The 56,519-nt window shown below is 72.0% G+C and carries 52 protein-coding genes (1 of these 52 running past the window's edge); 25 read left to right on the forward strand and 27 right to left on the reverse strand.

From position 1 onward, the window contains the following. Positions 1-322 precede the first annotated feature (322 nt). The 7 genes from ACIQMX_RS17775 to ACIQMX_RS17805 all read left to right on the forward strand — a co-directional run bounded on the left by ACIQMX_RS17775 (position 323) and on the right by ACIQMX_RS17805 (position 5,586). Entirely contained in the window at positions 323-625 is a 303-nt protein-coding gene (locus tag ACIQMX_RS17775; RefSeq protein WP_148021623.1) for an urease subunit gamma, read from the forward strand. Continuing rightward, a complete protein-coding gene (locus ACIQMX_RS17780; RefSeq protein ID WP_363067170.1) occupies positions 622-951 on the forward strand; it encodes an urease subunit beta in 330 nt (109 codons plus the stop codon). The genes ACIQMX_RS17775 and ACIQMX_RS17780 overlap by 4 nt, the downstream gene beginning before the upstream one ends. 1 nt (position 952) lies before the next feature. Further along, positions 953-2,656 carry an urease subunit alpha gene (locus ACIQMX_RS17785; protein WP_363067171.1) on the forward strand — a complete coding sequence of 568 codons (1,704 nt, stop codon included), beginning with the start codon at positions 953-955 and terminating at the stop codon, positions 2,654-2,656. Next, a complete protein-coding gene (locus ACIQMX_RS17790) occupies positions 2,656-3,321 on the forward strand; it encodes an urease accessory protein UreF (RefSeq protein WP_402478977.1) in 666 nt (221 codons plus the stop codon). The genes ACIQMX_RS17785 and ACIQMX_RS17790 overlap by 1 nt, the downstream gene beginning before the upstream one ends. A 49-nt stretch (positions 3,322-3,370) precedes the next feature. Continuing rightward, positions 3,371-4,039 (forward strand): urease accessory protein UreG, encoded by a 669-nt coding sequence (gene ureG / locus ACIQMX_RS17795; RefSeq protein WP_363067221.1) that lies wholly within the window; start codon positions 3,371-3,373, stop codon positions 4,037-4,039. Next, positions 4,036-4,752: an urease accessory protein UreD gene (locus ACIQMX_RS17800; protein WP_402478980.1), complete on the forward strand. Its 717-nt coding sequence runs from the start codon at positions 4,036-4,038 to the stop codon at positions 4,750-4,752. The genes ureG and ACIQMX_RS17800 overlap by 4 nt, the downstream gene beginning before the upstream one ends. A gap of 90 nt (positions 4,753-4,842) precedes the next feature. After that, entirely contained in the window at positions 4,843-5,586 is a 744-nt protein-coding gene (locus ACIQMX_RS17805; RefSeq protein WP_363067174.1) for an SDR family NAD(P)-dependent oxidoreductase, read from the forward strand. Here ACIQMX_RS17805 and ACIQMX_RS17810 read toward each other — a convergent pair. Further along, complete coding sequence (locus ACIQMX_RS17810) at positions 5,573-6,781, reverse strand: MFS transporter (RefSeq protein ID WP_402478983.1); 1,209 nt, start codon at positions 6,779-6,781, stop codon at positions 5,573-5,575. The two genes, ACIQMX_RS17805 and ACIQMX_RS17810, sit on opposite strands and share 14 nt — an antisense overlap. A gap of 238 nt (positions 6,782-7,019) precedes the next feature. Beyond that, on the reverse strand, positions 7,020-8,060 hold the full coding sequence (locus ACIQMX_RS17815) for a hypothetical protein (RefSeq protein ID WP_402478986.1): 1,041 nt from the start codon (positions 8,058-8,060) through the stop codon (positions 7,020-7,022). Positions 8,061-8,238: 178 nt separating this feature from the next. Here ACIQMX_RS17815 and ACIQMX_RS17820 point away from each other — a divergent pair, with 178 nt between their 5' ends. Next, positions 8,239-8,817: a dihydrofolate reductase family protein gene (locus tag ACIQMX_RS17820; RefSeq protein WP_363067177.1), complete on the forward strand. Its 579-nt coding sequence runs from the start codon at positions 8,239-8,241 to the stop codon at positions 8,815-8,817. 45 nt (positions 8,818-8,862) lie between these two features. Continuing rightward, the gene (locus ACIQMX_RS17825) at positions 8,863-9,267 is read left to right on the forward strand and encodes a nuclear transport factor 2 family protein (RefSeq protein ID WP_402478991.1); all 405 of its coding nucleotides are present in this window, start codon (positions 8,863-8,865) and stop codon (positions 9,265-9,267) included. A 36-nt stretch (positions 9,268-9,303) separates the two neighbouring features. On the opposite strand, the gene ACIQMX_RS17830 is transcribed toward ACIQMX_RS17825, so the two are convergent. The 9 genes from ACIQMX_RS17830 to ACIQMX_RS17870 form a co-directional block, all read right to left on the reverse strand. Next, positions 9,304-10,443, reverse strand: coding sequence for a zinc-binding dehydrogenase (locus tag ACIQMX_RS17830; RefSeq protein ID WP_402478994.1), 1,140 nt, complete (start codon positions 10,441-10,443; stop codon positions 9,304-9,306). Further along, positions 10,440-10,742, reverse strand: a complete 303-nt coding sequence (locus ACIQMX_RS17835; RefSeq protein WP_363067180.1) for an antibiotic biosynthesis monooxygenase family protein — start codon at positions 10,740-10,742, stop codon at positions 10,440-10,442. Before ACIQMX_RS17835 ends, ACIQMX_RS17830 begins: the two co-directional genes overlap by 4 nt. A gap of 7 nt (positions 10,743-10,749) precedes the next feature. Further along, complete coding sequence (locus ACIQMX_RS17840; protein ID WP_402478998.1) at positions 10,750-11,409, reverse strand: glycerol-3-phosphate responsive antiterminator; 660 nt, start codon at positions 11,407-11,409, stop codon at positions 10,750-10,752. 28 nt (positions 11,410-11,437) lie between these two features. After that, positions 11,438-12,991, reverse strand: a complete 1,554-nt coding sequence (locus ACIQMX_RS17845; RefSeq protein WP_402479001.1) for an FAD-binding oxidoreductase — start codon at positions 12,989-12,991, stop codon at positions 11,438-11,440. After that, positions 12,988-14,661 (reverse strand): FAD-dependent oxidoreductase, encoded by a 1,674-nt coding sequence (locus ACIQMX_RS17850; protein WP_402479004.1) that lies wholly within the window; start codon positions 14,659-14,661, stop codon positions 12,988-12,990. The genes ACIQMX_RS17845 and ACIQMX_RS17850 overlap by 4 nt, the downstream gene beginning before the upstream one ends. A 100-nt stretch (positions 14,662-14,761) precedes the next feature. Beyond that, positions 14,762-16,306: an FGGY family carbohydrate kinase gene (locus ACIQMX_RS17855; protein WP_402479006.1), complete on the reverse strand. Its 1,545-nt coding sequence runs from the start codon at positions 16,304-16,306 to the stop codon at positions 14,762-14,764. Between the two features lie 82 nt (positions 16,307-16,388). Beyond that, a complete protein-coding gene (locus ACIQMX_RS17860) occupies positions 16,389-17,825 on the reverse strand; it encodes an MFS transporter (protein WP_363067185.1) in 1,437 nt (478 codons plus the stop codon). Between the two features lie 246 nt (positions 17,826-18,071). Then, positions 18,072-19,625, reverse strand: coding sequence for a peptidoglycan-binding protein (locus ACIQMX_RS17865; RefSeq protein ID WP_402479009.1), 1,554 nt, complete (start codon positions 19,623-19,625; stop codon positions 18,072-18,074). Between the two features lie 217 nt (positions 19,626-19,842). Continuing rightward, entirely contained in the window at positions 19,843-20,571 is a 729-nt protein-coding gene (locus ACIQMX_RS17870; RefSeq protein ID WP_363067187.1) for a nitroreductase family protein, read from the reverse strand. Between the two features lie 280 nt (positions 20,572-20,851). Here ACIQMX_RS17870 and ACIQMX_RS17875 point away from each other — a divergent pair, with 280 nt between their 5' ends. The 3 genes from ACIQMX_RS17875 to ACIQMX_RS17885 all read left to right on the forward strand — a co-directional run bounded on the left by ACIQMX_RS17875 (position 20,852) and on the right by ACIQMX_RS17885 (position 23,456). Next, positions 20,852-21,085 carry an acyl carrier protein gene (locus ACIQMX_RS17875; protein WP_363067188.1) on the forward strand — a complete coding sequence of 78 codons (234 nt, stop codon included), beginning with the start codon at positions 20,852-20,854 and terminating at the stop codon, positions 21,083-21,085. Then, entirely contained in the window at positions 21,082-22,329 is a 1,248-nt protein-coding gene (locus ACIQMX_RS17880; protein ID WP_402479012.1) for a beta-ketoacyl-[acyl-carrier-protein] synthase family protein, read from the forward strand. The genes ACIQMX_RS17875 and ACIQMX_RS17880 overlap by 4 nt, the downstream gene beginning before the upstream one ends. 182 nt (positions 22,330-22,511) lie before the next feature. Beyond that, positions 22,512-23,456, forward strand: coding sequence for an alpha/beta fold hydrolase (locus tag ACIQMX_RS17885; RefSeq protein WP_402479016.1), 945 nt, complete (start codon positions 22,512-22,514; stop codon positions 23,454-23,456). Between the two features lie 100 nt (positions 23,457-23,556). Here the strand turns inward: ACIQMX_RS17885 and ACIQMX_RS17890 are convergent, their stop codons facing one another. Then, positions 23,557-25,965: an endonuclease/exonuclease/phosphatase family protein gene (locus ACIQMX_RS17890; RefSeq protein WP_402479019.1), complete on the reverse strand. Its 2,409-nt coding sequence runs from the start codon at positions 25,963-25,965 to the stop codon at positions 23,557-23,559. A 537-nt stretch (positions 25,966-26,502) separates the two neighbouring features. On the opposite strand from ACIQMX_RS17890, the gene ACIQMX_RS17895 reads away from it, so the two are divergent. The 6 genes from ACIQMX_RS17895 (at position 26,503) to ACIQMX_RS17920 (ending at position 32,785) form a co-directional block, all read left to right on the forward strand. Further along, the gene (locus tag ACIQMX_RS17895) at positions 26,503-27,771 is read left to right on the forward strand and encodes an ROK family protein (protein WP_402479022.1); all 1,269 of its coding nucleotides are present in this window, start codon (positions 26,503-26,505) and stop codon (positions 27,769-27,771) included. A gap of 331 nt (positions 27,772-28,102) precedes the next feature. Continuing rightward, complete coding sequence (locus ACIQMX_RS17900) at positions 28,103-28,615, forward strand: flavin reductase family protein (RefSeq protein WP_402479025.1); 513 nt, start codon at positions 28,103-28,105, stop codon at positions 28,613-28,615. A 40-nt stretch (positions 28,616-28,655) separates the two neighbouring features. Further along, positions 28,656-29,723, forward strand: coding sequence for an ABC transporter substrate-binding protein (locus ACIQMX_RS17905; protein WP_402479028.1), 1,068 nt, complete (start codon positions 28,656-28,658; stop codon positions 29,721-29,723). Beyond that, positions 29,720-30,634: an ABC transporter permease gene (locus ACIQMX_RS17910; RefSeq protein WP_363067193.1), complete on the forward strand. Its 915-nt coding sequence runs from the start codon at positions 29,720-29,722 to the stop codon at positions 30,632-30,634. The genes ACIQMX_RS17905 and ACIQMX_RS17910 overlap by 4 nt, the downstream gene beginning before the upstream one ends. Continuing rightward, entirely contained in the window at positions 30,610-31,416 is an 807-nt protein-coding gene (locus ACIQMX_RS17915; protein WP_363067194.1) for an ABC transporter ATP-binding protein, read from the forward strand. Before ACIQMX_RS17910 ends, ACIQMX_RS17915 begins: the two co-directional genes overlap by 25 nt. Next, positions 31,400-32,785 (forward strand): LLM class flavin-dependent oxidoreductase, encoded by a 1,386-nt coding sequence (locus tag ACIQMX_RS17920; protein ID WP_363067195.1) that lies wholly within the window; start codon positions 31,400-31,402, stop codon positions 32,783-32,785. Before ACIQMX_RS17915 ends, ACIQMX_RS17920 begins: the two co-directional genes overlap by 17 nt. A 121-nt stretch (positions 32,786-32,906) precedes the next feature. Here ACIQMX_RS17920 and ACIQMX_RS17925 read toward each other — a convergent pair whose 3' ends face one another. Both ACIQMX_RS17925 and ACIQMX_RS17930 read right to left on the reverse strand, forming a co-directional pair. After that, positions 32,907-33,275, reverse strand: coding sequence for a nuclear transport factor 2 family protein (locus tag ACIQMX_RS17925; protein ID WP_363067196.1), 369 nt, complete (start codon positions 33,273-33,275; stop codon positions 32,907-32,909). Positions 33,276-33,415: 140 nt separating this feature from the next. Continuing rightward, on the reverse strand, positions 33,416-33,868 hold the full coding sequence (locus ACIQMX_RS17930; protein ID WP_363067197.1) for a DUF5709 domain-containing protein: 453 nt from the start codon (positions 33,866-33,868) through the stop codon (positions 33,416-33,418). A gap of 277 nt (positions 33,869-34,145) precedes the next feature. Here ACIQMX_RS17930 and ACIQMX_RS17935 point away from each other — a divergent pair, with 277 nt between their 5' ends. The 3 genes from ACIQMX_RS17935 to ACIQMX_RS17945 all read left to right on the forward strand — a co-directional run bounded on the left by ACIQMX_RS17935 (position 34,146) and on the right by ACIQMX_RS17945 (position 36,383). Then, positions 34,146-34,376 (forward strand): DUF6296 family protein, encoded by a 231-nt coding sequence (locus ACIQMX_RS17935; protein WP_402479033.1) that lies wholly within the window; start codon positions 34,146-34,148, stop codon positions 34,374-34,376. A 55-nt stretch (positions 34,377-34,431) separates the two neighbouring features. Continuing rightward, positions 34,432-35,697, forward strand: a complete 1,266-nt coding sequence (locus ACIQMX_RS17940; protein WP_402479036.1) for a CaiB/BaiF CoA transferase family protein — start codon at positions 34,432-34,434, stop codon at positions 35,695-35,697. A 101-nt stretch (positions 35,698-35,798) separates the two neighbouring features. After that, positions 35,799-36,383: a TerD family protein gene (locus ACIQMX_RS17945; protein WP_363067200.1), complete on the forward strand. Its 585-nt coding sequence runs from the start codon at positions 35,799-35,801 to the stop codon at positions 36,381-36,383. Between the two features lie 60 nt (positions 36,384-36,443). Here ACIQMX_RS17945 and ACIQMX_RS17950 read toward each other — a convergent pair whose 3' ends face one another. Beyond that, complete coding sequence (locus ACIQMX_RS17950; RefSeq protein ID WP_402479039.1) at positions 36,444-37,322, reverse strand: DMT family transporter; 879 nt, start codon at positions 37,320-37,322, stop codon at positions 36,444-36,446. A gap of 159 nt (positions 37,323-37,481) precedes the next feature. Here ACIQMX_RS17950 and ACIQMX_RS17955 point away from each other — a divergent pair, with 159 nt between their 5' ends. After that, positions 37,482-38,630, forward strand: a complete 1,149-nt coding sequence (locus ACIQMX_RS17955; RefSeq protein WP_402479042.1) for a winged helix DNA-binding domain-containing protein — start codon at positions 37,482-37,484, stop codon at positions 38,628-38,630. Positions 38,631-38,712: 82 nt separating this feature from the next. Here ACIQMX_RS17955 and ACIQMX_RS17960 read toward each other — a convergent pair whose 3' ends face one another. After that, positions 38,713-39,555: a helix-turn-helix transcriptional regulator gene (locus ACIQMX_RS17960; protein ID WP_363067203.1), complete on the reverse strand. Its 843-nt coding sequence runs from the start codon at positions 39,553-39,555 to the stop codon at positions 38,713-38,715. 146 nt (positions 39,556-39,701) lie between these two features. Here ACIQMX_RS17960 and ACIQMX_RS17965 point away from each other — a divergent pair, with 146 nt between their 5' ends. Next, on the forward strand, positions 39,702-41,378 hold the full coding sequence (locus tag ACIQMX_RS17965; protein WP_363067204.1) for an AMP-binding protein: 1,677 nt from the start codon (positions 39,702-39,704) through the stop codon (positions 41,376-41,378). Beyond that, positions 41,375-42,982, forward strand: a complete 1,608-nt coding sequence (locus ACIQMX_RS17970) for an AMP-binding protein (RefSeq protein ID WP_402479046.1) — start codon at positions 41,375-41,377, stop codon at positions 42,980-42,982. The genes ACIQMX_RS17965 and ACIQMX_RS17970 overlap by 4 nt, the downstream gene beginning before the upstream one ends. A gap of 19 nt (positions 42,983-43,001) precedes the next feature. Here ACIQMX_RS17970 and ACIQMX_RS17975 read toward each other — a convergent pair whose 3' ends face one another. The 3 genes from ACIQMX_RS17975 to ACIQMX_RS17985 form a co-directional block, all read right to left on the reverse strand. After that, positions 43,002-43,241, reverse strand: a complete 240-nt coding sequence (locus ACIQMX_RS17975) for a hypothetical protein (protein WP_402479049.1) — start codon at positions 43,239-43,241, stop codon at positions 43,002-43,004. A 76-nt stretch (positions 43,242-43,317) separates the two neighbouring features. Beyond that, the gene (locus tag ACIQMX_RS17980) at positions 43,318-43,854 is read right to left on the reverse strand and encodes a GNAT family N-acetyltransferase (protein ID WP_402479052.1); all 537 of its coding nucleotides are present in this window, start codon (positions 43,852-43,854) and stop codon (positions 43,318-43,320) included. Positions 43,855-43,902: 48 nt separating this feature from the next. After that, positions 43,903-44,622, reverse strand: coding sequence for a hypothetical protein (locus ACIQMX_RS17985; protein ID WP_402479055.1), 720 nt, complete (start codon positions 44,620-44,622; stop codon positions 43,903-43,905). Between the two features lie 288 nt (positions 44,623-44,910). Here ACIQMX_RS17985 and gcl point away from each other — a divergent pair, with 288 nt between their 5' ends. After that, the gene (gcl, locus tag ACIQMX_RS17990; RefSeq protein WP_402479057.1) at positions 44,911-46,695 is read left to right on the forward strand and encodes a glyoxylate carboligase; all 1,785 of its coding nucleotides are present in this window, start codon (positions 44,911-44,913) and stop codon (positions 46,693-46,695) included. A gap of 548 nt (positions 46,696-47,243) precedes the next feature. Here gcl and ACIQMX_RS17995 read toward each other — a convergent pair. The 8 genes from ACIQMX_RS17995 to ACIQMX_RS18030 all read right to left on the reverse strand — a co-directional run. Beyond that, the gene (locus ACIQMX_RS17995; protein ID WP_402479059.1) at positions 47,244-48,701 is read right to left on the reverse strand and encodes a catalase; all 1,458 of its coding nucleotides are present in this window, start codon (positions 48,699-48,701) and stop codon (positions 47,244-47,246) included. A 265-nt stretch (positions 48,702-48,966) separates the two neighbouring features. Further along, a complete protein-coding gene (locus ACIQMX_RS18000) occupies positions 48,967-49,866 on the reverse strand; it encodes a 2-hydroxy-3-oxopropionate reductase (RefSeq protein ID WP_402479062.1) in 900 nt (299 codons plus the stop codon). A 47-nt stretch (positions 49,867-49,913) separates the two neighbouring features. Further along, the gene (locus ACIQMX_RS18005) at positions 49,914-50,753 is read right to left on the reverse strand and encodes a TIM barrel protein (protein ID WP_363078690.1); all 840 of its coding nucleotides are present in this window, start codon (positions 50,751-50,753) and stop codon (positions 49,914-49,916) included. A gap of 172 nt (positions 50,754-50,925) precedes the next feature. Beyond that, positions 50,926-52,368 (reverse strand): cellulose binding domain-containing protein, encoded by a 1,443-nt coding sequence (locus ACIQMX_RS18010; protein ID WP_402479064.1) that lies wholly within the window; start codon positions 52,366-52,368, stop codon positions 50,926-50,928. A 58-nt stretch (positions 52,369-52,426) separates the two neighbouring features. Then, positions 52,427-54,001, reverse strand: a complete 1,575-nt coding sequence (locus ACIQMX_RS18015) for a beta-N-acetylhexosaminidase (RefSeq protein WP_402479066.1) — start codon at positions 53,999-54,001, stop codon at positions 52,427-52,429. A 29-nt stretch (positions 54,002-54,030) separates the two neighbouring features. Then, positions 54,031-54,870: a carbohydrate ABC transporter permease gene (locus ACIQMX_RS18020; RefSeq protein ID WP_363078696.1), complete on the reverse strand. Its 840-nt coding sequence runs from the start codon at positions 54,868-54,870 to the stop codon at positions 54,031-54,033. Next, the gene (locus ACIQMX_RS18025; RefSeq protein WP_363078698.1) at positions 54,867-55,850 is read right to left on the reverse strand and encodes a sugar ABC transporter permease; all 984 of its coding nucleotides are present in this window, start codon (positions 55,848-55,850) and stop codon (positions 54,867-54,869) included. Before ACIQMX_RS18025 ends, ACIQMX_RS18020 begins: the two co-directional genes overlap by 4 nt. 40 nt (positions 55,851-55,890) lie before the next feature. Next, positions 55,891-56,519 carry the end of an extracellular solute-binding protein gene (locus ACIQMX_RS18030; RefSeq protein ID WP_402479069.1) on the reverse strand. It continues 640 nt past the right edge of the window, so the window shows 629 of its 1,269 coding nt (coding positions 641-1,269); its start codon lies beyond the right edge, outside the window; the stop codon is at positions 55,891-55,893.

The raw sequence follows: 56,519 nt of genomic DNA on the forward strand, positions 1-56,519 counted from the left end.
TGCCCCCCCGGGGCGCCCGGCGGGCGGGGGGGGGGTGGGGGGGGGCACCTTTTTAATTCGGGGGGGTGGGGGGTGGTGGGGGGGGGGGGGGCCCCCCCCGGGGGGGGGCGCCCCCCGGGGGGGGGGGGCCGCGACCGCCTTTTTCATCTGCCCTTGATGATCAAATTTTGTCTGCTTTGCCCGTATATGGTAGGCGATAACGCCAGAAAGGGACTTTTTGCGGTGCGATGAAAGTTGCCACGGCTCCATCCGGAGGCTTATAAGAGGAGGGTGGCCGAGGCGATTCCGGGAATTCCGGGGACTGCCGCCATGGAGGTTTCCCATGTTTCTGACTCCGTCCGACACGGAGAAATTGCTGCTGAGTGTGGCCGGAATGGTCGCCCGTGACCGGCGGGAGCGGGGCGTACGCCTCAACTACCCCGAGGCCGTCGCGCTGCTCGCCTGCTGGGCGATGGAGCGGGCCCGTGAGGGAGCTCGCGTCGCCGACCTCATGACGGCGGGGCGTTCCGTGCTCACCCGTGCTGACGTGCTCGAAGGTGTTCCGGAGATGCTGCACGACGTCCAGGTCGAGGCGACCTTCCCCGACGGGCGCAAGCTCGTCACGATCACCTCGCCCATCCCGTGATCCCCGGCGAGATCCGGACCGGATCCGGCGTGCTGCACATTAATTCCGACCGCCCGAAAATTCAGCTGACCGTGGTGAACGACGGAGACCGCCCCATTCAGGTCGGATCCCATTTCCATTTCCTCGACGTCAATCCCGCACTTTCCTTCGACCGCTCATCGGCAAAGGGATTCCGGCTCGATATTCCCTCCGGTACGTCGCTGCGCTTCGAGCCCGGCGTCGGCGCGGAGATCACCCTCGTCGCGCTCGGCGGACGCGGGACGGTGCCCGGCATCGTCCCGCCCACCGCACCCCGGGCGGACGACGCGGCAGAGGAGGCCGTGTGACATGGCACAACTGACCCGCGCCGCCTACGCGTCGCTCTACGGGCCCACCACCGGCGACCGCGTCCGGCTCGCCGACACCGACCTCTGGATCGAGGTCGAGGAGGACCGCTGCTTCGGGGGCGAGGAAGCCGTGTTCGGCGGTGGCAAGTCGATCCGCGAATCCATGGCCCAGGCCACCACCTCGCGCGCCGACGGCGCCCTCGACCTGGTCATCACGAACGCCGTGGTCCTCGACCACTGGGGTGTCGTCAAGGCCGACGTCGGTATCCGGGCCGGCCGTATCGTCGCACTCGGCCGCTCCGGCAACCCCGACATCGCCGACGGGGTCCACCCGGACCTCGTGATCGGGCCCGGCACCGACGTCGTCTCCGGCGAGGGCCGGATCCTCACCGCCGGGGCCGTCGACACCCATGTCCACTTCCTGATGCCGGAGACCCTCCACGAGGCCCTGGCCACCGGCACCACGACCGTCATCGGAGGCGGCACCGGAGCCACCGAGGGATCCAAGGCCACCACCGTCACGCCCGGCGCGTGGAACCTCGCGATGATGTTCCGGTCCCTGGAGAACGTCCCGCTCAACGTCATGCTGTTCGGCAAGGGCTCCACGGTCGGCGAGGAGGCCCTGCGCGAGGCGGCGCTCGGCGGGGCGGGCGGCTACAAGGTCCACGAGGACTGGGGCGCCACACCCGCCGCCATCGACGCCGCCCTGAAGGCCGCCGACACCTACGGACTCCAGGTCGCGCTGCACGGCGACAGCCTCAACGAGGCGGGCTACGTCGAGGGAACCCTCGACGCCATCGCGGGCCGGGGGATCCACGTCTTCCACGCCGAGGGCGCGGGCGGCGGCCACGCACCCGACATCATCACCGTGGCCTCCCACCCCCACATCCTGCCGGCGTCCACCAACCCGACGCTCCCGCACACCGTCAACACCGTCGACGAGCACCTCGACATGCTGATGGTCTGCCACCACCTCAACCCCCGCGTCCCCGAGGACCTCGCCTTCGCCGAGTCCCGCATCCGCGCCACCACCATCGCGGCCGAGGACATCCTCCACGACATCGGCGCCCTCTCCATCACCTCGTCCGACGCCCAGGCCATGGGCCGCATCGGTGAGGTCATCTGCCGCACCTGGCAGGTCGCCCACGTCATGAAGCAGCGCTTCGGCGACCGCGGCAGCGCCCTGCCCGCCGACAATGAACGGGCCCGCCGCTACGTCGCCAAGTACACGATCTGCCCCGCCGTCGCCCACGGCATCGACCACGTCGTCGGCTCCGTCGAACCGGGCAAGCTCGCCGACCTGGTGCTGTGGGACCCCGCGTTCTTCGGCATCCGCCCCGCGGCCGTCATCAAGGGCGGCATGGTCGTGTGCGCGCCCCTCGGCGACGCCAACGCCGCGATCCCCACCACCCAGCCCGTTCTGCTGCGCCCGACGGCCGCGGCCGGGGCCGCCCCGCACCTCTCGGTCGCCTTCGTCTCACCGGCCGCCCTGGAGGACGGACTCGCCGAACGGCTCGGTCTCGTGCGCGAACTGGTCGCCGTGCGCCCCACCCGCCATCTCACCAAGGCCGATCTGCCGAACAACACCGCGCTCCCGGCCATCGAGGTCGACCCGGAGACCTTCGCCATCCGGATCGACGGAGAACTCGTCGAGCCCTCGCCCGCCACCGAACTGCCGCTGACCCAGCGGTACTCCATGTTCTGATGGCATCGCTCGCCTCTCTTCTGCTCGGCGACGGGCGGCTCCCGGTCGGTGCGTACACCTACAGCGCGGGACTCGAACCCGCCGTCGCCGCCGGCCTCACCCGCGACCGGGTCCCCGCACTGCTGAAGGCCCGGCTGCACACCACCGCCGTCACCGAGGCGGCCGCCGCCGTCCTCGCGCTGCGGGCCGCCGGGCAGGACCCCGCCGACTACGGACCCGTACAGCACGCCCTCGAAGCCCGGACCCCGGCCGCGCCCCAGCGCGAGGCATCGGCGGCCCTCGGGCGGGGCGTGCACCGGCTGGCCCGGCGGCTGGCGCCGGACCACCCGGCGGTCACCGCACTGGCCGCCCTGCGGCCCCGGCCCCTGCGACCGGTCGCGCTCGGCGCACTCGGAGCCGTGCTGGTGGTCTCCGAGGAGGAACTGGCTCACGCCGTCGTCTACGACGAACTCCAGACCATCGCCTCGGCCGCTCTGAAGATCCTGCCGGGCGACCCGCTCGACTCGGTCGCCTGGATCCTCGCCGCCGAGCCCGACGCGGCACGGGCGGTGACCGCCGCCCTCGCCGTACGGAGCCCGGACCGGCTGCCCGCACGCACCGCCCCGCTCACCGAACAGTGGGCGCTCGAACACGCACGACGCGAACGGAGACTCTTCCTTGCCTGACAACGACACCACCCCCGCCCCGCAGCCGAACCCCCACTTCCACGAGCCGCTGAACCAGCCGCGCGCCCTGCGCCTGGGCGTCGCGGGCCCGGTCGGCACCGGGAAGAGCTCGATCCTGGCCACCCTGTGCCGCGAGCTCGCCGGCGAACTGTCCATGGCGGTCGTCACCAACGACATCTACACCGACGAGGACGCCCGCTTCCTGCGCTCGGCGGGTGTCCTGCCGACCGAACGGATCCGGGCGGTCGAGACCGGCGCCTGCCCGCACACCGCGATCCGCGACGACGTCAGCGCCAACCTGGACGCCGTCGAGGACCTGGAGGAGGCGTACGGGCCACTGGACCTGGTCCTCATCGAGAGCGGCGGCGACAATCTCACCGCCACGTTCAGCCCGGCCCTCGCCGACGCGCAGCTGTTCTGCATCGACGTCGCGGGCGGCGGCGACGTCGCCCGCAAGGGAGGTCCCGGCATCACCGGCGCCGACCTCCTGATCATCAACAAGACCGACCTCGCGCCGTACGTGGAGGTGGACGTGGCCGCGATGGTGGCCGACGCCGAAGCGGCCCGCGGCGGACTTCCGGTCCTCGCCCTGTCCCGGAAGGATCCGGCCTCCGTCACCGAACTCGCCGACTGGGTGCGGTCCTTGCTCGCCCGCCACCGTGCCGGCAGCCATGTGCCCACGGACCCGGGCCCGATGGCGCCCCACAGCCACTCATGAAAGAGCCGGTCGTCGTCGGCGTCGGGCGCGACGTCTCGGGCCGCCACCTGGCACACGAGCTGAGGCCGGGCGCGTTCCTCGCGCCCCGCCCCCTGATGCCGGCCTCCGACCGGATCCGGATCGCCCTGGTCGGCACCCGGGCGGGGCTGCTGGCGGGCGACGACCTCGGGCTGCGGATATCGGTCGGCCCGGGCGCACGCCTGGAGCTGGTCGAGCCGGCCGGTCTCGTCGCCTACGACCACCGGGGCGGCAGCTCCCGCTGGCGGGCCCGCGTGGACATCGCCGAGGGGGGCGAACTCCTCTGGCACGGACTGCCGTTCGTCGTCTCGGACGGGGCGGACGTCGTCCGGACGATGGATGCGCGTCTTGCCGCGGGGGCCCGGATGCTGTGGCGCGACACCCTGGTCCTCGGCCGCTCGGGCGAACGCGGCGGCAGCCTGCGGGCCGTGACCCGGGTGACGTACGAGGGGCGGGAGCTTCTCGTCGAGGACCTCGACCTGACCGATCCGGACCTGCGTGAGCTGCCCGGCGTCCTTGGCACCCACCGGGTCATCGGCGCCGTCACCGCACTCGGCGCGACCCCGGCGGGCCGGCCGCATCCCTACCGGACGGACCTGGCGGGCCCGGGTGCGCAGGTGCGGCTGACGGACGTGGCCGCCCCGGCCGTCGAGGCGGAGCTGACGGCGGTCTGGGAGTCCTGGCTGCCTCATTGATATGCACCATACATATAGGATGTATGGTGCATAAGAAAGGCGTGGTGCGGGGGTGCGGCGCCGGACCCATCGAGTCGGAGGAACAGCGCAATGACACTGGAGAACAAGGTCGCCGTCGTCACCGGAGGAGCCTCGGGCATCGGCGAGGCCGTCACCCGGCTCTTCGTCGAACGCGGCGCCCGCGTCGTGGTCGTCGACCTTCAGCAGGAGGCCGGAGACGCCGTGGTCGGCGAGCTCGGGGACGCGGTGGCCTTCCTGCGGGGAGACGTCTCCGACCGGGCGGTCGCCGACCTGGCGGTGGCCACGGCCGTCGAGCGCTTCGGCGGCCTGGACATCCTGGTGAACAACGCCAGCGCCTCACGCGTACGACCCTTCACCGAGCAGACCGAGGACGACTGGAAGCTCGCCCTGGACAGCGGCCTGTTCGCCACCCGCAACTTCATGCTCGCCGCCTACCCCGAGCTCCGCAGGAGCCGGGGCTCGGTGATCAACTTCGGCTCGGGAGCGGGTATCGACGGCCAGCCGAACCAGGCCTCGTACGCCGCCGCGAAGGAAGCGATCCGCGGGCTGAGCCGGGTCGTCGCCAACGAATGGGCGGCCGACCAGATCCGGGTCAACGTCGTCGCGCCGATGGCGAAGACCGCGGGCGTGGCCGCCTGGGCCGAGGCCAACCCCGAGCAGTACGCCCTCTCGGCCGCCAAGGTCCCGCTCGGCCGCTTCGGTGACCCGCGCACGGACGTCGCCCCCGTCATCGCGTTCCTGGCGAGCGACGACGCCCGTTACATCACCGGTCAGACCCTGATGGCCGACGGCGGCGCGATCAAGCTCCGCTGACCGCGTCCGCCGCTCCCGCGGGCCGGGAGCGGCGGACCGCGGCGCGTGCCACCGCCGCCGCGCACACCATCGCCGGGGCCGCCGCCAGCGCGAAGCACAGGGCGAGCGGCAGCCGGTCCACGAGCAGGCCGATCACGGCGGTCCCGCCCGAGGAGCCGGCGTTGAACGCCGTGTTCACCCAGGCGCCCGCCTGGGTGCGCCGGTCGGCGCCGACCGACTCGTCGGCGATCAGATACGCGGTCGTGAGCGCCGGAGCGACGAAGAGCCCGGCGACCGCGGCGGCGGCGACCAGCACGTACAGATGCGGCGACAACCCGGCCGCCATCAGCGCCGCACCCAACGCGGCCGCCACCACCGGCAGCCGTACCCGGCTCGCCGACTTCCACCGGACCGCCCCGTAGGCCAGACCGCCGACGGCGCTCCCGGCCGAGAGGGCCGCCAGCACCCAGGAGACCGCCGTCGGCCGCTGGAGCTGCTCGGTGAAGGCCACCACCAGCAGATCGAGCGCCCCGAGGCAGAGGCCCACGGCGGCCGTCACCATGACCGCGTGACGCAGGGCGGCGATGCCGTGCAGACGCAGCCGGGGAGCGGCCGGCCCGTCGGCCGGGGGCCGTACCGTGCGCCCACGGGACACCGCGGGCGAGCCCACCAGCGCCGCCGCCCCCACGAACACGAGCACGGCGCCGGCCAGGACGCCGACGGCCGGTTCGGCGGCCGTCACCACGATCCCCACCAGCAACGGACCAGTCACATACAGCAGTTCCTCGGCGACGCCGTCCAGGCTGTAGGCGCGCTGCAGCAGTTCCCGGTCGGGCACGAGGCTGCTCCACAACGTCCGCATGACGGGACCGAGCGGCGGCGTGCAGGCCCCCGCCGTCGCCGCCAGAAGGCCCAGGACGAGCGGCGGTGCCCCCGGCCGCCAGGCGGCCAGGGCGATCACGGCGAGCAGCACCGCGTACAGCCCGGCCATCGGCGGCAGGACCCGGCGCGGCCCGTACCGGTCGATCAGCGCGGCGCGGGCGGGGGACAGGACGACGCTCGCGGCGCCGAACACGGCCATCGCGCCACCGGCCGCGGCGTACGAACCGGTGGCGTCCTTGATCGAGAGCAGGAGGGAGAGAGGGACTATTCCGTACGAGAGCCGCCCCAGCAGTGCGGCACCGAAGGTGCGTGCGGCATGGGGGGTACGCAGCACGGCAGCGTACGACGGCGCGCGCGAAGGCGCGGGAGAAGACGTGAGCACGATGACATTCCTCGTGAGGGCAGCGCGAGGACGCGGCGCTGCGGGGCATGCGGGGACACCGGAGTGCCGCACCCGGGAGAAGGGTGCGGTCAGTGCGGGGCCCTACGCACGAGGAAGGAACATGGGGGCAAATTAGCAGAGTGCGTGCCGCGACGGCAGGGGGCCTCTCAAGGGCCGCCCCGCACCTGACCTACCCGGTGATGTCCGGATTGGCTGCCAGCACCGCCTCCGCGGCCGTCCCCAGCCGGGGCAGGAACGCGAGGACCTCCGCCCGCCGCTCCAGCAGATCCGCGGTGCGGGTGATCCCGGTCAGCTCGGCCACGGCCGCCTCGAAGGCGGGCAGCCGCTCCCTGTGCAGCGCCGGTTCGTCCACGGCCAGCACCGTGTGGCAGCGGGCCAGCGTCGCGACGATCCAGAACACCGCCTCGCGGTGCTCGCCCCGGTCGAGCAGCTCCAGGCTGCCGTCGACGGCGACGGGCCGGGCCTGCCCGGTGAGGTCGCTGCTGAAGAAGAACGGGGTGCGCGCCACCGGGACCGTGGCGTCGAACGTGCGCGTCAGTTCGCCCACGTGGTGCCGTACCACCCGCTCGGAGACGTCCGCGCAGCCGAGGAGCGCCAGCAACTCCGGGTAGAGCTCCGGCTGTCCGTACGCGTCGAGCACCTCGCGCACGGCCTGGTAGCGCAGCCGGACAGTGGGATTGCGCAGGGCGGCGACCAGCAGGACGTGGGTGGTGACGCCGGTGGGGAACATCCAGGCCGGTACCTGCTCGTGAAAGGGCGCGGAGGCGTCGAACGCGGCCAGGCGGCCTTCCACGCGCCGCCGGGCGTCCAGACAGCGGCTGCGCACCCGGTCGCGCTCGGCGAACCGGGGCGAGACGTGCGCGTACAGGGCGCGCAGACCGCCGGTCGGATCGTCGATGACCGTGTCCCGGCGGAAGCTTCCCGCCAGGTGGTACGAGGAGAGCACCGCCTCCGGGTCGCGCAGCTCGGCCCACGGCAGGTACGTGATCTCCAGCAGCGCGCCCTCGTAGCGCAGTTTGCCGGGCTTGGCGGGCGGCTCGTCCTCCTCCGTGACGACCACGACGTCCACGTCGGACGAAGGCGGCAGCTCGGCGTCGTCGGGCCGGCCGACCGTCGAGCCGCTGAAGTACGCCCCGCGGTAGCCGGGGCCGGGACGGGCGTGGGCGGCCACCCAGCGAGCCGCGGCAGCCCGGGCGGATCCGATTCTCACGTGCGCTGCTCCTCGGGGGCCGGTGCGGCGGGCTTCGGGCGCCCGCCATTGCCGACTCCTACGGGGTGCGCCCGCCGTTCGTCAAGCGATGCGCTCAGGTCCGACGTCCGTGCTCCGCCGCCGGGTATGGTCGGTTTCGTCTGCCGGCCCGTCCCCGAATCTTCTGGCGAGGTACGCGATGCGAAAGATCATCTATTCCATGTCGGTCTCCCTCGACGGCTACTTCGAGGGACCGGACCGGGACATCAGCTGGCACCGGGTCGACGAGGAACTGCACCGTCATTTCAACGAGCAGATCGCGAAGATGGGCGGCTTCCTCCACGGGCGGGTCGTCCACGAGCTGATGGCGGACTTCTGGCCCACCGCCGACCAGGACCCGGCCAATGCCGGGCCGATGGCCGACTTCGCGGAGATCTGGCGGAACATGCCGAAGTACGTCTACTCCCGGACGCTGGAGCGGGCGGACTGGAACACCACGGTCGTCCACGAGGTCGTGCCCGAAGAGGTCAGGGCGCTGAAGGAACAGCCCGGCGGCGACCTCGGTCTCGGCGGCGCCGACCTCGCCGCGTCCTTCGCGGCGCTCGATCTGATCGACGAGTACTGGGTCTACGTCCACCCGGTGCTGATCGGCCGGGGAAGGTCCATGTTCCCGTCGACGGACACCCTGACCGCGCTCCAGCTCGTGGGGACCCGGACCTTCGGCAGCGGGGTCGTGGAACTGCGCTACGGGCGAGCCGAAACCCCGTCGCGGGACTGACCGTCGCGGGCGTAGGGTCGCGGCCCGGACATTGGGAGGACGCACGTGGCACTGAGCGTCGAGGACCGCCTGGCGGTCATGGAACTGATCGCCCTGCACGGACATCTGGTCGACGACGGCGAACTCCACCGGCTGGAGGAACTGTTCACCGACGACATCGTCTACGACGTCACGGACCTCGGACACGGTTCGCTGATCGGGGTGGACGCCTTCCGGGACGCGGCGATCGCCATGGGCGCACGCAACCCGGTGGGGCACCACGTCACGAACATCGTGCTCACCGACCTCGGCGACGGCCGGGTGGGCGCCCGCTCCAAAGGCATCGGCATCAACGCCGACGGCACCAGCGGCAGCGTCACGTACGAGGACCTGGTGGTGCGGGCCGAGCGCGGCTGGCGCATCAGCTACCGCAAGGTCATCGCCCGCCGCACACCCCTCGGCGCCCCATGAGGCGCCCGCCCGGCGGCGGGCGCCTGCGGCAGCCGCTCAGGCCTCCAACAGCCCCGATGTGTCCAGCACCTGACGGATCGCCCGGCCCGAGGCCAGCTCCTCCATCGCCGAGTTGACCTCGTCCAGCGGGAGCGTGCCGGTGTGCATCTCCTCCACCGGCATCAGCCCCGCCCGCCACAGGTCCAGGAACCGGGGGATGTCGCGGCGCGGGACCGCGTCGCCCATGTACGAGCCCAGCAGGGACTTGCCCTCGCCCGCGAAGGCCAGCGCCGGTACCTCCAGGACGCGGTCGGGCGCGGGCAGGCCCACCGAGACGACCTTGCCGCCCCGGGCGACCGCCGCCAGGCACTCAGCCATCACCTTCGGGCTGCCCACGGCCTCGACCGCCACCTCGGCGCCGCCGGAGGTCAGTTCGCGGACGGCGCCGAGTGCCTCGTCGGGGGCGTACGCGTGCGTGGCTCCCAGGCGCAGGGCCAGCGCGCGCTTCTCGGGCACCGGGTCGACGGCGACGATCGGGTACGCGCCGGCCGCCCGCGCCCCCAGGACCGCCGACAGGCCCACCCCGCCCAGCCCGTAGACCACGGCTGACTGGCCGGGGCGCAGGGCGGCCGTGTTGATGACCGCGCCGGCGCCCGTCAGGACCGCGCAGCCGAACATCGAGGCCACGGAGAACGGGATGTCGCCGGGGATCGGCACCACGGACTCCTGGGCCACCACCGCGTACGAGGAGAACGCCGAGACGCCCAGCTGGTGGTGGACCGTGGCGCCGGCGGCGTCCGTCAGCAGGGAGGGGCCGTGCAGCAGCGCGCCCGAACCGTTCGCCGCGGCGGCCTGCGCGCACAGGGCGGGGCGGCCCGCCGCGCAGTCGGCGCAGAAGCCGCAGCTCGGCACGAAGACCAGGGCGACATGGTCACCGGGGGAGATCCGGTGGACGCCCGGCCCGGTCTCCTCGACCACGCCGACCGCCTCGTGGCCCAGGGCCATCGGCAGCGGCCGGACGCGGTCGCCGTTGACGACCGAGAGGTCCGAGTGGCACAGCGAGGCGGCGGCGACGCGCACCAGCACCTCGCCCTCGCGCGGGGCGCCGAGGGTCAGTTCCTCCACCTCGACCGGGCGGGTCCGCGCATAGGGCCGGGCCGTTGATATGGAGCGCAGGACCACGGCCCGGGTCTTCACGCGGTCACCCCGTCGCGGGGCGCGCAGCGCAGGACGTCGCGGCTCTCCAGGAGCGGGACGACCTTGCCGAGCACGATCTCCTGGAAGTGCGGGGTCGCGCAGTGCGCGGTGAAGTCGGCCTCGGTCGCGTACTCCTCGTAGAGGACGATCGCCCGGGGGTCCTCGGTGCCCTGGTGGACCCGGTAGGCGAGGTTGCCGGGTTCCTCGCGGGAGGCGGCGGCCATGGTGTCGAGAAGCGGCAGGACGGTGTCCTGCTCGCCGGGCTTCGTGCGGTAGCGGGCTACGACTACGTAGGTCACGTCGGTACTACTCCTGGGGTGGGACTGGCCTCTTGAGCGCGGACGGCGGGACCGGCGGCAGCTGGTCGCGGCGCAGGTGCCAGAGGCGGGGGTCGGACGTGGCGGCCGCGGCCGACCCGAGGGCCAGGGCGAGCGCCACGTCCGCGGGGCACTCCACGAAGCCCGCGGCCACCGACGGGGACATCGCGCGCTGGGCCTGCGCGCTCATCCGGGCGATGATCGGGGCGGGCATGACTTCGACCAGGTCCGGCGCCCCGCGCGAGATCGCGTCCGTGGAGCGGCGCAGATTGGACCGGTCGGTGACGAACACCTTCATCATCGTCAGCAGGCCGAGCGGCCGGCCCTTCTCTATGAGCGAGAGCCGGGTGCTGACCACGCCGTGCGCGCCCATGTTCTTGATGAACTCCAGCGCGCCCCGGTCCTGAGCCAGACCGGGGCTGCTGTCCACGTTCACGAACACGAGCTTCCCCGCCCTGCCCAGCGCCGGCACCACCTGGGGCAGCTGCCCCACGGCGAACGACGCGAGGATGCACACCTTGGCCGGTGCGGTCAGGAACTGCCGCAGCGGCTGGGTGCCGACGACCGACGCGATCACGGGTACCTCGGCGAACGCCGAGGTGAGCCGCGGATCGAGCGGAACACCGGACCGGGACGGGGAAGGGGTCATGGCACAACCTGCCTGGAAGAGTGCGAGGTCAGTTCAGCGGAGACGTACCGAATCGGCTGGGAAGACCCAGTTTGCCAGGGTTGAGGATGCCGGCCGGGTCCAGGGCCGCCTTCACCGCGACGAACGTCGCGAAGCCCGCGCCCAGGGATTCCTCCAGGTAGGGGCCGCGCAGCAGTCCGCAGCCGTGGTGGTGGCTGAGCGCCGCCGCGTGCCTGATGAGGACGGCGTTCGCGGCGTCCCACACCGAGCGGTACCAGTCGCGGCGCGCCTCGGGTGCCACCTCGCCGCGGAGCGAGAAGTACACGCAGGCACCGTCGGTGTACGCGTGCGACTGGTGGGCCGAGGCCGCCAGCGTGCCGGGCACCGACTGGATCGCGCCGACCACCTCGTCGTAGATCACCGGGAGGTCGGCCCAGGAGGCCGCCATCTCCAGGGTGTCGGCGACGAAACCGGGGCCGGGCGTGAAGCCGTCCGCCGACTTGCCGACCAGCATCCGCTCGTCGAGCCAGCGCTCGAACACGGCCTGCGAGTCCAGTTCGGTGCCTTCCGCGGAGCAGACCTCGGCCGCCACCTTGATCGAGGCGTCCACGATCGCCGGGTCGCCCTCGTCGGCGATCAGCAGGAGGTTGGTCCCCGGGTGACCGAAGTGGGTGCCCGACTCCAGGGCGTCGTACAGCCGCAGGACGGCCGGGGTCGCGCCGCGCTGCATGATCGTGCGGCAGGCGTCCAGACCCTCGGCGAAGGTCGCGAAGCCGAAGGCGACGGCGTTCGCGTACTCGGGCAGCGGATGGACGCGCAGCCGGGCGCCGACGATGACGCCGAGGGTGCCCTCGGAGCCGATGAACAGCTGGCGCAGGTCCGGGCCGACGGCCGCGCGGGCGTAGTCGCCGTACGTGGCGCGGGTGCCGTCCGCGTGGATGACGTCCACACCGACGACCATGTCCTCGATCTTGCCGTAGCGCGTGGAGAGCTGGCCGGCGCCGCGGCAGGCGATCCAGCCGCCGACCGTGGAGACGGCGAACGCGGAGGGCCAGTGGCCCGTCGTGACGCCGTACTCCTCCTGGAGCTGCTTCTCGAAGAGGTCGCCGAACATGCCGGCCTGGACGTCCACCACGTTCGACTCGGCGTCGAAGCCGGTGATCTCGTTCAGCCCGCACACGTCCAGGACGACACCGCCGAAGACGGGCAGCGCCGCCCCCGTGACGTTGGAGCGGCCCGCGGACGGGGTGACCGGGATGCCCGCCGCATGGCAGATGCGCAGCACGGCCGCGATCTGGTCCGCGTCGGCCGCCTCGACGATCACGGCGTCCGGAGTCGCGGGACGGCCCTCGGTCTCACCGATCATCGAACCGGCCCACCAGTCACGGGTCCGGGTGACGACCTCCTCGCGCTCCACGTGCACGGCCTGCGCGACCTCGCGCAGCGCCCCGACCACGGCCTCGGGGACCTCGACGGGGTTGTTCTGGAGCGCGGCCTCACCGTCGCCGATCGGGGTGTTCTGCGCCCACTTGGCGAAACTCGGGGCGCCGATCGTGTAGTTGCCCCGGTTGAACGGGTGGGTGATGGTCTGACGGCTGATCATGCTGCTGCCCCTTCGAGGAGTACGGACTTTTCGTGACGGACGGCCGCGAGGTAGTCGGAGACGGAACGCTCCACCTCGGCCTCCGTGAGGTTCAGTTCGCGGCCGAGGATCGCGCCGACCGCGCCCGCCGCGTCTGCGGACGCGTCGCGGGCGAAGAGCCGGGCGCGCATGCGGCGGGAGAGGACGTCGTCGACCGAGCGGGCGAGCTCCGCGCGGGCCGCGTACACGACCTCGGCCTTCGTGTACGGGAGTCCCGCGACGATGGGCTCGGCCAGCGCCGGGTCCTCCTGGATCAGGTCGCCGACGAAGCGCGCCTCGGTGCCGAAGCGCTCGCCGAGGTGCGCGGCGATGCCACCGGAGGCCGCCACGGCCTCGGCGTCGTACCCGGCGCCGCCGAGGAGCGGCAGGTCGGTGGTGTGGCTCTTCGCCTTGCGGCCGAGAACCGTCATCACCTTGTCGATGACGAGTTCACCCATGTGCCGGCTGGTGGTGAGCTTGCCGCCGGTCACCGTGACCATGCCGGTGCGGCCGATGCTGATGTGGTGGTCGCGGCGCATGTCGAGCGTCGCGCCCTCCTTGCCGCCGACCAGCGGACGCAGCCCGCCGATGGAGCCGACCACGTCGTCCGGGGTGAGCTTGCCCTCGAACGCCGTGTTGGCGCCCTCCAGCAGGAAGTCCATCTCCTGACGCGTGCAGTGCACATCGTCGGGCGAGCCCTGGTAGTCCTCGTCCGTGGTGCCCAGCACGACGCTGTTGCCCCAGCGGGTGCACGTCGCACGGCGGGCCCGGCCCGGGATCGGCACGGTGACCGTGCAGTTGATCCGCACCTTGTCCCACGGCACCACGATGTGCACGCCCTTGGCCGGGCGGACCTGCGGCCGGTGGCCGTCGACGGCCTTCGCGTCCAGCTCGTCGGTCCACACCCCGGTCGCGTTGACGACGGCCCGCGCCCGGATGTCGACGCTGTCTCCGTCCACGTCGACCCGTGCTCCGGCGACCCGGCCGGCCCGCATCAGCAGGCCCTCGGCCTTCGCCCCGTTGAGGACGGTCGCGCCGAGCGCGGCGGCGGTGCGCACGATGGTCAGGACGAGACGCGCGTCGTCGGTACGGGCGTCGAAGTACATCAGCCCGCCCTGGAGGTTCTCCGCACGCAGCGTCGGCGCCTGCGCGAGGACCTCGGGGACGGTCAGCCGCTGGTGGAGCTTGCCGATCCGCCAGCCGCCGACCAGGTCGTACGTCCACAGCAGCCCCTCGAACCCCTTGGCGAGACGGGCGTCGAAGATGCCCTCCTTCTCCAGGATCGGGAAGAGGAACGGCAGCCGGTGCACCAGATGCGGGGCGTTCTTGCGGAAGCGGTGCCGCTCCAGGAGCGAGTGGCGTACGAGATTGACGTTGCCCTGCTCGATGTAGCGCAGCCCCCCGTGCACCATCTTCGAGGACTTCGACGACGTGCCCGAGGCGAAGTCGTCCTTCTCGACCAGCGCCGCGCGCAGCCCGCGCGAGGCGGCGTCCAGCACGGCGTACGCCCCGGTGATGCCGCCGCCGATGACGAGTACGTCGTACGTGTCGTCGGCCAGCTGCCGCTTGGCCGCCGCGCGGTCGAGCAGCAGGGGCGTGCGGCGGGTCGCCGCGGCGCTGCGCCGCGGTTTCCTGGCGGGCATGGTGATCACAACATCAACTCCTGGTGTTTCGGTGCGGCGGCCGCGTGGTCGGGTGTCCGGCCGCCGCCTGCTGACGGTGAGGGACCGTCAGTGAGGGGGTGAGGGGGCGTCAGTGAGGCGTCAGGGCAGGGTCCTTGAGGTGGTTGATCAGTACCTCGCGCCAGGCGGTCCGCTCGGCGGCGCGTACGTCCGCGCCGGTGGAGGGTTCGAAGACCTGACCGCGCGGCTGCGCCTCGACGACCTCTTCGAGCGAGCCCCACAGGCCCCGGGCGACCCCGGCCAGATAGGCGGTACCGCGCAGGCTGGCGGTCGCCGAGTCGGCGACGCGTTCCAGCGGCAGGCCGGTCAGGTCGGCCTGGATCCGCAGGAGAGGGTCGCTGCCCGCGACACCGCCGCCCACCCGGAGGCGGGTGAACGGGGTGCCCATCGTGGCGGCGACGCCGTCGACGAGGTCGCACACTGAGTGCGCGATGCCGTCGAGCACGGCCCGGGCCAGATCGGCGCGGGTGGTGGCGAGGGTGAGCCCGGTGAGCGAGGCGGTGGCCTCCGGGTGCCAGACCGGGGTCCGGACCCCGGCGAGCGCCGGAACGAACCGCGGGGTGCGGCCCGGCCGGACGGAGACCCGGCCGGCCTCCTCACCGAGCTCCTTCGGCGAGGCGAACAGGCCCAGGTCGTCGCAGAGCCAGCGCAGCGCCGAACCCGCCGTGGAGGTGTACGCCTCCAGGCTGTAGTGACTGGTGCCGCCCTGCCGGTAGCCGGGCTGCGCGAGCACCCCGGAGATGTCCGGCCGGGGCAGGGCGGGCGTGGTGCCGGTCGCCGCGTCGACGAACGCGCCGGTCCCGTACATGCACATGCCCTGCCCGGCGGCGAGGCCACCGAGCGCGATCAGTGCGGCGTGCTGGTCGCCCATGGAGGCGGCCAGCGGGACGGCGATGCCGAGGGCGGCCGGGTCGGTCGTGCCGAATCCGGCGTCGTCCGAGCGGAGCTCGGGCAGCAGGTCGAGAGGGAAGCCCAGGTGGCTGATCCACTCCTCGTCCCAGGCGTGCCGCTCCAGCAGGTAACCCCCGCTGGACGCGGCGTTGGTCGGGGTGGTGGCGTGCACGGCGCCGCCGGTCAGACGCCAGATCAGCCAGGTGTCGACGGTGCCGAAGAGCAGCCGGCCCTCGCGGTGCGCGGCGGCCACCTCCGGGTGCGCGGCGATCTGCCGGGCGGCCCAGAGGAACGGTGCGCGGGCGCCGACCGGCCGGCCCTGACGGGCGGTGAGAGCAGCGTCCCACGTGGCCTCGTGAGCGGTGAGCTCGGCGGCGTACCGCCGGTCCTGCCACACCACGGCGGGCAGCAGCGGCCGCCCGGTGACCCGGTCCCAGAGCATCGCGGTGGCCCGCTGCGTGGAGAGCGCGACGGCGGTGACGGCGATGCCGTCCGCCCGGGCGGCGCCGACGGCCCGGCGCGCCACGTCGAGCGTGGCCGTCCAGATCTCCATCGGATCCTGCTCGACCGAGAGGTCGTCCGGATGGCTGACCGCGATCGACCGGTAGAACACCTCGTGCGCCGCGCCGGAGTCGAGGACGACTCCGGCCCGGGTGCCCGTGGTGCCCTCGTCGATGGCCAGCACACCGCGCCGGGGAGCGGCGCCGGGGAGCGTCTGCGTCATTGCAGCCCTTTCATTGCGAGCATCGCGAGCTGTACGGAGGGGGAGAGGGACCATCGTGGGGTGCGGCAGGAGCGGCGGACGGTCAGCGCGAGGTGACGGACTCCGCGTGTTCCGGCGCACCGGTCGCCCGCTGCGGGGCGGCCTCGTCGGGCGAGGCGGCCTTCATCGGGTCCCACTTGATGGCCAGACAGGTGATCAGGCCGAGCAGCGGGACGACGGAGAGCACCAGGAAGGTGTCGGCGAGGCCGAGCGACTCCTTGATCTGCGGGAAGAGATACAGCCCCGCGACACTGCCGAAGCTGCCGACCATCCCCGTGACACCCGTGCCGAGCGCCCGCACATCACTGCTGTACGAGAGCGCCGCGATGGACTTGCCGTTGGCGCCGGGGCCGGCGGAGTGGCAGAGGATGAAGAGCACCGGCAGCAGGAACGCCACGGCCGTGGGGACCTTCTCGAAGGTCAGCCCCATCGCGATCAGAGCGACGAACACCCCGGCGAACCCGGCGGCGGAGCTGAGCCGCAGGCCGAGCCGGCGGCCGAAGTACGCGGACAGCAGCCCGCCCGCGATGCCGAAGGCGTTGAACACCATCGAGCCGATCGTGGCCTTCTCGAAGCTCTCGCCGAAGATCGTCAGGCTGATCAGCGGGAGGTACCAGCCGACCGCGAAGTACTGCATCGACTGCCCGAGCGAGATGACCGAGGAGAGGATGGTGCGGGGCAGGTACTCGCCCTTGAAGAGCAGTCCGGCCTGGCGGAAGCCGATGGCGGGCGCGGCCGTCGCGGCGCGGGTCGCCTCGTCGGGCTTTCCGGCGACGGCCTTGATTCCGTAGATCCGGTCCAGGTTGAGGACGGACTCGTCCAGGCGGCCCTTGCTCGCCAGCCAGGTGGGGCTCTCCCTGAGCATCAGCCACTGGCCCACGAGGAGCGCCACGGCCACGACGGCGGCCGAGCCGACCGACCAGCGCCAGATGTCCGAGCCGACGTCCAGGTTGAAGAAGACCAGGGCGAGCGCGAGGTTGCTGGTGGTGGCGACGTACCAGACGGCCTGCCACAGGTTCAGCCGGCCGCCGAGCTTGGCGGGTGTGTACTCGGCGAGCAGCGCCATGGCGACGGCGAAGTCGATGCCGTACGCGACACCCACCAGGACCCGGCCCAGCCAGACGACCGTGAAGTCACCGGCGAACGCGGCGAGCAGGGCGCCCGCGATGGCGAAGACCTTGGCGATGAGCAGCGGGGGGACCCGGCCGATGCGGGTGGCGAGCCAGCCGCCGACCGGATTGAAGATGATCGCCAGGGCCGGAGCGGTGGCCGTGAGGATCGAGACCTGCGTGCTGGTCAGCTCCATCTGGGACGTCATCGGTCCCAGACCCGCGCTCAGCGCCGCGTTCGAGTAGGCGTCGAGGAACAGCCCGCCGAATACGAGGAACCAGATGACTTGCGCCCGGCCGGTGATCTTTCCCAGCCCATCGATGAGCGCAACGACGTCGGCGACGCCTTTGACGCTCGGACGTTGTGCCATGAATCCGCCTTCGAGGAAGACCCATCGGCGGCACGGGGAGCACAAAAAAAACAGGCATGACGAAACCACCGACAGGTGGTCTATGTCTGTGCCTGCCAAAACACTGCGGAAAGCGCCGCAGCACGTGAAGTGCGACTACACGAGGAGGTTAGGAAGGCGTCAGGAGAAACGTCAAGGGTTTCCGGCAGGTTACCCAAACGTGACGAAGAGCCCCCGGGGCCCGGCGGCGACCCCGGGGGCCGGCCGTCAGCGGCCCGCCTGGAGCGCTCCCCAGGTACCCGGTCCCACGACCCCGTCGACCGTCAGGCCCCGGCTCGTCTGGTAGCTCCGCACCGCCGTCGCCGTCCCCGGGCCGAAGCTCCCGTCGACGCCGACCGTCGAGCCGAGCGCCGCTGTCAGCGCGCGCTGGAGCCGCTTCACCGCGTCGCCCGAGGCGCCTTCGGCGATCTGGGAGGTGGCACCCGCGGACAGCAGGGCGGTCCAGGTCTTCGCCCCCACCACCCCGTCCGATGTCAGACCGCGCGCGGTCTGGAACTTCCTGACCGCGCCCTCCGTGGCCGGGCCGAAGCTGCCGTCCACCTCGCCGGCCGGGTACTGCTGCGCGTTCAGCAGCGTCTGAACGGCTCTGACCTGGGCACCCGTGGAGCCGCTGCGCTGTGTCGCGTACGCCGTGAAGCTCAGCGCGTCGGCGCCGGTACCGCCGTCATTGCTCCCGCCGACCAGTTCCATGTAGCGGTTCCAGTCCCAGTACGGTCCGGGGTCGGTGTGGTCGTTGCCCGGCACGTCGACGTGGCCCATGATGTGCGCGCGGTCCTTCGGGATGCCGTACCGGTCGCACAGGTGCGCGGTCAGGGCGGCCGAGGACCGGTACATCGAGTCCGTGAACCAGGACGGGTCGTCGATGAAGCCCTCGTGCTCGATGCCCAGCGACGAGGCGTTGGCGCTCCGCGCGTGGTACGCGGTGTCGCTGTCGCGCACCATCTGGGTGATCTGGCCGTCCGACGAGCGCACCACGTAGTGGGAGCTCACCTCGGACACCGGGTCCTGGAACCAGCTGATCGTGCCCGCGTAACTGCCCTGCGTGACGTGGATGACCACTTTGTCGATCGCCGCCGAGCGGCCCGGGGTGAAGTTGTTCGGGTCGGCGGCGACCCACAGGGCGGACGGGTAGTCGGCGCTCCGGGTGCTGGCGTCCGTGGCGGTGAGGCCGTCCTTGTGCGGGGAGACCGGGCGGCCCGTCACCGAGATGTGCTCGCCGTCCGGGGTGACGGCGTCGAGCCCGTCGGCCAGGAAGGTGTAGACCGTGTCGGCGTAGAGGGCGGCGGCCTGACCGTCGGAGCCGCTGTACCGGGCGACGGCCGGGTACCAGGCGCCGAGGTCGTCGCGGTCCCCGGCGTCGAGGCCGAGCCCGTCCGCGTAACGGCGCAGTACGGCGGCGCCGCCCAGGATGTTGGCCGGGGTGTCGCTGCGGAGCTCGGCCAGGGACTTCCCGGTGAGGCCCGCGGCCTGCTCCAGGGTCCGGTGGGCGGGGTTGCTGACCAGGTGCATGACGCCGAAGCCGTTCGCCTGGCTGGGGCGCCCGGAGTGGCCGTCGAGCCGGGTCTCGCCGTAACCGACGGCGGCGAGCAGATCGCGGGGCACGTCGTACTTCTCGGCGGCCCGCTCGAACGCCCGGTTCATCCGGTGCCCGGTGTCCGTCGAGGCGAGGGCCGGGGTGCCGGTCGCGGCCAGGACGGTGGCGGTGAGGGCCGCGAGCACGGTGGCGCGGGCCCGGGTGTGGGCGGCGGCGCGTGTGGGCATACCTGCTCCTGCTCTGTGGGGGAGAAGAACGGCGCCGGGCCCGGGTGGGGTGGAGCGGGGGCCGCGAGGCCCGCTCAGGCTATCCGTCTGTCCAGGGCATGACAATCATGACGCCGCGTGTCGAACTCGCTTTCACCCCAATGGAGTTGAGTGCCCGCCCGGGAGGGGCGGGCGCCGACCGGACCCCGCCGCCGGGGCGAGGTCCGGACGGCTGGTCCTACCAGCGGTCGCGGTGGATGACGTCGGCCACCGGGCGGCGCCGGACCGGCCCGAAGTTGCCCTGCGGCCATCCGACGGGAATGGCGGCGAAGGTCTGCATGTCCTCCGGGATGCCGAGCGCCTCCTTCCACTCCTGCTCCAGCATCAGGTGCCAGATGGTGATGTTCGCCGCGAGCCCGAGCGCCCGGGCGGCCAGCAGGATGTTCTGGACCCCCGGGTACACGCAGGACCCCTCGGCGAGTGCCTGGAAGCGCGTCTGCGTGCTCATCATGTGCTCGACCCCGGCCGGGCCGAGCGCCTGCGCGTAGGCCGCCAGGCCCTCCTCCTCCATCCGGGGCTCCGGGAACCGGTAGCAGGGCATGATCAGCGCCGGTGTGTCGGCGAAGTGGTCGCGCTGGTACTCGATCGCGGCGACCATCCGGCCGTACGCCGCGTCGTCCATGCCCTTCGGCGCGTACTTCCCGGTCGTCGCCAGATACGCGTCCACGCACCGCTTCCAGAGCGGAGCCAGACGTGCCATCACCTCACGGTCGGTCACGACCACGTACTCGTAACACTGCATGTTCCCGCCGCTGGGACCCCACACCGCGGCCTGTACGAGCTGCTCGATCGTCTCGTCCGGGACGGGCTCGGGCTTGAGCCGGCGCATCGCGCGCATCGTGGACATGGTGGAGAACAGGGCCTCGGCCTCGGCCGTTCCGGCCGCCTGAGTCGTTTCGATCGTCATGATCGCGGAGTTTACGGGCGAATCCCGGCCGTGAGGAGGCCCGTTGGCCGGCCCGCGAACGGCGTGCGCGGCGCAGGCCCGGACCGAGCCCTCCGCCCCCGTCGCACCCCGGCCAATTCGCACACCTGGACAGCCCCCCACCGCACGGGGGAACGCGGCCCGGACCCGTCGCCGCCAGGGCGTATAAAAGGTTCCTCCGGACCGGCCGGCGTCCCCCGATGGCAGGCACACCCCACGCGGCAGGGCGTCACCGCGTACGACAGCGGAGGAGTGCCCCCCCATGAGTACGGCAGACGAGATCAGCACCTTGCTGGTGGCGAACTTCGGTACCGACCCGGTGGCGATCCGCCCCGAGGCGTCGCTCCGTCAGCTCAGACTGGACTCCCTGGCCCTGGAGGAACTGCGGCTCCTCATCGAGGACCGGCTGGACGTCGACCTCGACGACGTCCAGCTGACCTCCCGCGACACCGTCGGCCAACTCGTCGACGCCGTGCACAGCAAGGCCGCGGCATGACGGCCCGTCACCGGATCGAACCGTTCGCCGCCGCCGTCACCGGCATCGGCCTGGTCACCGCGGCCGGCGTGGGCACCGCCGCGGCGTGGCGCGGCGTGTCCGAGGCCGCCGAGGCCCCCTCGGTCCTGCACCGGCCCGAACTCCACGACCTGCCCTGCGACTTCATGTACACCATCACGGGCCTCGACCCGAAGGCCCTGCTCGGCGTCGCCGCCCAGCGGCTCATGGACCGCTTCTCGCAGCTCGCCGTGATCGCCGCCCGCGAGGCCGTCGCCGACGCCGGACTCGATCCCGCGGTCTGGGACAGCGGCCGTGTCGCCGTCGTCATCGGCTCCGCCCACGGCGGACTGCCCTTCTACGACGAGCAGCACACCGCCCTCACCGAGCGCGGCGCCCGCCGGGTCTCACCGAAGCTGGCCCCGCTCAGCGTCGTCAACGGCGCCGCCAGCAGCGTCGCCACCGACCTCGGCGCCCACGGCCCGAGCCAGGCCGTCTCCACCGCCTGCTCCTCGGGCACCGTCGCCATCGGCACCGCCCACCAGATGCTGCGCACCGGCGCCTGCGACATCGTCGTCGCGGGCGGCGCCGAATCCGTCTGCTCCCGGCTGCTGATCGCCAGCGCCTGCCGGCTGAAGGCCGTCTCCACCCGGCGCGACGACCCCGAGTCCGCCTGCCGGCCCTTCGACACCCACCGAGACGGCTTCGTCGTCGGCGAGGGCGCCGGCCTCCTCGTCCTGGAACGCCCCGAACACGCCGCCGCCCGCGACGCCACCGTCCGCGCCCACATCGCCGGCTACGGGGCCTCCAGCGACGCGTACTCCGCCGTCGCCCCCGACCCGGACGGTCGCGGCATCGAACGGGCCCTGCGCACCGCACTCGCCGACGCCGGACTGGGCGCCGCCGACATCGGCCACGTCAACGCCCACGGCACCTCGACCGTGGCGAACGACCTGATCGAGGCGACCATGCTGCGCCGGGTCCTGGGCGAGCACCCCCTCGTCACGTCGACCAAGGCGATGACCGGCCACACGCTCGGCGCCGCGGGCGGCATCGAGACCGCGCTGACCGTGCTCGCCCTCCAGCACCAGCTCGTGCCGCCCACGGTCAACCTCGACGCCCCCGACCCGGAGATCCCCGTCGAGGTGGTGCAGAAGGAGGCCAGGGCCGGCGCGTTCGACGCCGCGGTCAAGACCTCGCTCGGCTTCGGCGGGCACAACGCCGCACTCGTCCTCACCCGGGCCTGACCCCCGCGGGCGGCCGGGGGCCCTTCGTCCGGATCAGGCTGGGCCCGCGGAGGTCCGGCACCGCACCTCGCGGCGCGGTCGACGGTCGCCATGACCCGCTCCTCCGCCCCGCTCCGCACGGCACCGGACCCCGCTTCCCGATCCAGCCCGATCCGAACGAAAGGCCCGAAGGCCCGATGACCATGCCCGACGAGATCATCCGGCACCTGTCGGTGCACGGGCTGCGCTACAGCTACCGCGTCCTCGCGCAGCCCTCGCCCCGCACCGAGCCGGTCGTCGTCATCGGCGGCGCGCTCCAGGGGATGTACGGCTGGCCGCAGATGGACGAGCACCTCGGCCCGCACGCCCCGGTCGTCACCGCCGATCTGCCCGGCATGGGAGGCGCCGACCCGCTGCCGCCCGGCACCGGCGACGAGGTCCTGTACGACGCCGTCGCGGGCATCATCGACGACCTGGGCGCGGCCCGGGTCAACCTCTTCGGCTTCTCCTACGGCACGTCGATCGCGTTCGGCTGCGCCCGGCGCGACCCCGGCCGGATCGCCCGCCTGGTACTCGGCGGCGTACCGGCGCACATCAGCGAGGCCCAGCGCAGCCAGTGGGGCCGGGCCGTCGACCAGCTGGGGGAGGGGGACACGGAGGGGCTCGCCACCCTGACGACCGAGGCGCTGATGTGCCAGGACCTTCGGCGAACGGTCCACCGCAGGGAGCTCGCCCGGCGCTATGTCCGGCGGTCGTTCGTGCACGCGCTCACCCATTCCCCGCACGCCGCGCAGTCGCTGCGCCGGGCGCTGGGTCACCGGCCCGACTTCTCCGGCGGGCTGAGCGGGGTGCCCGCGCTCGTGTTCGCGGGCGAGCACGACACCGTGACCTCCCCCGAACGGCAGCGCGCCTTCGCTGAGACGATCGAGGGAAGCCGCTTCCTGACGATCGGCGACTCCGACCACTGGGTCGTGCTGGAGCGGCCCGACGACGTGGCGGACCTCGTCGCCCGCTTCTTCACCGACCGCCCCCTGGAGGCCGCGCCCGCCCTGCGGCCGCTGCCCTCGCTGCCGCGCCCGCGGCCGGGCGCGGCAGGTCGGGTCCTGCCCCGCCCGGCCGACGGGATCAGCGGCGGTCGCCGGTCTTGATCCGCCCGGGCGGCGGGGTCAGCGGCGGTCGCCGGTCTTGATCCGCCCGGGCGGCGGCGTCAGCGGCGGTCGTCGGTCTTGATCCGCCCGGGCGGCGGGATCAGCGGCGGCCGTCGGTCTTGATCCGTACGATCTGCGGGTCGTGGTCGCTCGCCTGGTCGGCGAACTCCGCGTTGATGTGCACCACGTCGTAGTCGAACCGACGGATGCCGGGGCTCGTCAGGATGTGGTCCAGCGTCTGCGAGTTGCCCTCGTACACATAGCTGTACTGCTCGTTCGCCGGCAGCGTGGTGATCAGCGGCTTGAGGGCCTTGCCGGCGGTCAGCGCGGACATCGTCGGTGAGAACGCGAAGTCGTTCAGGTCGCCGAGCGCCACGACGCGCGCCGACTTGTCCGCCGCCAGCAGGGACTTCACGAAGGTGTTGACCTCTGCGGCCTGCTGGATCCGCTTCGTCTCGGAACTGCGCGACGGCTCCTGGTAGCGGCCGTGCAGCGGCTGGTCGCCGCCCTTGGAGGCGAAGTGGTTGCCGATGACGAACACCGGCTTCCCGTGGAAGCGGAACTCGCCGACCAGGGGCTTGCGGCTGTCGTCCCACGCCGCGCTCGCCGGGGCGATGCGGCCGGGCGACACCGACAGGGTCACGCCCTTGCGCGTCGGCACCGCCGCCACGGCGGTGGTCGCGTCTCCGCCCGCGCGGTCCACGAAGGAGACCCGGTGCGGGTTGAAGAGGAAGACGTTGCGGATGTTGCCGCCGGGCTCGCCGCCGTCCCGGCCGTCCTGCGGGGCGACATAGCGCCAGGCGTAGCGCGGCCCGCCCGCCGCGACGATCGCGTCGGTGAACCGCTTCAGCGTCGCCTCGGAGCCGACGGTGCCGTCGCTGACCGCGCCGTTGTCGTCCTGGATCTCCTCCAGCGAGACGATGTCGGGGGAGGAGAGGTTCACCGCGACGCCCTCGGCGAGCGTGTCGAACTTGGCCTGCTCGTCCAGCGCGTCCAGGTTCTCCACGTTGTACGTGGCGACGGCGAGCTCGCCGCCCTTCTGCTTCCGCGTGACCTCGCGCCGCAGACCGTTGTCCTTGAGCGTGCCGAGCTCGGTGGCCTGGAGGTTGTAGCCGCCGAACGAGGCGTAGTCGATCACGCCGGTGGTGGTGCCGGACAGCACGTCGCCGACGTTGCCGACGGGGAAGGGACGCGAGGTGTCGAGCGACATCACCTTGATCCGGCCGGTGTTCTGGTCGGTGTACGAGGAGTACAGCGTGCCGCCGCGCCGGGTCCGGTTCTGCTTCGGTTCGACGGTCACCCAGATCTCGTCGTACGCGGTCGTGGCACCCGTGACCCGGGTGTCGGCGATCTGCACGCGGGTGCCTTCGAGGGACTCGTAGAGGTCGAGGGCGTACACCGACGGCTCCAGGGGCAGCGCGTCGATCGAGGCGCCGCCCGCCGAGGGGACGTAGGCGGCGGGCACCGCGGCCGCGTCCAGCACCACCGGTGCCGGAAGCGCGTTGCCGGAGGAGAGGACCGTGGTCCGGGGAGAGGTGATCTCGGTGATGGACTGCGTGGTGGCCGACGGGTAGTACTCGTCCACCGTGCCGCTGACCAGGACGGAGTCGCCCACCGCGACCGCCGGGGCGGCGGAGCCGGTGTAGACGAAGACGCCCTCGCCGGTGCGCGGGTCGGCGTCCGGGGCGGTGTCCTGGATCCAGAAGCCCTTCGAACCCGTGGTGCGGACCGCCGTGACGATGCCGGGTACCCCGGTCACGGCCTTGCCGTCCAGCGGGGAGACCCGGGTGATGCCCTGGATGTCGTGGACACGCACGGTGCCGGGCTCGGTCGGGTTGCCCGGGTCACCGGGGTCCGTGCCGCCGCCGGACGTCTCACCGGCCGCGTTGACGGGCGTGGGTGCCGCGGCGGACAGGTCCGTGGCGTTGTCGTCGGTGTCGGCGAGGGAGGCCGCACGCGCCACGGAGGCGGTGGCGGAGGCGCCGGCGGCCGGGCCGCTGCCTTCCCGGACGACCGCGGAGCCGTAGCCCACCAGGTCGACGATGCGGGTGTCGGCGGCGCAGTCGGCCGCGGTCTTGCAGGTCAGCGGCGTGGTGCCGGAGACCAGGGCGATGCTTCCGCTCGCGGCGGACATGGCGACGGTGCCGGTGGCGTCCGGCGTGGGCAGGGCGACCGTGCCACCGGTGCCCGCGGCCTCGGCGACCAGGTAGCGGCCGCCGGGCGCGACGGAACCCGTCAGCGCGGAGACCTGCCACAGCGAGCCCGCGGACGGGGTCCCGGGGAGGTACTGGACGCTGAACCCGGACAGGTCGTACGCGGCGGAGCCGGAGTTGGCCAGCTCGACGAAGTCGCGGGTCAGCGTCGCGCCCGAGTTCCCGCCGCCGCCGTACACCTCGGAGATCACGGCGGTGGAGGACGGTGCCGCGAAGGCGGCGGGCAGCGCGGTCGCCGAGAGGGTCACGGCGACCGCGCCGGCCAGCAGGACGGAACGGGATCTGGATATGCGCACGGAAACTGCCCCTCAGAGTGTGGTGAGGGAGCACAAGCTATGCGCGTAGAACCGACGATGACAAGGCATCAGAGGTTAATTCCAGAAATCGTTCCCCCGGCCGGGTGAGCGGGCGCCGCCGGGCCCGCCCGGTGCCGTGGCTCCGCCGGGTTCCGGACCCGTCGTTCACACGCCTGCCGCACTCCCGCCATGCTCCGCAACACGCGGGCAACACCCGTCCTGCGCAAGGGTGTCCAGGATGCGGCGAGGGTTTGACCGGGTTGAGCGGGTCCGGCTACGTTGCGCGGCATGCAGCGATCCGCACACCTGACGACGCGAGGTCATATCGACCTGAAGCGCGTGTGCTCCGCCGTGTGTCACCGCGTCTGAGAGCACCACGTCCGCGCCGAGCAGCCGCGCCCGCCCCGGTTCCTCGCCCGGTCCCTCTCCACGGAAGAGGCAGCACCCTCCGGCCCAGTGCCGCGGACGGTCTGCCCCGAGCTCCCTGCCGGAGCACGCACCGCGCCACCCGCTGCCACCGAGGACCTGGAAGACACTGTGAAGAGTCTGTCTGCGCCCGTCCGCCGCCGTCACGAGGACCGTCCCGCCCCGCTGCGCCGCTCCGACATACCCGCCGCCGCGCCCGGCCGCCGGCTCGGGGGCACCGGCTCCGTCCTCGGGGCGATCCTCGACCACGGGCCGGTCGCCCGCTCCACCGTCGCCCGCCTCACAGGCCTCTCGCCCGCCTCCGTCAGCGGGCACGTGGGCCGGCTGCTGGCCCGCGGACTGGTCCGGGAGAACGCGGAGACCGCCGGGCCCACGGGGCTCGGCCGGCCGCACGTCCCCGTCGCGATCGACACCGACGGCTATCTGGTGGCCGGAGCGCACATCGCCGTGGCCCACTCCACCGTCTCCCTGATGGATCTGCGGGGCCGGATCGTCGCCGAGGACCGGCAGCCGCACCGCACCACGGAACCACGCCGCATGCTCGCCGGACTCGCGGCCCGGCTGCCCCGGCTGGTGGCCGCGCACGCCGGCGGACGCACCGTGCTCGCCCTGGGTCTGGCCACCGGCCACCGGGTCGATCCCGTGAGCGGGGTGATCGTGGCCCACCCCCAGCTCGGCTGGCGCGATGTGCCCGCCCGCGCCGTCCTCGCCGCCGCGACCGGGCTGCCGGTCCACGTGGACAGCCACTCCCGGTCGCTGGCCCGGGCGGAGCAGTTGTTCGGCGAGGAGTCGACCCGCACCAGTACGGTGCTGCTCTTCGTCGGCGCCGTCGTGGACGCCGCGTTCGCCACTGAGGGGGCCGTGCACCGGGGCCCGCGCTCGGGGGCCGGCAGCGTGGCGCATCTGCCGCTCGGCGCCGGCGGAACGGGCGGCGCCGAGCCGTGCTCCTGCGGACGGAGCGGGTGCCTCCAGTCGGAGGTGTCGGAGCGCGCCATGGTGCGGCGGGCGGCGGCGCAGGGGCTGTTCGCCGGCTCGTTCCCGGAGCTCCTGGAACGAGCGCTGGCCGGTGACGCGCGCGCGGTGGCGCTGTTCCGCCGGCGGGCGCGGCTGGTCGGCCGGGCGGCGGCCCTGCTGCTGGACATGTTCGACCCGGAGGTACTCGTCGTGGTCGAACCCGGGGCGGGCCGGATCCCGGAGTGTCTGGCCGATCTGCGGGCGGAGGTCGCGGAGCGCTCGTGGGTCTGCGACGACCCGGAGCGAGCCGTCGTCCCTTCCAGCTTCACCGGTTCCGTGCTGGCCACGGCGGGTGGCGCGGTGGCGCTCGGCGCGCTGTACGAGGACCCGCTGGGTCACTGGCCGGCGCTTCCCGCCGTGTCCTGAGGCCCTCTCAACTCCTGCGGAAACCATTCGACTTAATTCAGGCAGTTGCATTGTTGACCGGGTCCGAATCGGAACGGGATGATGGATTCATGACCAGCCGGCAGCGGAATTCAGGAGACGCGTCCTCGATGACGCGCGCCTTCCGTCCCGTCGCGCCGTCCCGCGTTCCGGCAGGGTGCCGGTGTTGTCGCCCCTGCCCGGGCCCCCGGTAACCATTCCCTGAATTCCGGCGAGCGTTTCACGCCGTCGCGCGCCCAAGGGCTGTTCCGCACAGGTGTGCGCTCTGCCGCATTTCCCTGCCCCGTTTCCGCTTTCCATCACGGGAGAGACGTTGACCATCACCGCGCATTCATTTCCGGAATCACTCGCGAAGGGCATTGCTCCGGACCGGTTCAAGCAGGCGTTCCGCCGCTATCCCGCCGGAGTCGTCGTCGTCACCGCGGACGCGGGCCACGGCCCGATCGGCTTCACCGCGACCTCGCTCAGCTCCCTCTCGCTCGACCCGCCGCTCGTGTCGTTCGGCATCGGGACCGGTACCTCGTCCTGGCCGCACATCGAACGGGCCGGCACCGCCGTCGTGAACTTCCTCGGCGCCGAACAGCAGTTCCTGGCCACCACCTTCGCCACCAGCGGCATCGACCGGTTCGCCGCGCCCACCCGCTGGCGCCGTCTGCCGGAGGGCGAGCCGGTGCTCGACGGGGTGGCCGGCTGGCTGCGGCTGGAGACCGAGCAGATCGTCCCGGCCGGGGACCACCGCATCGTCATCGCCCGCGTCGTGGACGCCCGGCTCGACGAGGCACGCAGCCCGCTGCTCTTCCACGACGGCACCTACCACTCCCTCTGACAGCCCGCCCCGCCCGAGAACAAAGGATCAGGAATTCACCATGGAACGCCACGACACATACAGGACCGTCGGCCGCAGGTCATTTCTCGCCCTGGCCGGCGGAGCGGTCATCGGCACGCTCGCCGCCTGCTCACCCCGGATCGAAACGGCGGCAAGCGCCGAACCCGCAGGAAAACTGCCCTCCGGGGCGCCGCCGCCGGGGACGAAACTCTCCATAGCCGTCCGGTCCACACAACTCCAGCTGGGTCCGGCCGGATTGCGGAAGGACCTTCCCTTCACCGTTTCGCAGTGGCCCAACCTGGCCGCGGGCCCCGACATCATCCAGGGATTCCGGGCCCATTCCATCGATCTCGCGGTCAACGCCGGAATTCCACCGATCCAGGCCCACGCCATCGGGGTCGCAGCGAAGATCGTCGCCGTGCAGGTGCGGAACCATCCCTCGTACGTCTTCGCGACCGCGCCCGGCTCGGACATCGGGTCCGTGGCCGACTTCCGCGGCAAGAAGATCGGCTTCTCCCAGGGGCAGGCACAGGGCGTCGTCGTCCTGCGCGCGCTGAAGCAGGCCGGGCTGGCCAACGAGGACGTCGAACTGGTCGCCCTGCCCAGCACCCAGTTCCTCACCGCCCTGCAGTCCGGGCAGGTCGACGCGGCTCCGCTGGGCGAACCGACCTTCACGAAGTACCTCACCCAGTACGCGAAGGACGGGGCGCGGGGCGTGAAGACCGACGTCGTGGACCTGCTCTCGGTCCTCTGGGCACCCAACGAGGTGCTGAACGACCGGGCCAAGGTGGCCGCCGTCCGCAGTTTCATCCCGCTGTGGGCCCGCGGCCAGACCTGGGCCTGGGAGAACACCGACGAGTGGGTCGACACGTACTACGTCAAGGACCAGGGCGTCTCCCGGGAGGACGGCAGGCGCATCGTCGCCTCGCTCCACAAGCCGTCCTTCCCGGTCAGCTGGGACAAGGCGATCGCGTGGGAGCAGGAGACCGCCGACCTGCTGGCCGACGGCGGCTTCGTACCGAAGCAGGACGCCGCCGAGCTGTTCGACCGCCGCTTCGAGCCGATCGCGGCCGGGGCCGTGGCCGCCCGGTACCGGGAGACGTCATGACCGAACTGCTGACGAACACCCCCACCGCGGGCCGTGCGGACACGGCCCACGCCCCACGGAAGAACACCGGGGCGGAGCCGGCCGGCGGACGGGCGCCCGGGACGAAGCCCGTCCCGCCCGCGCCTCGCGGCACCCGCCGACGGCTCGGCCCCGGCCGTGCCGTTCCCTTCGGGCGGCTGACCGGCCCGGTCCTGGTCGTCGCCCTGTGGTGGTCGGCCTCGGCCACCGGCTACCTCGACCCGCGGATCCTGTCCGGCCCCGGCACCGTCCTGTCCACGGCGTCCGACCTCATCTCCAGCGGCCGGCTCCAGGACAACGTCCTCATCTCGCTCCAGCGCGCCGGACTGGGCCTGTTCTTCGGGGTGACCGCCGGAGTCCTGCTCGCCGTCGCCGCCGGACTCAGCCGCACCGGCGAGTACCTGCTGGACGGGCCGCTCCAGATCAAGCGCGCCATCCCCTCCCTGGCCATGCTCCCGCTGCTGATCCTCTGGCTCGGCATCGGCGAACAGATGAAGGTCACCGTCATCGCGCTCGGTGTCGCGGTGAACATGTACATCAACACGTACGCCTCGCTGACCGGCATCGACAGCAGGTACGTGGAGCTCGCCGAGGGGCTCGACCTGAGCCGCGCGCAGTTCGTCCGCAAGGTCGTCGTACCCGGTTCGCTGCCCGGCTTCTTCGTCGGACTGCGCCTCGGCGTCACCGCGTCCTGGCTCGGACTGATCGTCGTCGAGCAGGTCAACGCCACCAGCGGCATCGGCTACATGATGTTCCAGGCCCAGCAGTACGCCCAGTCCGACGTGATCATCGTGGGCCTGGTGGCCTACGGGATCTTCGGCTTCGCGTCGGACGCGGCGGTACGCGCCGTCGAAAGGAAGGTCCTGTCATGGCGACGCACCCTGGCGGGCTGAACCCCGGCCGCGGGACCGGTACGACGGCCGTCGGCGAACGCCCCGCCATCCGCACCAGGAAGCTCGTCCGCCGGTTCGGCGACCGCGACATCCTCAGGGAACTCGATCTCACCGTCGCGCCGGGCGAGTTCACCGCACTGCTCGGCCGCAGCGGCTCCGGCAAGTCCACCCTGCTGCGGGCCGTCGCCCGGCTCGACCACACCGTCGAGGGGTCCGGCGAACTCACCGTCCCCGACCGTGTGTCGCTCTCCTTCCAGGACTCCCGGCTGCTGCCCTGGCTCCGGGTGATCGACAACGTCGTCCTCGGGCTGCGCGGCCCCGGGGCGCGCGAACGCGGCCTGACCGCCCTGGCGGAGGTCGGCCTGGAGGGCCGCGACCGGTCCTGGCCGCACGAACTGTCCGGCGGTGAGCAGCAGCGCGCCGCACTGGCCCGAGCCCTCGTCCGCGAACCCGAACTGCTCCTGGCCGACGAGCCGTTCGGCGCCCTGGACGCACTGACCCGGATCAGGATGCACGGTCTGCTGCGCGAACTCTTCGACCGCCACCGCCCCGCGGTGCTGCTGGTCACGCACGACGTGGACGAGGCCGTCGAACTCGCCGACCGGGTGCTGGTCCTGGAGGACGGCCGGATCTCCGTCGACCTCACCGTCGACCTGCCCACCCCTCGCTCCCGCCGCGACCCCCGGTTCCAGGAGTACCGCGACACGCTGCTCACCGCCCTCGGGGTCTCCCAGCCCCAGGCCCCTGCCGAAGCGAAGGAAACCCATGTCCCGCACGCCTGAACGCAAGCAGCTGCACCTCAACGCGTTCCTCATGTCCACCGGCCATCACGAGGCGTCCTGGCGGCTGCCCGAGAGCCCGGCCGAGGCCGAATCCGACATCGAGCACTTCAAGAACCTCGCCCGGATCGCCGAACGCGGCAGGCTGGACTCGCTGTTCCTCGCCGACAGCCCGGTCCTCATGGGCGACCCCGGCCGACGGCCCGCCGCCAAGCTGGAGCCCACCGTCCTGCTCACCGCGCTGGCCGGGGCCACCCGTCACATCGGCCTCATCGCCACCGCGTCGACGAGCTACAACGAGCCGTACAACCTGGCCCGCCGGTTCGCCTCGCTGGACCATGTCTCCGGCGGCCGGGCCGGCTGGAACATCGTCACCACCGCGGGCGCCGACGCGGCCCGGAACTTCGGCCTGGACGACACCCCGCTGCACCACGACCGCTACCGGCGGGCCGGCGAGTTCGTCGAGGTCTCCACCAAGCTCTGGGACAGCTGGGCCGACGACGCCGTGATCGCCGACAAGGAACGCGGCGTCCACGCCCTGGCCGAACGGGTGCGCAAGATCGGGCACAGCGGGGAGTTCTTCCGCGTCGAAGGCCCGCTCAACGTGCAACGGCCGCCACAGGGCTACCCGTTGCTCGTGCAGGCCGGGTCCAGCGAGGACGGCAAGGACTTCGCGGCACGGTACGCGGAGGCCGTGTTCACCGCGCAGCAGACCCTGGAGGAAGGCATCGCCTTCTACAAGGACGTCAAGCAGCGCGCCGAGGGCATCGGCCGTCATCCCGACGGCATCAAGATCCTTCCCGGCATCGTGCCCGTGATCGGCGACACCGAGGCCGAGGCCCTGGCGCTCGACGCCGAGCTGGAGAACCTCATCGTCCCCGAGTACGCCAAGCGGCAGCTCGCCCGGACGCTGAGGATCGCCCCGGACGACCTGGACCTGGACGCGGAACTTCCCGGGGACATCCCCACCGAGGACGAGATCGAGGGTGCCAAGAGCCGGTACACCCTCATCGTGGAGCTGGCCAGACGCGAGAGGCTGACCGTACGTCAGCTGATCGGCCGGCTCGGTGGCGGCCGCGGCCACCGCACCTTCGCCGGTACCGCCGAGCAGGTCGCCGACACCATCGAGCAGTGGTACGACAGCGGCGCTGCCGACGGCTTCAACATCATGCCCGCCGTCCTGCCGTCCGGCCTGGAGGTCTTCGTCGACCGGGTCGTCCCGATCCTCCAGGAACGCGGCCTCTTCCGCACGGAGTACACCGCGAGCACCCTGCGGGGCCACTACGGACTGCCGCGGCCCGCCAACCGGCTCTTCGAGACCGTCGACCGCGCTGAGGGCCACTTCGGCATCGGTCTGGCCGAGGTCCGGTGACGGGCCGTCCGTGACGGACCGTCCGGACCCGGAGGCCGGTACGCACCGGCGGTGGCCGCGCGGCCGGGTGGTTCGGGAGACCGGCACCCGGCCACCGGCCGCCGCCGCCCGGCCGGACGGCTCAGGAGACCGGCACGCGGTCCAGGAAGCCGCTGACCGAGCTGATCCGCCCGTCGTCGGCGAGCGTGATCACGTCCGAACCGGCGACCGGTGCCGAACCGTCGGCGGCGGCGACCAGTTCCCAGCTGAACCGGGCGAGGGCATGGTGCCCGTCCACCGCCCCAGCCGGCCGGAAGGAGAAGCCGGGGAACTGCTGCTGGGCGCCGCTGATGGCGCCGGCCAGGGCCTCGTGCCCCCGTACGTCGGCCAGCGGGTCGGTGTACGTGGCGTCCTCGGTGAACGCCGCGGCGACCGCCTTCTCCAACTCCTCGGCGGTGGCGGCGTTCCAGGCGGCGAAGTAGCGCTGGACGGCCTCGTCGTATGCGGTCATCGTGCGGTCCTCTCCCTCGGCTCCGGCCGCTGGGCCGGGAGCGCTGTGCTGGTGAGGAACACGATGTCCGACGGGGTGGAGGGCGTCGATTACCTCCGGGGTAAGGGCGGCGGCGGGCGGTCGCGGCGGCCGGGAAGGAGCTACGCCTGGGCGTCCGGAATGACGTGCATGGCCGCCTCCTCCGCGGACGCCGCCGCCCCGTCGATCCCGACGTCCTCGCCGGCCATGCTGTCCGGCTCGTTCAGGTCCAGCTCGCGGGTGAGCCGTCCGGCGCGTACGTCCCCGACCTCCGCGTCCCGGGGCTCGCCGTCCCCGTCGGACAGGTCGCCCACGCCGTCACCGGGCGGACCGGCGGTCTCGGGCAGCTCCCGGGCCAGCCGGGCGTCCAGCGTCTCCCCGCTGAGCTGCTCGGACCCGGTGGTGCCCAGATCCTCCACGACCCATGGCCGCTCGGGAGGCGAGTACCCCTCGTCCAGGACGTCGGCGAGCTGCCGGTCGTCGAGGGTGTCCGCGGCGTCGAGCTGCTCGACGGGGTCGGAGGCCTCCGGCTGCTGGGGCTGGTACACATCGTCGCCCCGGTCGGCACCTTCCATGACGTTTCCCTTCCCGGTGTCGGGGATCCCGGGTCATGCCTGCCGTACGACGCGGGAGCAATGGGGCTGATCGGCCCGATTGCCTTGGAACTCCCATACCCCTTCAGGATAGGCAGCCGGGGCCGGGGCTCGCACCGTGCGGCCGTGCGCGGGCGGGGACGGCCGGTCTGCGAGACCATGGAAGGTGCAGGCCGGACGGGCGGGCACCGCGCGACGCGCGGCCCGGTCGCGGCCCGGCCGGCACTGTCCGCCCGGAGGCCGTCGTGGAGAGGCCGTCATGGATTGCCCGGAGACTTACCAGCTGGTGTTCCAGTCGTCCGCCGTGGAGGACGACACGGTGATCGTCAAGCGGACCGACCGGTCCGGCGCGGCCGGGTACCCGGTCTACGAGGACGAGACCGGAATCGTACGCGCGGAGATCAGCGAGCGCGGTGAGGTGCGCATGCTCGCCAGCGGCGGGCACCAGCTCCTCGGGACGCCGCTCGTCGCGCCGGGCCCGACCGCCTGAGCCGGCCGGGCCGCCGACACCCCCGGGGTGACCGCCGCCCCGGGATCATGTGCGCATGACCGAACCGCATCCGCTTCCGCTCGCGGGCATCACCGTCGTCAGCCTGGAACAGGCCGTCGCGGCGCCCTTCGCCACCCGTCAGCTGGCCGACCTCGGCGCGCGCGTCATCAAGGTCGAGCGCCCCGGAGGCGGTGACTTCGCCCGCCGCTACGACACCACCGTGCACGGCCAGGCCAGCTATTTCGTCTGGCTCAACCGCTCCAAGGAATCCCTGACCCTGGATCTCAAGTCGCCCGAGGGGCGCGAGATCCTGGACGAACTCATCGCCACAGCCGATGTGTTCGTCCAGAACCTCGCCCCCGGTGCGGCCGGCCGGATGAGCCTGGACGCCGCCGCGCTCCAGGCACGCCACCCCTCCCTCATCACCTGCACGGTCAGCGGCTACGGCACGAGCGGATCGTGGTCCGGACGCAAGGCGTACGACCTCCTGGTGCAGTGCCAGACCGGACTGCTGTCGATCACCGGCTCGCCCGGCGAACCCGCGCGCTCGGGCATCTCCGTGGCGGACATCGCCGGTGGCATGTACGCCTACAGCGGCATCCTGTCCGCCCTCTTCACCCGGGCCACCACCGGACGGGCGCCCACCGTCGAGGTCTCCCTCTTCGACGCGCTCGCCGAGTGGATGAGCCAGCCCGCGTACTACACGCGCTACGGCGGCACCCAGCCGCCGCGGATGGGTGCCCAGCACGCCACGATCGCGCCGTACGGGCCGTTCACCGCCGCCGACGGCAAGGAAGTCATGCTGTCCGTCCAGAACGAGCGCGAGTGGGACGCCCTGTGCCTCACCGTTCTCGGCCTGCCCGGGCTCGTCGACGACCCGCGCTTTCGCACCGGCCCGGACCGGGTCGCCCACCGCGAGGAGCTCAACGCGATCGTCGCCGCACGGTTCGCGGACCTCGGCAGCGAGGAGGCGGGCGAGCTCCTGGACCGGGCGGCGATCGCCAACGCCGGTGTGAACTCCGTCGCGGAGTTCCTCGACCACCCCGCGCTGGCCGAGCGCGACCGCTGGCGCGATGTCGCCGTGCCCGGCGCCCCCGGCCCCGTACGGGCACTCCTGCCGCCGGTGGACCTGGGCGGGGTCGCCCCGAGGATGGATCCGGTGCCGGCGGCGGGCCGGCACACCGGGCAAATCCTCGCAGGCCTGGGCCGTAGCGCCGCCGACATCGAGCGGCTGCGCGCCCGCGGCGTCGTGGAGACCGCGGGTCCTTATCACGACGGCGCGCCCGACCACATCATGCCGACGCAGGACAATCCGTCCTGAGCCGTCCAACACTTGGTCGAAATTTTGCCCCTGATGGGATGCGTCCGGGGGACACCAGGCACACTCGACCTGTAGGAATCTCGCCACGAAGAGGATCACGCATGATCACGTTGAAGAAGGAAGACGGCCCGGCGGATCTGGACGGGGTGACCCATCTGTCCATCGGGGTGTCCTGGGACCCCACGGTCGGCGCCAGTGGCGGACTGATCGGGAAGCTGCGTCAGAAGAAGGGTACCGACCTCGACCTGATCGCCATCGCGATGCAGGGCGCGGAGCCCGTGCGGCTGGCAGGCCTGGATTCCCTCGACCCGCTGGCCAACGGCGCGCTCGTGCACAGCGGCGACAACCAGACCGGGCACGGTGACGGCGACGACGAGACCGTGACCGTCGACTTCGCCCGGGTGCCGCCCAACATCACGTCCATCGTCTTCATCGCCGCCGCGTACAAGAAGCACAGCTCCTTCCAGAGCGCGCGCAACATCAGCTTCAAGGTGTACGACGCCACGGGCGGCACCACCCAGCAGGTCGCCGACATCTGGCCGAGCCTCCTCAGCAACGACAACGGCTGCGCCGTGGCCAAGGCCATGCGGGTCGGCGGCAGCTGGAAGCTCGAGGTGATCAACGAGACGGGGAAGATCAAGCAGGGCGACGAGCAGGCCCTGATGCGCTTCGCGGTCAGCAAGTAGCCACCGGCCACCGCCGGGCGCCCGGCGTGAGCGCCCCGGCCCCGGCCCGTACGCGGCGTCTCAGTCGACGCGCCGCGCACGGGCCGGGGCCGTCGCGTTCCCGGAGGCGAGCGGCGAGCGCGCCAGTACCACGCAGCCCGCGGCGATCAGCCCGAGGGCCAGCAGCTCCGGCAGCAGCCACCAGCCGGTGCGCAGGTCCTCACCGAACAGGGTCACCCCGTACAGGATGCTGATCAGGGCGTCGCCCAGGGTCAGACACGGCTGGACCGCGACCAGCGTGCCCGCCTGCAGCGCGTTCTGCAGCAGGAACAGCGCGCCGACGCCCGCCGCCGCGGTGGCGTAGAGCTGCCAGGACGTGAACAGCGCCGCCGCCCCGCCCTCGTCGAGCCGGGCCATGGCGTCCTTCATCAGGGCCGCGGTGAGTGCGTACGCGCACGCGGCGGCCAGGCCCAGCAGCGCCGCCCGCGGATTGCCGCGGGTGGCCAGCGCGCTCCCGATCAGCGCCGCCTCGAACAGACCCGTCAGGATCAGCGCGGGGACCCACGCGGCCCCGTGCACCGCGGCGCTGCCGCCGCCCGGAGCGGCCGACGCCAGGCCGAGGGCCAGACCGAACGTCACGGCGGCCACGCCGGACCACACGGACCGGGGCAGCCGCACCCGCATCACGAATCCGGCCATCAGGAGCGTCGCCGGCAGTTCGATCACGAAGATCGGCTGCACCACGGAGATGGGGCCCGTCGCCAGCGCCACGGCCTGGCAGACGGCGGCGACGATCACCAGGCCGATGCCGGCCAGCCACACCTTCTGGCGCAGCAGATGGCCGATCAGCGACAGCCGCATCGCCTCGCTGTCGGGTGCGGTGCTCGCGGCACGGCGTTGGAGGACGGAGGCCGCGCCGTTGCTGAGCGCGGTCAGGACGGCGAACAGGACGCTGATCACCGGACCATGATGCGGGCGGCCGGCCCGCGATCCGGGAACCCGCCGGCCGCGGCATGGCGCGGGACGTACCGCTGCGGGACTCCGCCACCGGGACGCGCCCCGGCCGGGAAGCCGCCATCAGGACGGGACCTGACCGCATGGCCGCGTAGCGTGCCGTCCATGGCTGTGAAGAAGAAGACCTCCGCCGCCGCCCCGGCCGCCGTGCTCTCGCCGCGGGCACTCGGGCGCGCGACCCTGGAGCGCCAACTCCTGCTCCGGCGTACGGCGATGAGCGCCGAGGACGCCGTCCGGCATCTCGTCGGACTCCAGGCGCAGAACACCAAGCCGCCGTACTTCCAGCTCCTCGCCCGGCTGGAGGGCTTCGAACCGGCCCACCTCGCCACGCTGATGGAGTCGCGCCGGGTCGTCCGCATCGTCACGCTGCGCTCCACTCTCCACACCCACACCGCCGACGACGCCCTGACCCTGCGCCCCCTCGTCCAGGAGGCCCGCGACCGGGAGCTCAGGATCTTCCGGAAGGGGCTCGTGGGCGTGGACCTCGACCGGCTGAGGGACCTCGGCAGGGCATACGTCGAAGAGGCGCCCCGCACCCCGAAGGAGATCCGCGAACGGCTGCTCACCGAGTGGCCCGACGCGGATCCGCAGGCGCTGGGCACGGCCGCACGCTGCCTGTTGCCCCTCGTCCAGACCACTCCGCGCGGTGTCTGGGGCAAGAGCGGCCAGGTCGCGCTGACCACCGCGGAGCACTGGCTCGGCAGACCCTCCGAGCCGGTTCCCGCGCCCGACAGCACCGTGCTGCGCTACCTCGCCGCCTTCGGACCCGCTTCGGTCAAGGACATGCAGTCCTGGGCCGGGCTGGCCCGGCTGCGCGAGGTCTTCGAACGGCTCCGCCCGCAGCTGGTCACCTTCCGCGACGAGAACGGCGTCGAGCTGTTCGACCTGCCCGACGCCCCGCGTCCCGATGAGGACACCCCGGCCCCGCCCCGCTTCCTGCCCGAGTTCGACAACGTCCTGCTCGGCCACGCGGACCGGACCCGTGTGATTCCGGCACCGCTCAAGGGACGCAACGGGGTGGGGAACCAGGCGTACGGCAGCGTGCTGGTCGACGGGTTCCTCGCGGCGATCTGGCGGCTGGAGGCCGGTCCCGGTACGCCGACGACGGTCACCGTGCAGGAGCTGCGCCCGTTCACCGCGGCCGAGCGGGACGAGGTCACGGACGAGGCCGTGGCCCTGCGGTCCGCGATGACGGAGGCGGCCACCGAAGACGCCGACGTCCGCTTCGCCCCGTTCGTCGACTTCGGCGACTGAACCTACGGCAGCAGCCCCGCCCGCCGGGCCGCCCGACTGAACCTACGGCAGCAGCCCCGCCCGCCGGGCCGCCCGACTGAACCTACGGCAGCAGCCCCGCCCGCCGGGCCGCCACGACCGCCTCCAGCCGGGTGTGCGCGCCCAGCTTCCGCATCGCCGCGCGCAGGTACCCCTTCACCGTCTCCGGCCGCAGTCCGAGCCGGGCCGCCGCCACCGCGTTCGTGGCGCCCGCGGCGACGCAGGCGAGCACGTCCACCTCGCGCGGCGCCAGCTGGACCCCGCGCGCCCTGGTCGCCGGGGTACCGGCCGCGGCGGCGAGCCGCCCGCACACCGCGAGCAACTCCTCCCGCAGTTCCGGGTCGACGACCTTGGGTGCGAGGGCGCGCAGCTCACGGTGGGCCTCCCGGACGTCCTCCCACGCCCCGGGCACGGCCCGCGGGTCGGTGACCTCCTCCCGGGTCACGGCGAGCAGCTGCTGCACCTCGTCCCGCACGACCAGCGCCTGCTCCACGTCGCGGGCCGCCGCGACCGCCGCGTCGAACGTACGGTCCCCCAGGCCGAGGGGCTCGCGCAGCGCGCCGTACAGCACACCCCGCACCCTGCGGCGTACGACGACGGGTACGGCGACCACCGAGCGCAGGCCCTCGGCGGCCACGGCCATGTCGTACTCGTGGCTGATGTGGCGCGAGGAGTGGTAGTCGGTCACCGCGCACGGCCGGGACAGGGCGATCGACTTGCCGCCGAGGCCGCTGCCGGCCGAGATCACCAGTCCGCGCAGGGCCGTGGTCTGCGCCCCGTTCAGCTCCGCGATCCTGGCGTGGCGGGTGTCGGAGAGCAGCCCGCCGAACGCCACGGGCAGCCCGCTCGTCCGGCGCAGCCGCAGCAGCGCCGCTTGCATCTCGACCGCATCGACCGATTCCGGCACGCTGACGCCTCTCCGCCCGGCTCCGGGAACACGGTATTCCGCACGGCACCCCCGTTCGGGGGTGGTGAGAGCTGGGTCACTGTTTACATGATGTTAAGCGACCGGCCCGAGACCGAGACCGGTCCGGTCCGCACTGAGGAGGGCACATGTCGGCATCCAGCGCGACGGAGACGTTCCGGGCCGCCCGGGACTTCCTGCTTCGGCACCGCGAGGACTACACCGCGGCGTACGAGGGCTTCCGCTGGCCCCGCAGCGACCACTTCAACTGGGCGATCGACTGGTTCGACGTCATCGCCGAGGGCAACGACCGCACCGCCCTGCACATCGTCGAGGAGGACGGCGGACGGACCGAGGTGTCCTTCGCCCGGATGTCCGCCCGCTCCAACCAGGCCGCGAACTGGCTGCGTGCCCAGGGCGTGCGCGAGGGCGACCGCATCCTCGTCATGCTCGGCAACCAGACCGAACTCTGGGAGACCGCGCTCGCCGCGATGAAGCTGCGCGCCGTCGTCATCCCCGCGACGCCGCTGCTGGGCCCCGTCGACCTGCGCGACCGCGTCGAGCGCGGCCGGGTCCGGCATGTCCTGGTCCGGGACGCCGACACCGCCAAGTTCGACGACGTGCCCGGCGACTACACCCGGATCTCCGTCGGCGCCGACACCGAGGGCTGGATCTCCTACACCGGGGCCGACGAGCAGCCGGAGACCTTCACGGCGGACCGCGAGACCGACGCCGACGAACCGCTGATGCTCTACTTCACCTCGGGCACCACCGCCAGCCCCAAGCTCGTCGAGCACACCCATGTCTCCTACCCCGTGGGCCACTTGTCGACGATGTACTGGATCGGGCTCAAGCCCGGCGACGTCCACCTCAACATCTCCTCGCCCGGCTGGGCCAAGCACGCCTGGTCCAACCTCTTCGCCCCGTGGAGCGCCGAGGCGACCGTCTTCATCTTCAACTACACCCGCTTCGATGCCGGCCGGCTGATGGCCGAGATGGACCGCTCGGGCGTCACCAGTTTCTGCGCCCCGCCCACCGTCTGGCGCATGCTGATCCAGGCCGACCTCTCCCAGCTGACGACCCCGCCGCGCGAGGTCGTCGCAGCGGGCGAACCGCTGAACCCCGAGGTCATCGAGACGGTCCGGCGCGCCTGGGGCGTCACCATCCGCGACGGCTTCGGCCAGACGGAGACCGCCGTCCAGGTCGCGAACACTCCCGGCCAGGTCCTGAAGGCCGGTTCGATGGGCCGCCCCAGCCCGGGCTTCAAGGTCGTCCTCCTCGACCCGGTCAGCGGCGAGCCCGGCGCCGTCGAGGGTGAGATCTCGCTCGATCTGTCCGGCCATCCGGTCGGCCTGATGACCGGATACCACGGCGACCCGGACCGTACCGCCGAGGCCATGGCGGGCGGCTACTACCGCACCGGCGACATCGGCGCCCGCGACGCCGACGGCTACATCACGTACGTCGGCCGCGCCGACGACGTCTTCAAGGCCTCCGACTACAAGATCTCCCCGTTCGAGCTGGAGAGCGCCCTGCTGGAGCACGAAGCGGTCGCCGAGGCCGCCGTCGTGCCGGCCCCCGACCCGGTGCGCCTCTCCGTCCCGAAGGCGTACATCGTGCTCGCCGAGGGCTGGGAGCCCGGACCGGACACCGCCAAGGTGCTCTTCGCCCACTCCCGTGCCGTGCTCGCCCCGTACAAGCGGGTCCGCCGGCTGGAGTTCGCCGAGCTGCCCAAGACCGTCTCGGGGAAGATCCGCCGCATCGAGTTGCGTGAGCGCACCGCCCAGGGCGGCGGCACCGAGTACAGCGAGGGGGACCTGGCATGACCGAGCCGTCCTACGCCCACGGCACCGGCACCACCGCCCTGCTCGGCGACACGATCGGGCGCAATCTCGACCGGGCGGTCCAGGCGTACCCGGACCGGGAGGCGCTCGTCGACGTACCGTCCGGGAGGCGCTGGACCTACGCCGAGTTCGGCGCGGCCGTCGACGAACTGGCCCGTGCGCTCATGGCCTCGGGCGTGGACCGTGGGGACCGGGTCGGCATCTGGGCGGTCAACTGCCCGGAGTGGGTGCTCGTCCAGTACGCGACCGCGCGTATCGGCGCCGTCATGGTCAACATCAACCCCGCCTACCGGGCACACGAGCTGGAGTACGTGCTGAAGCAGGCCGGCATCTCGCTGCTGGCCGCCTCGCTCGCCCACCGAACCAGCGACTACCGGGCCCTGGTCGACCAGGTCCGGGCGAACTGCCCCGGCCTGCGCGCCGTGCACTACATCGGCGACCGTTCCTGGGACGAGCTCCTCGCCGTCTCCGGCTCGGTGACATCGGAGCAACTCGCCGCCCGGGAAGCCGGGTTGTCCTGCGACGACCCGATCAACATCCAGTACACCTCCGGCACGACCGGCTTTCCCAAGGGAGCCACCCTCTCCCACCACAACATCCTCAACAACGGCTACTTCGTGGGCGAGCTGGTCGCCTACACCGAACAGGACCGGATCTGTCTCCCGGTGCCGTTCTACCACTGCTTCGGCATGGTCATGGGCAATCTCGGCGCCACCTCGCACGGTGCCTGCATCGTGATCCCCGCCCCCGCCTTCGAGGCGGCCGCCGTGCTCGCCGCCGTCGAACAGGAGCGCTGCACCTCGCTGTACGGCGTCCCGACCATGTTCATCGCGGAGCTGAACCTCCCCACCTTCTCCTCGTACGACCTCTCCTCGCTGCGCACCGGCATCATGGCCGGATCACCCTGCCCGGTCGAGGTGATGAAGCGGGTCGTCGCCGAGATGCACATGGACGAGGTGTCCATCTGCTACGGCATGACGGAGACCTCACCGGTCTCCACCCAGACCCGCCGCGACGACGACCTGGAGCGCCGCACGGGCACGGTCGGCCGCGTGATGCCGCACATCGAGGTCAAGGTCGTCGACCCGGCGACCGGGGTGACGCTGGAGCGCGGGGTGTCGGGCGAACTGTGCGTCCGCGGCTACAGCGTGATGCTCGGCTACTGGGAGCAGCCCGAGCGGACCGCGGAGGTGATCGACGCCGGGCGCTGGATGCACACCGGGGACCTCGCGGTCATGCGCGAGGACGGATACGTGCAGATCGTCGGCCGGATCAAGGACGTGATCATCCGGGGCGGCGAGAACGTCTATCCCCGCGAGGTCGAGGAATTCCTCTACCGGCACCCGAAGATCGCCGACGTGCAGGTGGTGGGTGTCGCCGACGAGCGGTACGGCGAGGAGATCCTGGCCTGCGTCATTCCCTCCGACCCGGCGGATCCGCCGAGCCTGGAGGAGGTCAAGGCCTTCTGCGCGGAGCAGCTGGCGCACTACAAGGTGCCGCGCCTGCTCCGGATCATGGAGGCCTTCCCGATGACGGTCAGCGGAAAGGTCCGGAAGGTCGAACTGCGGGACAACTACAGCCGGTAGCGCCGGCGGGCGGGCACCGTCAGGCGGCTTCGATGATGTCGCCGGCGGTGCCCTGGGTCGCGGCCGCCCATTCGATCAGCAGTACCTCGTAGGCCGCGGACTCCACGGGGGACCAGTCCTGTCCGGCGCGCGCGTCCACGAGCGCGCGGATCGCCTCGTTCGCCTCGACGGCGGCGGGGTGGGCCGGCTGCGCGGGAAAGCTGTGGCGCGTCGGGGCGGCGGGTGTCGTGGGTGGAGAAAGCCGTGGAGTTAAGACCATGCGCCCCACTCTAGGGCCCTCCACTGACAACCGACCGAACATCTGTGGCCCCTGGCTCGAACGTGACCGATAGCACTCACTGTGGCGGGACGGTTTCTGTGAGGTGCGGCACGTCGCGCCGCATGCAGACCCGGGGCCACCGGTCGAGGCCGTGCTCCGCCTCCTCGGCGCGAATCTTGCGCAGCCCGTCCGTGAGGCCGGATTCCGTCAGGGCGCGGAAGCCGAGCCGGGCGTAGTACGGCGCGTTCCACGGGACGTGGGTGAACGTCGTCAGGGTCAGGGCGGTCAGCCCTTCGTGTGCGGCGCGGGACCCGGCGTGGTCGATGAGGGCGCTGCCCAGGCCCCGCCGGGCGGCCGACGGATGGACGGAGACCTGCTCGATGTGGGCGGCGCCGTCGACCGGGTCGGCGATCAGATAGCCGAGGGGCCGGTCGTCGGGGCCCGTGGTCACCCAGGCGCGGCCGGCCGCGCGGTAGCCGTCCAGCAGTTCCAGGGACGGAGGGTCGTCGTCGGCCACGGAGGGCATCCCGAGCGTGCGGAAGGGTTCGCCTGCGGCGCGCTCGATGTCCTGGAGGAGAGGGAGATCGGAGCGGCGGGCTGGACGGATGCGCATGCTTGAGTATGGCGCGAAGGGCCTGTCCGGCGGTGGCGGAGACCGGGCTCAGGCCCCGGTGCTGAGCAGTTCGTCCGCCGGGCTGTTCACCGGCTGCGGGGTCCCGGTCAGGTCCATGACGAACAGCGGGATGCGGAGCCCGTCCGCCCGCTCCCGGGCGTCCGGCGCGTAGCCCGCCAGTGAGAAGAAGACGCTGGACACCGAGGCGTTGAGGGCATGGAGCCACAGGCATTCGACGTCGCGCAGCGCGGTCGGCCGGGTGGCGGAGTCGACCCGCGCGATCAGTCCGGCCGCCCGCAGGTCGATCCGGGAAGCGGGGCGTTCGGCGGGCTGTGCGACCTCGCGGTAGCCCAGCCACGTCAGGTACAGCGCGGCTGCGCCGACCGCGTCACGCGCGGTGCGGATCGTCAGCGGCCGGAACGGGGGCCGCGGCGCCGGGGCCGTACGCGGCAGCGGTATGTGCGACGGCCGTACGGCCCCGGCGGAGCGGTCCCCGCGGCCGGGCGCCGCCACCGGGCGGACCGGGATCCGCAGGACGGCCCCGCACGGGCAGCACAGCTCCGGCTGCGGCCACTGGTCGTGCCGGCCGCAGCCGCGGCAGCGCACCGTCACCCAGTCGTCGTTCCAGGTGCGGTGGGTGATCGGCGTGACGGGGGCGCCGCGCATCAGGGGCGGGGCGGTCGGCGAGCCGCAGGGACAGGGATAGGCGGGCGTCATGTACGCGTGGTCGCGGCGGCAGGCCGGGCACCGTACCGGCACTGATTCCACCCTCGGACTCCTTGCGGCCGACGACCATGCGGCCCGCACCCGGATTCCGGGCCGGCTCCGCTCCGTACCTCCATGCTCCACCAAGAGCGAGGTCTCCGGGAGGGACTTGGGGTACTTCGTCGCTCGGGTCCACGGGCGTGACCTCCCCGGCCGCCTCCCTTGACGGCTGTCCGGGTGCGCTTTAGATTTGCTTCCGTATAGCAGAATCAACTTTCCGTAATGCGGAATTGGTGCTCTCAGGTGGCGCGACAGAGCCCGACTCCACCCAGGTCCGAGCAGGAGCACTCAATGCCTCGAATGACCGCTGCCCGAGCGGCAGTTGAGATCCTCAAGCGCGAAGGCGTCAGCAACGCGTTCGGTGTGCCGGGCGCGGCGATCAACCCCTTCTACGCGGCTCTCAAAGCCTCCGGCGGGGTTCATCACACGCTCGCCCGCCACGTCGAGGGCGCCTCCCACATGGCGGAGGGCTACACCCGGGCCCGCCCGGGGAACATCGGCGTCTGCATCGGCACGTCGGGACCGGCCGGCACCGACATGATCACCGGCCTCTACTCCGCCATCGCGGACTCCGTCCCGATCCTGTGCATCACCGGCCAGGCCCCGACCGCGGTGCTCCACAAGGAGGACTTCCAGGCGGTCGACATCGCGTCGATCGCGAAGCCGGTCACCAAGGCGGCCACCACCGTCCTGGAGGCCGCGCAGGTCCCCGGCGTCTTCCAGCAGGCCTTCCACCTGATGCGCACCGGCCGTCCAGGCCCGGTCCTCATCGACCTGCCGATCGACGTGCAGCTCACCGAGATCGAGTTCGACCCCGATCTGTACGAGCCGCTGCCGGTGCACAGGCCCGCGGCGAGCCGCAAGCAGATCGAGCGCGCCCTGGAGATGCTGAACGCCTCCGAGCGCCCGCTGCTCGTCGCGGGCGGCGGCATCATCAACGCCGACGCCTGCGAACTCCTCGTGGAGTTCGCCGAACTGACCGGCATTCCGGTCGTCCCCACGCTGATGGGATGGGGCATCATCCCCGACGACCACACGCTCAACGCCGGCATGGTCGGCCTCCAGACCTCGCACCGCTACGGCAACGCGACCTTCCTGGAGTCCGACTTCGTCCTCGGCATCGGCAACCGCTGGGCCAACCGCCACACCGGCAAGCTGGACGTCTACACGCAGGGCCGGACGTTCGTCCACGTCGACATCGAGCCCACCCAGCTGGGCAAGATCTTCGCCCCCGACCTCGGCATCGCCTCCGACGCCGGGGCCGCGCTGGAGCTGTTCATCGAGGTGGCGCGTGAGCTGAAGGCGGCCGGCCGGCTGAAGGACCGCTCGCAGTGGGCGGCCTCCACGCAGGAACGCAAGGCGAGCCTGCAGCGGCGGACGCACTTCGACAACGTGCCGCTGAAGCCGCAGCGCGTGTACGAGGAGATGAACCGGGCGTTCGGGCCCGAGACCCGGTACGTCACCACGATCGGCCTCTCCCAGATCGCCGGCGCGCAGATGCTGCACGTCTACCGGCCGCGCCACTGGATCAACTGCGGCCAGGCGGGCCCCCTCGGCTGGACCATCCCGGCCGCCCTGGGCGTCGCGACGGCCGACCCCGAGGGCTCCGTCGTCGCGCTCTCCGGCGACTACGACTTCCAGTTCATGCTGGAGGAGCTCGCGGTCGGCGCGCAGCACCGCATCCCGTACGTGCACGTCCTGGTGAACAACTCCTACCTGGGGCTCATCCGCCAGGCGCAGCGCAACTTCGACATCGACTTCCAGGTCAACCTGGAGTTCGAGAACCTCAACTCCCCGGAACTGGGCGTCTACGGCGTGGACCACGTCAAGGTCGTCGAGGGCCTGGGCTGCAAGGCGATCCGGGTCACCGAGCCGGACCGGCTGCTGCCGGCCTTCGAGGAGGCGAAGAAGCTGGCGGCGGAGTTCCGGGTGCCGGTGGTCGTGGAGGCGATCCTGGAACGGGTCACGAACATCGCGATGAGCGGTACGGACATCGCGTCGGTCAACGAGTTCGAGGACGTCGCGACGGAGCCGGGCCACGCCCCGACGGCGATCCGCCCACTCGCATCCGCCTGACTGCCCCGGGCCCGCGGCCCCCGCCTCTCCGTTGTACGGGGGCGGGGGCCGCGGCGTTGTGCCCTCGGCGCCGGACGGGCTGGGGGCTGTCCTCAGACGCCGGACGGCTGGAAAGCTGTCCTCAAGCGCCGGACGGGCTGGATCGTGCCGGCCGTCCGCTGTGACGGCGCGCGGCGTCCACGGCGAAGAAACGACGCGTCCGCAGTTCGACCGGCTGTCCGGCGCCGCAACCCGGCCCGTCCGGCGCCGCATCCCAGCCCGCCCGGCGCGTGAGGACGGAACCGTTCACCCCATGAGCCCGCGCACGCGAAAGGGCGTGGAGCACGGGACCGTAGTCCGTGCTCCACGCCCTGGTGAAACGGAATGACAGGGGCCGCGGCGAGGCGCGAGAGGGCGGCGGGGGCCGGTTCCTTCAGGTCCGGAACCGGCACCGCCGCCCACACCACCGCACTGGCATCGCACCGCCGCCGCGGCCTCGTCCTGCCCGCACCGTGCGCAACCCCTCATCCGGGTGGGCGCGACGGCGCGGGCAGGGTCTGGGGGAGGGCCTAGTCCTCGCGCAGGGCGCGGACGGCCTCCTCCACGCGCTTGCCGTACTCGGCGTCCGCGGCGTGGAAGTGGGCGAGGTTCTTCTCGATCACGTCATCGCGCGTGACCTGCGACAGGCCGCCCGCGATGTTGGCGACCAGCCGGCCCTTCTCGTCGTCCGACATCAGCCGGTACAGCTCACCCGCCTGGAAGAAGTCGTCGTCCTTCGCGTGGGCGGGCGCCTCGTGCGTGCCGGTCCAGCCCTGGACGGGCAGCGGGGCGGAGAAGGCCGCGTCCGTCTGGGCCGGGCCCGCGTACGAGTTGGGCTCGTAGTTCTTGTCGTGCCGGGCCCCGTTGCGCGTGGCGTGCAGCCCGTCGCGGCCGTAGTTGTCGACGACGGCCGTGCGCGGCGCGTTCACCGGCAGGTGGGTGTGGTTGACGCCCAGCCGGTAGCGGTGCGCGTCCGCGTAGGCGAACAGCCGGCCCTGGAGCATCTTGTCCGGGGACGGGCCGATGCCGGGCACGAAGTTGTTCGGGGAGAACGCGGCCTGCTCCACCTCGGCGAAGACGTTGTCCGGGTTCCGGTCCAGGACCAGCCGGCCCACCCGCTGGAGCGGATAGTCGCTGTGCGGCCACACCTTGGTGAGGTCGAACGGGTTGAAGCGGTAGTCCGCCGCCTCGGCAGCGGGCATGACCTGCACGTACAGCGTCCAGGACGGGTTCACTCCGCGCTCGATGGCCTGGAGCAGGTCCGTCTGGTGGGAGCTGGCGTCCTTGCCGACGAGCTCCGCGGCCTGGTCGGCGGAGAGCGAGCGCACGCCCTGGTTCGTCTTGAAGTGGTACTTGACGAAGAAGGCCTCGCCCGCGGCGTTCGTCCACTGGTAGGTGTGCGAGCCGTAGCCGTTCATGTGGCGGTACGAGGCGGGGATGCCGCGGTCGCCCATGAGCCAGGTGACCTGGTGCGTGGCTTCGGGTGCGTGCGCCCAGAAGTCCCAGACGTTGTCCGGCTCCTGACGGCCCGTGAACGGGTCACGCTTCTGCGAGTGGATGAAGTCGGGGAACTTGATCGGGTCCTTGATGAAGAACACCGGGGTGTTGTTGCCGACGAGGTCGTAATTGCCCTCGTCCGTGTAGAACTTGAGCGCGAAGCCGCGCGGGTCGCGTACCGCGTCCGCGCCGCCGAGCGAGTCGGCGACCGTCGAGAACCGGATGAACGTCTCGGTGCGGCGGCCCACTTCGGAGAGGAAGTCCGCACGGGTGAAACCGGTGACGTCGTCGGTCACCTCGAAGTAGCCGTACGCGCCGGAGCCCCGGGCGTGCACCACGCGCTCCGGGATGCGCTCCCGGTTGAAGCGGGCGAGCTTCTCCAGGAGGTGACCGTCCTGGAGGAGGATCGGGCCGCCGGCGCCGGCGGTGGCGGAGTTCTGGTTGTCGGCGACCGGGGCGCCGGACTCGGTCGTAAGCACGCGCTGCGTCATGGTGTCGGGGCGACCTTCCGTACGGGAGCTGCTGAACTGCGACGCCCTGGGGGCTCCAGGAGCGTAAGTACGCTCCGAACCCGACGTCAACAGTTTGTTGAAATTCATGAGGGAGGGGTGGAGCGGGAGGTGTTCCGGACGGCGCCGGCGCCTGGGCGCGACAGGACAGGTGTCAGCGCCGGCGCCGCCCGGAAGTCTGTGGGCCGGGGGATGCGCACCCGGCGGGTGGTGCCGGCCGGGCCCGCGCGGGGCCCGGCCGCATCGGTCAGCCCCGGACGGGCTGACCGGACAGGCGCTCGACCGAGCGCAGCAGCGCCGAGTGGTCCAGCCCGCCGTCGCCCTGCGCGCGCAGCGAGGCGACGAGCTGGGCGACCACGCCGCCGACCGGCAGTGCGGCACCGACGTTGCGGGCGGCGTCCGTGACGATGCCCATGTCCTTGTGGTGCAGGTCGATCCGGAAGCCCGGGGCGAAGTTCCGGTTCAGGAAGTTGTCCTTCTTGCGGGTCAGCACGGTCGAGCCGGCCAGTCCGCCGTTGAGGACGTCCAGGGCGGCGGAGAGATCGACGCCCGACTTCTCCAGGAAGACGACGGCCTCGGCGCAGGCCTGGATGTTGACCGCGACGATCAGCTGGTTGGCCGCCTTCACCGTCTGTCCGGAGCCGTGCGGACCACACAGCACGATGGTCCTGCCCAGCGCGTCGAGCAGCGGCTTCGCGGCGTCGAAGTCGGCCTGCCCGCCGCCCACCATGATGGACAGCACGGCCTCGATGGCGCCGGCCTCGCCGCCGGAGACGGGGGCGTCCAGGACCCGGATGCCCTTCTCGGCGGCGTGCTTCGCCAGGTCCACCGAGGTCTGGGGGGTGATCGAGGACATGTCGATCAGCAGCGAGCCGCGCTTCGCGTTCTCCAGGATGCCCTCGGGGCCGTACGCGATCGCCTCGACCTGCGGGGAGGCGGGCACCATCGTGATGACCACGTCCGCGTCCTTGACCGCCTCGGCGATCGAGGACGCGCCGGTCCCGCCGGCCGCGGCCAGCCGGTCGACCTTGTCCTGCTCCAGGGTGTAACCGGTGACGTCGTAACCGGCCTTGATCAGGTTCTCGGACATGGGCGAACCCATGATGCCGAGCCCGATCCACGCAACCTTGGGGAGGTTGTTGCTCATGAGGGTGCCTTCCGATAAGCGTGTGTACGAGGGGGAGTCCGCCGCCCTCAGCGGGCGGCCCGCGCGGTGGCCGGGAGCCATGCGAAGGACTCGGCGCCCGTCCGGTCGCCCGGCTTGTACTCCAGGCCGACCCAGCCGTCGTAACCGGCCTTCGTCAGCTCGTCGAGGAGCTGCTCCAGCGGGAGCGAGCCGGTGCCGGGCGCGCCGCGCCCCGGGTTGTCCGCGATCTGGACGTGCCCGGTCCTGCCGGCGTACGCGGTGATGACCTGGCTGAGGTCCTCGCCGTTCATCGACAGGTGGTAGAGGTCCAGGAGGAACTTCGCGTTGCCGAGGCCCGTCGCCGCGTTGACCCGGTCGACGACCTCGATCCCGGCCGGTGCGCTGACCAGCGGGTAGCGCGGCGACTCCGGCTCGTTCAGGGTCTCGATCAGCAGGACCGCCCCGATCCGGTCGGCCGCGCGGGCGGCGGTGACCAGGTTCTCCAGGGCGAGTTCGTCCTGCGCGGCCGGGTCGACGCCGTCGACCCGGTTGCCGTAGAGCGCGTTGAGCGCCTTGCAGCCGACCGAGGCGGCGAAGTCCGCCACCACCTCGATGTTGGCCCGGAAGCGGTCCGACTCCGTGCCGGGCACGGAGAGCGCGCCGCGGTCGGGGCCGGGCAGCTGTCCGGCGTAGAAGTTCAGCCCCACCAACTGGGTGCCCGCCTCGTCGAGCGCCTTCTTGAGCGCGTCGAGTTCGGCCTGCGGAGGGGTGGGGGTCTCGGTCCACGGCCACCACAGCTCGACCGCCGTGAAGCCCGCCGCAGCGGCTGCCGCGGGTCGCTCCAGGAGCGGGAGTTCCGTGAAGAGGATCGAAAGGTTCACATCGAAGCGCTGGTCCGGGTAGCCCATGAGGGTTTCGGCGCTCCTTCCGTATTGCGGAAGTTAGTTTCTGCTTAACGGAAGATTGCCTGGAGGGTGGGGGCGATGTCAAGGGGGTGCCCGGAAAACGGACCCCGGACAGACCGAAGGCGGGGCGGAGGCCTCGATGGCCCTCCGCCCCGCCCGCGCGTCCGCTACCGGATCACCCGGCCGGCACCGTGTCCTGGAACGTCGTCCCCGCTGTGCGGAACGCGCTCACCCTGGCGCCGACCTGAGCCGGAGTGAGGACCTGGTCCTTCACGTGCAGGACGTAGTCCACCTGCTGGTCGTACGAGCGCGGCGTCGTGCTCGTCTGTCCGGCCAGGTCGATCAGCCACTGGTTGAAGTTGATCGACATGCCGCGCTCCGGCAGATACGCCGCACCGTGCGTGCCGAACAACTGGCCGTCGATGTAGTACGTGATCGCGCTGTCGTCGATCGTCACGACCAGGTCGTGCCAGCCCGCGTAGCTCTGCCGGGACTCGGTATGCGCGTTGACCGCCTCCCACGGGTCCGGCCGGTAGGTCTCCCACGAGGTCGTGTACAGGATGTTGCCGCTCTCGCCCCAGCCGCCGTTCGGCAGGTACTCGAAGTCGTACTCCGCGTAGTCGTCCGCCATCGGTGCCTTGAGGTCGTTGATGGTGAAGAACGTCTGGACGAGGTGGTCGCCGTCGGGGCCGGAGACCGGTGCGTCGTTGAACTTCACCCGGGCCGCGTACGTGCCGTTGCGGAACTTCATCGACCGGGTCAGGATCTCGGTCTGCTTCGTCGACTCGCCGCTGCCCGCGGTCGACGTCTCCAGGTTCATCACCGAGTTCCCGCTCTGGGAGGCGAACGTGACGTTCTCCGGCGCCCAGGTGGCACCGGGCACACCCGGTCCGCCGGAGTTGGAGCGGACGCTCCAGCCGTGCGCGGCGATCTGCGGATCGGTGTGCCCGCTGTAGTTGAAGTCGTCGAACAGCGTGGGCGCGCCCTCCGGCGGACCGGTCGGGTCCGTCGGATCGGTCGGGTCGGTGGGATCCGTCGGGCCGTTGCCCTCCGGGGCCTGGCCCCACACCGTGGCGCCGGCCAGCTGCGCGGTCACCTTGGACCAGTCGGCGTACGCCGTCCGGCCCGCGTCGAAGGAGTAGTCGTCGCTCTGCACCAGGGTCTGCCAGCTCGACCGGTAGAAGCGCAGCTGCATGTCACCGGTGTCCGCGCCCGGGGCGAGCGAACCGGCACCCGGGGTGAAGCCGATCTCCAGATAGCGGTCGGCGGTGGCGGTCGGGGAGGCGAGCGTGCCGAACGTGCCGGTGATGTTCGCGCAGCCCTTCACCGCCCAGGAACAGGCGAACCGGTAGGCGTCGCCCGCCGCCTCGCCCTTGAAGTAGTAGCGGACCTTGACGGCGCTGAGCTGTACGGCCGTGCTGCCGGTGTTGCGCACCTTCAGCCAGGGTTCGCTCTGGTCTGCCGTGGCCCCGGACGCACTGGTGCGGTACTGCACGGTCAGGTGGCCGGCGGCGGCGCTCGCCGACGACGGGACGGCGGCCAGGGCCGTACAGCCCAGGGCCACGGTGGCGGCGGCTGCCGCCACCGCTCGGATCCGGCTCTTCGCGAGTGACTTCATGAACCTGTTCCTCTCCGGAACGGTCGTGGGGGAGTGGTTCCTGCTGGGATGGCGCTGTTCATGGGGAAGTGGTCTGGAGCGACCTGGGGTTCAGGGGGCGGTAGCCGACGCCGAGGGCGTCGAGCCGTGCCGTGTGCCGGCCCAGCCGGGACACGAAGCCGGGCCAGTCGCTGCGACCGCCCGACCAGGCACGGTCCGCGAGGGCGCACAGCCGGGGGTACGTCAGGTACTCGATCCGCTCCGGCGTGCCGGCGTACTCGGTCCACAACTGGGCCTGGGTGCCCAGCACGCGGGCCGCGTCCGCCGCGTCCCAGCCGTCCGGCACCGGCCGGTTGCCATGGACGGCCCGCAGACCGACGGGAGGCCCCGGCTGGGCGGCAGGCTCGGCGGGGTCCGCGGACTGGGCGTAGTCCAGGTACGTCGCGCGGTAGTGGGCGGCGACCACCTGATGGCCGCGGCGGGCGGCGGCCAGCGCGTGGGCCGGGTCGCGCCACGTCATCACCGTGAAATCGGGGGGCAGTTCGGTGCCCGTCTCGGCCCAGCCGACCGGGCGCCGGCCCCGCTCGGTCAGGAACGACCCGATCCGCCCCATGAACCAGCCGTGCAGCGACCGGGCGTCCGGCAGCCCCTCCGCGGCGGCCCGCGCCCGCGCCGCCGGGCTCGTCTCCCACTCGGTGGTCGGGCACTCGTCGCCGCCGACGTGGATGTACGGGGACGGGAAGACGTCCATGACCTCCTCCAGCACCGTCCGGCAGAAGTCGAAGACCTCCTCGTGGACGCCGAACACCGTGTCGCAGACGCCCCAGCGGGTCCACACGTCGAGCCGCCGTGAGGGATCGTTGCCCAGCTCGGGGTGGGCGGCGAGGGCCGCGCGCACATGGCCCGGCATCTCGATCTCCGGCATCACCCGCACCCCGCGCGCCGCCGCGTAACGGACCAGGTCCCGCAGTTCCTGCCGGGTGTACGCCCCCGAGTGCGGAATCCCGTCGAAGCTCTCGTCGGGGCGTCCCGGCGGGCCGGACATCGACTGTCTGCGGTGGCCGCCGATGCCGGTCAGCCGCGGGTAGGCGGGGACGGGCATCCGCCAGCCCTGGTCATCGGTGAGGTGGAGGTGGAGCGTGTTGAGCTTGTGCAGCGCCATCAGGTCCACGTACCGGCGGAGATAGGACACCGGCTGGAAGTGCCGGGCCACATCGAGCATCGACCCCCGCCACGGGTGCGCCGGTACGTCGCTGATCTCGATGCAGGGCAGCGTCCACGGCGCATCCCGCTGCGCCGTGCCCGACAGGGCCTCGGCGGGCAGGAGCTGGCGGATCGTCTGGACGCCGCAGAGCAGGCCCGGGAGCCGCGCGGCCCGCAGCAGCAGGGCGTCCGGGCCGATGGTGAGCCCGTACCCCTCCTCGCCGAGGCCCCCCAGCTGCGGATCGAGGGCCAGCACGATGCGGCCGGTGGCGGAGGGGGCGAGGGGCAGGCCGGTGGCCGGGGCGAGAAGGGTGCGCAGCAGGTCGGCGGCGCCCTCCGCTCCGGGGTAGGCCCGTACCGAGGTGTCCTGGTCCAGGGTGAAGCGGCCGGGGCGGGCCGAGACCTTGCGGGGGCGGGGCACGAGGGACTGTTCCGGGTGTGATGCGGGCACGGGTGGCCTCCGGGTTCGGTTCTCGGGTGTCAGCCCTTGACGGCGCCGGCCGCGAAGCCGGAGGTGACATGGCGCTGGAGGAGAAGGAAGACGACCAGCGCGGGCAGGGCGAAGAGGGTCGAGGCGGCCATCGTGGCGCCCCAGTCGGTGCCGAAGGTGTTCTGGAACGACGACAGCCAGACCGGCAGGGTGCGGCTGTCCTGGTGCTTGATGATCAGGAAGTTGGCGTACGCGAACTCGTTCCACGCGGTGATGAAGCCGAACAGCGAGGTCGCCATCAGCCCCGGTGCGAGCAGGGGCAGGGCCACCCGCCGGAAGGCGCCGGTCCGGGTGCAGCCGTCGACCTGTGCGGCCTCCTCCAGCTCCGGCGGAATGGTGGCGATGAAGCCGCGCAGCACCACGATCGAGAACGGCAGCGTGACCATGAAGTAGACGAGCGTGAGGGTCGGCAGCCGGTCGAGCATGTCCGTGTCGCGGGAGATGATGTAGATCGGGATGATCAGTGACTCCCAGGGCGCCATCTGGGCGATGAAGACCATGAGCATGAACTGCCGGCGTCCCTTCCAGCGCATCCGGGCCACGGCGTACGCCGAGCCGATGGCGACGAGCAGGGCCAGCAGGATCGAGCTGAGCGTCACCAGGATGCTGTTGCGCCAGAACAGCTCGAACCCGTCGGCCTGCACGGCGGTGCGGAAGTGGTCGAGGGTCCAGGTGTGCGGGAAGAGCTTCGGGTCGGCGGACTGGATGTCCCGCGACGGCTTGAACGCGGTCGAGATCATCCAGTAGACGGGGAACAGGCAGACCAGGACGGTCAGTACGGCGGCGGCGTTCAGCGGGATCCGCCGGACTCTCGGGCGCAGCAGGGTCATCGGTACTCGTCCTCCTGTCGGAACATCTGGCGGAAGTAGAGGACGAGCACTCCGGACATCAGGACCACGGTGATCATCGAGGCGGCCGAGCCCAGGTCGTAGCGCTGCCCCGCCAGTGCCTTCTGCACCGCGTACACGGGCAGGATCGTCGTGGCGTCGCCCGGGCCGCCGCGGGTCATCACCCAGATCTGGACGAAGGCCTTGAACGTCCAGATCACTTCGAGCGAGAAGACCAGCAGGAAGATGGGCCTGAGCATCGGGAAGGTGACCGAACGGAAGATCCGGGAGCCGGACGCCCCGTCCAGCCGCGCCGACTCGTACAGCTCCGCCGGGACCGTGGTGAGCGCCGAGTAGACGGTGATCGCCGCGAACGGAACCGACTGCCAGACGATCAGCAGGACCAGGATCGAGAAGGCGGCGGTGCCGTGCGCGAACCACGGATAGCGGTCGAAGGAGGAGAAGCCGGCTTCGGTCAGCAGCCGGTTGACGATGCCGAACTCGGAGTGGAAGAGCCACTGGAAGACCGTGGTGGCCGCGACCACCGGCATCGCCCAGGCCAGCACCAGCGAACTGAGCACCACCGTGCGGCCGAACCGGCCCAGCCGCTCGGTCATCAGCGCCACCAGGGTCGCGATCACCATGATCAGGACCACGTTGACCGCCATGAACAGGAAGGTGCGCCGCACCACCTCCCAGAACCGCGGGTCGCTCAGCAGCGTCCGGTAGTTCCGCAGACCGACGAACTCCGCGTCACCCATGATCAGCTGGCGCAGCCGGAAGTCCTGCAGCGAGATCAGTACGGCGCGCAGGAGCGGGTAGAGCAGCAGATAGAGCATGCCGCCGACGGCGGGTGCGATCAGGACGTACGGCCAGAGGCCGCGCGGCTCCCCGGACCGCAGCCGGCGCGGCGGTCCTGACGTGCCGGTCGCCGGGCGGCGCAGGCGGCTGGGGGGTGCGGTGCGTTCCCGGATGACCGACACGGCACGCCTCCTCTCGGTGGTCGGGCGGATGGGCGGAGGATCAGGAAGCGGTGTTCATGGCGCGGGTGATGTCGGCGGAGGCCTTGGCGGCCTCCTTCGCCGGGTCGCCGCCGGTCAGGACGGCCGCCATGTAGTCCTTGATCGGGTTCTCCGCCTCGACGGCCGCCCATCCCGGGGTGTTGGGCGTCGCGTGCCCGTTCGCCGCGCCGACCGCCATCGCGGCCGCGCCCGGATCGTCCGCCACCGCCGAGGCCAGCGTCGTCCGGTTCGGTACGTAGCTCATGGCCACGGCCAGCTTCTTCTGCCAGGCGTCGCCGGTGAGCTCCTTGATGAAGGTCAGCGCCGCGTCCTGATGCCCGGACGCCGTGGGGATGACCAGATCGGAGCCTCCGGTGAAGACGGCACCCGGCGTGTCCGCGCTCTTGCCCGGGATCGGGAAGAAGCCGAGCTTGCCCTTCAGCGCCGGGTTCTTCTCCATGACGACGTTGGCGCCGCCCGGGGTGGAGATCACCTGGGCCACCTTCCCCTGGGCCATCACGTCGGCCTGCGGGGGTGAGTCCTCGTCCGAGTCCTTCGGGCCCTTGCCGAGCGCCTGGAGCTGTTCGTAGAACTCCATCCCGCGCAGCGCCTCGGGAGTGTCCAGCGTGCCCTTCCACGTGCCGCCGGACT

Source organism: Streptomyces sp. NPDC091416, from assembly GCF_044756845.1.
In the GTDB taxonomy this organism is placed as follows: Bacteria; Actinomycetota; Actinomycetes; order Streptomycetales; family Streptomycetaceae; genus Streptomyces.

What these genes read in the sequence shown, in the direction of transcription:
- ACIQMX_RS17775 (WP_148021623.1), top strand. Translation starts at nt 323, where the DNA reads ATGTTTCTGACTCCGTCCGACACGGAGAAATTGCTGCTGAGTGTGGCC.
- ACIQMX_RS17785 (WP_363067171.1), top strand. Translation starts at nt 953, where the DNA reads ATGGCACAACTGACCCGCGCCGCCTACGCGTCGCTCTACGGGCCCACC.
- ACIQMX_RS17790 (WP_402478977.1), top strand. Translation starts at nt 2,656, where the DNA reads ATGGCATCGCTCGCCTCTCTTCTGCTCGGCGACGGGCGGCTCCCGGTC.
- ACIQMX_RS17800 (WP_402478980.1), top strand. Translation starts at nt 4,036, where the DNA reads ATGAAAGAGCCGGTCGTCGTCGGCGTCGGGCGCGACGTCTCGGGCCGC.
- ACIQMX_RS17805 (WP_363067174.1), top strand. Translation starts at nt 4,843, where the DNA reads ATGACACTGGAGAACAAGGTCGCCGTCGTCACCGGAGGAGCCTCGGGC.
- ACIQMX_RS17820 (WP_363067177.1), top strand. Translation starts at nt 8,239, where the DNA reads ATGCGAAAGATCATCTATTCCATGTCGGTCTCCCTCGACGGCTACTTC.
- ACIQMX_RS17840 (WP_402478998.1), bottom strand. Translation starts at nt 11,409, where the DNA reads ATGACCCCTTCCCCGTCCCGGTCCGGTGTTCCGCTCGATCCGCGGCTC.
- ACIQMX_RS17845 (WP_402479001.1), bottom strand. Translation starts at nt 12,991, where the DNA reads ATGATCAGCCGTCAGACCATCACCCACCCGTTCAACCGGGGCAACTAC.
- ACIQMX_RS17855 (WP_402479006.1), bottom strand. Translation starts at nt 16,306, where the DNA reads ATGACGCAGACGCTCCCCGGCGCCGCTCCCCGGCGCGGTGTGCTGGCC.
- ACIQMX_RS17860 (WP_363067185.1), bottom strand. Translation starts at nt 17,825, where the DNA reads ATGGCACAACGTCCGAGCGTCAAAGGCGTCGCCGACGTCGTTGCGCTC.
- ACIQMX_RS17865 (WP_402479009.1), bottom strand. Translation starts at nt 19,625, where the DNA reads ATGCCCACACGCGCCGCCGCCCACACCCGGGCCCGCGCCACCGTGCTC.
- ACIQMX_RS17870 (WP_363067187.1), bottom strand. Translation starts at nt 20,571, where the DNA reads ATGACGATCGAAACGACTCAGGCGGCCGGAACGGCCGAGGCCGAGGCC.
- ACIQMX_RS17875 (WP_363067188.1), top strand. Translation starts at nt 20,852, where the DNA reads ATGAGTACGGCAGACGAGATCAGCACCTTGCTGGTGGCGAACTTCGGT.
- ACIQMX_RS17880 (WP_402479012.1), top strand. Translation starts at nt 21,082, where the DNA reads ATGACGGCCCGTCACCGGATCGAACCGTTCGCCGCCGCCGTCACCGGC.
- ACIQMX_RS17885 (WP_402479016.1), top strand. Translation starts at nt 22,512, where the DNA reads ATGCCCGACGAGATCATCCGGCACCTGTCGGTGCACGGGCTGCGCTAC.
- ACIQMX_RS17905 (WP_402479028.1), top strand. Translation starts at nt 28,656, where the DNA reads ATGGAACGCCACGACACATACAGGACCGTCGGCCGCAGGTCATTTCTC.
- ACIQMX_RS17910 (WP_363067193.1), top strand. Translation starts at nt 29,720, where the DNA reads ATGACCGAACTGCTGACGAACACCCCCACCGCGGGCCGTGCGGACACG.
- ACIQMX_RS17915 (WP_363067194.1), top strand. Translation starts at nt 30,610, where the DNA reads ATGGCGACGCACCCTGGCGGGCTGAACCCCGGCCGCGGGACCGGTACG.
- ACIQMX_RS17920 (WP_363067195.1), top strand. Translation starts at nt 31,400, where the DNA reads ATGTCCCGCACGCCTGAACGCAAGCAGCTGCACCTCAACGCGTTCCTC.
- ACIQMX_RS17925 (WP_363067196.1), bottom strand. Translation starts at nt 33,275, where the DNA reads ATGACCGCATACGACGAGGCCGTCCAGCGCTACTTCGCCGCCTGGAAC.
- ACIQMX_RS17930 (WP_363067197.1), bottom strand. Translation starts at nt 33,868, where the DNA reads ATGGAAGGTGCCGACCGGGGCGACGATGTGTACCAGCCCCAGCAGCCG.
- ACIQMX_RS17935 (WP_402479033.1), top strand. Translation starts at nt 34,146, where the DNA reads ATGGATTGCCCGGAGACTTACCAGCTGGTGTTCCAGTCGTCCGCCGTG.
- ACIQMX_RS17940 (WP_402479036.1), top strand. Translation starts at nt 34,432, where the DNA reads ATGACCGAACCGCATCCGCTTCCGCTCGCGGGCATCACCGTCGTCAGC.
- ACIQMX_RS17945 (WP_363067200.1), top strand. Translation starts at nt 35,799, where the DNA reads ATGATCACGTTGAAGAAGGAAGACGGCCCGGCGGATCTGGACGGGGTG.
- ACIQMX_RS17955 (WP_402479042.1), top strand. Translation starts at nt 37,482, where the DNA reads ATGGCTGTGAAGAAGAAGACCTCCGCCGCCGCCCCGGCCGCCGTGCTC.
- ACIQMX_RS17965 (WP_363067204.1), top strand. Translation starts at nt 39,702, where the DNA reads ATGTCGGCATCCAGCGCGACGGAGACGTTCCGGGCCGCCCGGGACTTC.
- ACIQMX_RS17970 (WP_402479046.1), top strand. Translation starts at nt 41,375, where the DNA reads ATGACCGAGCCGTCCTACGCCCACGGCACCGGCACCACCGCCCTGCTC.
- ACIQMX_RS17975 (WP_402479049.1), bottom strand. Translation starts at nt 43,241, where the DNA reads ATGGTCTTAACTCCACGGCTTTCTCCACCCACGACACCCGCCGCCCCG.
- ACIQMX_RS17980 (WP_402479052.1), bottom strand. Translation starts at nt 43,854, where the DNA reads ATGCGCATCCGTCCAGCCCGCCGCTCCGATCTCCCTCTCCTCCAGGAC.
- gcl (WP_402479057.1), top strand. Translation starts at nt 44,911, where the DNA reads ATGCCTCGAATGACCGCTGCCCGAGCGGCAGTTGAGATCCTCAAGCGC.
- ACIQMX_RS17995 (WP_402479059.1), bottom strand. Translation starts at nt 48,701, where the DNA reads ATGACGCAGCGCGTGCTTACGACCGAGTCCGGCGCCCCGGTCGCCGAC.
- ACIQMX_RS18000 (WP_402479062.1), bottom strand. Translation starts at nt 49,866, where the DNA reads ATGAGCAACAACCTCCCCAAGGTTGCGTGGATCGGGCTCGGCATCATG.
- ACIQMX_RS18005 (WP_363078690.1), bottom strand. Translation starts at nt 50,753, where the DNA reads ATGGGCTACCCGGACCAGCGCTTCGATGTGAACCTTTCGATCCTCTTC.
- ACIQMX_RS18010 (WP_402479064.1), bottom strand. Translation starts at nt 52,368, where the DNA reads ATGAAGTCACTCGCGAAGAGCCGGATCCGAGCGGTGGCGGCAGCCGCC.
- ACIQMX_RS18020 (WP_363078696.1), bottom strand. Translation starts at nt 54,870, where the DNA reads ATGACCCTGCTGCGCCCGAGAGTCCGGCGGATCCCGCTGAACGCCGCC.